The following is a 57,671-nucleotide window of genomic DNA, read 5'->3' on the forward strand; positions in this document are numbered from 1 at the left end:
GGGCGTTAGCTCAGTTGGTAGAGCAGCGGACTCTTAATCCGTAGGTCGAGTGTTCGAGTCACTCACGCCCCACCAAAGTACGACAGCGAAGGCTGCGCCGCGTGCAGCCTTTTTTGTTCCCGGCAGCACCGGGGCGTTAGCTCAGTTGGTAGAGCAGCGGACTCTTAATCCGTAGGTCGAGTGTTCGAGTCACTCACGCCCCACCAGATGCATGACGAAGGCCGCACGCTGTGCGGCCTTCGTCGTTTCTGCCCGCCCATGCTCCGCCTCCGGCCGGTCATCCCCTGTCGTCCGATTCCTACAGTCGATTCAGCCGCGACCGATAGTCCGCGAAACGCGTGCCATCTATGCTGGATTCACGTCGTTGCGGGTCGCACGGCCACCCCTTGCTTCAGGAGACGCATCATGAATACGACGAAGTCGATTCTCGTTGTCATCACGGCACTCGCGATGGGCTCGTCCCTCGTCGGCTGCACGCTGGGCGGCGCCGCCGCGGGTGGGGTCATCGGGCACGAAGCCACCGGCGGCAGCACCGCCGGCACCATCGGCGGCGCGGTCGTCGGCGGGGTCATCGGGCACGAGTTGGGCAAGTAACGTTGCCGCTCGGCCCGGCGCACGCCGTCATCGCCCCACGGCATAGAGTGGGGAGTTGGCGGCGTAGCCGTACATGATCAGCACCGCGCCCACCAAGGCATCTGCCGCCGCCCGGGCCTCCGCCACATTCGCATAGCGCTTGGCCTGCGCCGTGCAGGTCGCGTAATGACGCGCGCCATGCTTTAACGCGCCGTCGTGCCGACCGATAAACGCCGCCTGACGGCCGCTCCATACGAAGTAGCCTTCACACCTCGCCATCTCCGGCGGCCGCCTGACCGTCAAGTCCTCCTTCTGCGATGCCTCGCCCGCCTTGTGCAAGCGCCACTGACGCTTGATCGCCGCATCGGACCAGCGTCCCATGCCAATGTCTTTTCCTCGGTTCTTTGCCATTGCTCCCTCCTGGAGTTTGCCTGCGGCACTGCGCTCGCGGGCACTCCAATAATGGTGAACAATAACGCGGTGAAGTGGGATGGGGAGTGTCCGATATGCGATGCCACACCCTACGACGACGCCCCACAAGACTCGATACTCGCTGCTCGTCATGCAAAGGAAACCAAACCGCGCCCTCTCGCCTCATGATTGGCCGCAAGGGACGATGAGCCCGCTATCTTCCGGCAAACATAGCGCGGCGAACGCACAACAGTGCTGCACTGCACACCATGCAAGCGATCCGCATTGTCTACACTGAAGGTCTCGTTCTCTTCGGAAGATGGATCCGTTGGCCGCAACGGCATCCGCGAAACCAGGACATGGCGACCGTCACCTTCGCACCCGCAATTCAGCGCCACGTCTGCGTTGACGATCAATGCATCGATGGACCGACCGTCCATGCCGTGCTCGCGCAATGCGTGACGCTCACGCCCGAGTTGCGCGGCTACCTGTTCAACGATCAGGGACGATTGCGTGCGCACGTCGCGGTCTTTGTCGATGGCCGGCTGATCCGCGACCGACACACGCTGGGCGACACGCTGAACGACGCCAGCCGCGTGTATGTCGCCCAGGCGCTCTCGGGCGGATAAGGGAGCACGGCGGAAGCGGCGGATGAATGCGCGAGCATCGAACAAGACTCGCGCGAGCCAAGGAGGCAGATCGTGAAACACGTCACCGGAGCCACGTTGCTGGTTGCCACCCGCAAGGGATTGTTCACGTGGCAGCGTGAGGACGCCGTCTGGCGCCTGAAGTCGAGCGCGCCCGACTTTCCGGGCGAGCCCGTGAGCATGGTGCTGCGCGACCCGCGCGACGGCACCGATTACGCCGCGCTCAATCTCGGTCACTTCGGCGTGAAGCTCTGGTGCCGCGAACGCGACGCGAGCGAGTGGACCGAACTCTCACCGCCGGCCTTCACCCCACAAATAGAGCAGTCCGAAGCATCGGCGAACGATGCGCAGGCACCATCGGTCTCCCTGCTCTGGTCGCTTGAAGCCGCGGGGCCCGACGCCCCCGGCGTTCTCTGGGCAGGCACGATCCCCGGTGGCCTCTTCCGCTCCCACGACCGAGGCCGCACCTGGACACTGGTGCAAAGCTTGTGGGATCGCCCCGAGCGCGCCGAATGGATGGGGGGCGGCTACGATCACCCCGGCATTCATTCGATCTGTATCGATCCGCGCGACAGCCGACAGGTGAGCGTCGCCATCTCGACCGGCGGCGTCTGGCGCACACGTGACGACGGACACACCTGGGCTTTGGCGGCCAGCGGCATGGAAGCCGATTACATGCCGCCCGAACGACGCCTCGATCCGAATGCGCAGGACGTCCACCGTCTCGTGCAATGCCGCGACGCCCCCAACGCCCTGTGGGCACAGCATCACAACGGCATCTTCCGCAGCCTCGACTACGGCGCCTCGTGGCGGCGGATTCAAGCGTCACCGTCGAGTTTTGGTTTTGCTGTCGCCGTCGATCCGCACGACCCCGATGTCGCGTGGTTCGTACCCGCCCAGCGCGATGCCTGTCGCATGCCGGTCGACGCCCGTCTCGTCGTCATTCGCACGCGCGATGGCGGCGAGTCGTTTACGTCGCTCTCGCACGGACTGCCGGAGGTGCCGTCCTACGATCTGATCTATCGCCACGGCCTGGATATCGACGCCACCGGCCACTCGCTCGCCATGGGCTCGACCACCGGCGCGCTGTGGGTCAGCGACAACGCAGGCGAGCAGTGGCAATGCCTGTCCACGCACTTGCCCCCTATCTACGCCGTGCGCTTCGTGTAGCGGGCGTCTTGTCGTTCGACATGCCGAGCGTCTCGTCGCCGCGCCCTCGCCCGTTTTGCTGAAGGAAACCTTCAGTTGGCGCGTTTCGCGTCGTAGATAGAGATAGGCGAACTGGCTTCATTGATCCCCCCGTCACGCGTTGCTTGGCGTGTCGCACGCGCCGATGTCGGTGCGTGCGACAAGGTCGCGTCGTGCTTCCTGCTGAGCGTCGTCGTGCACCGCGCGGCGATCGACACCCCGGCCTCGCAACGCAAGTGGGCCACAACGTCACCCTTGTCGTCCAGGCATCCCATCCCTAAACGGAGTCACCCGAATGCGAATCGCCGACCTGAAAATCCGAACCCGACTGGCCATCGGTTTCGGCACGTTGCTAGCCCTGTTGTTGACCATGCTTGTCATCACCCTGATGCGCTTCGTCGCCATCGAGCGCGATAACGAAGAACTGCTCACCAGCGCGTGGGCCAAGGCCGATGCGGCACACAGCATCGATGCCATGGTGCGTGGCAACGGCCGCCGCATGCTGGAGATCTTCACGATCACCGACGCCGCGCAACGCGACACCATCAACCAGCGTATCGACGCTAATCTCAGCCGGATCGCCGAGGCGCAGGCCGTGCTCGACAAATACGTGGTGTCGGCGCAAGGCAAACAATTGATGACCTCGATCCGGCAACACAACGACGCGTTTGTGACGGCACGTCGTGCGACGCTCGCCGCATTGACCTCGGGCGAGCGAGACTTGGCGCTGGACCTCACCCATCGCGACGCCCTCCCCGCGCTCGACGCCATGCAGGCCGAAGCCGCCGAACTGGTCACGCTCCAGAAAAAGATCGTCGACGACACCGGCGCCACAACGCGCGCCGGCATCGTCTTCGCCAAATGGCTGCTCATCGCCATCGGCGCAGCGGCAACCCTCCTGGGCATCGGCGCCGCCTGGTCGGTCACGCGCAGCATCACGCGTCCGCTCGCGCGCGCCGTGGCCGTGGCCGAGCGCGTGGCACAGGGCGATCTCACGAGCCGCATCGATGTGACCAGCCGCGACGAGACGGGCCAATTGATGGGCGCGCTCAAACACATGAATGAAAGTCTGGAACACATTGTGCGACGCGTACGACACGGCACAGCCGCCATCGCCTCGGCATCGGGGCAATTGCTTGCCGGCAACACCGATCTGTCGTCCCGCACCGAAGAGCAGGCCGCATCCCTGGAAGAGACCGCCTCGTCGATGGAAGAGTTGACGGCCACCGTGCGCCAGAACGCCGATAACGCGCGGCAAGCCAGCCAATTGGCCGCGAACGCGTCGGAAATCGCCGGTGAAGGCGGCCGGGTGGTCGAACGTGCGGTCGCCTCGATGCAGGGGATTGCGGCCAGCTCGACGAAGATCAACGACATCATTGGCGTGATCGACGGCATTGCCTTCCAGACCAATATCCTCGCCCTGAACGCCGCCGTCGAAGCGGCGCGTGCCGGCGAGCAGGGTCGCGGTTTCGCCGTCGTGGCGGGCGAAGTGCGCACGCTAGCCCAACGCAGCGCCGCCGCGGCCAAGGAGATCAAGACGCTCATCGAGACGTCCGTCGACAAGGTCGAAGACGGCTCGGCACAAGTGCGCGACGCCGGTCGAACGATGGCGGAAATCGTGCAGGCCGTGCAGCGCGTGACCGACATCATGGGCGAGATCTCGGCGGCATCGAGCGAGCAATCGGGCGGCATCGAGCAGGTCAACACCGCTGTCATGCAGATGGACCAGGTCACGCAGCAAAATGCCGCGCTCGTCGAGCAGGCCACAGCGGCCGCCGGGTCGTTGGAAGATCAGGCGCGCCATCTGCGTGAAGCCGTTGCCGTGTTCCGGCTGACCGATGGCGACGTCGTCACGTCCATGCTCGACGCCCCCGCCCAGACGGCCGCCAACGGCCCGCGGGGCGACGTGCTGGCGTTCGCCCGGGCGCGCCATACCGCGTAATCGGCATCATCGGCATCATCGGCGCCCTCGCCGTTCCGGCCGTGCCGCTGGGGCGCGCCGGCGAGGCGCCGCGTCCGCCGGCAGGCGGTGCCGCCGGCCGGCGCAAACCCCCATGCCTGCTGGGCTTCCAGCCGATGTCACGCTCAGCGCGGCATGGAGACATTGGAGTATGATGGCTGCTGCTATGCTTTTTCCCACCGTCTGGAAAAGAGGTGTACCGTGGCCCGAAAGACCCCCATCGAGCGCTACCGAAACATCGGCATCAGTGCTCACATCGACGCTGGCAAGACAACGACGACCGAGCGCATCCTGTTCTACACAGGCGTCAACCACAAGCTGGGCGAAGTCCACGAAGGCGCTGCCACGATGGACTGGATGGAGCAGGAACAAGAGCGCGGCATCACGATCACGTCTGCCGCGACGACCTGCTTCTGGCGCGGCATGGCCGGCAACTATCCCGAACACCGCATCAACATCATCGACACGCCGGGCCACGTCGACTTCACGATTGAAGTCGAGCGCTCGATGCGCGTGCTCGACGGCGCCTGCATGGTCTACGATTCGGTCGGCGGTGTGCAACCGCAGTCCGAGACCGTCTGGCGGCAAGCCAACAAGTACAAGGTGCCGCGCATCGCGTTCGTCAACAAGATGGACCGCGTGGGTGCCGACTTCTTCCGCGTGCACAAGCAGATTCACGAGCGTCTGCGCGGCAATGCCGTGCCCATCCAGATTCCGATCGGCGCCGAGGACAATTTCCAGGGCGTGGTCGATCTCGTGAAGATGAAGGGCATCGTCTGGGATGAGGAATCGAAGGGCGTGAAGTTCGAGTACGTCGACATTCCCGCCAATCTCAAGGACACGGCGCAGGAATGGCACGACAAGATGATCGAAGCCGCCGCCGAGGCCGATGAGGCGCTGCTCGAAAAGTATCTCGGTGGCGATACGCTGACCGAGGCCGAGATCCGGCAGGGGCTGCGCAAGCGTACCGTCGCGGGCGAAATCGTGCCGATGTTGTGCGGCACCGCGTTCAAGAACAAGGGCGTGCAGGCCATGCTCGACGCTGTGATCGATTACCTGCCGTCGCCCGTCGACGTGCCCGCCATCGCCGGTCACGACGAAGACGACAAGGAGATCGAACGCCACCCATCGGACGACGAGCCCTTCTCCGCCCTCGCCTTCAAGATCATGACGGACCCGTTTGTCGGCCAGTTGATCTTCTTCCGCGTGTACTCGGGCGTGATCGACTCGGGCGCCACCGTCTTCAATCCGACCAAGGACAAGAAGGAACGCCTGGGGCGTATCTTGCAGATGCACGCCAATCAACGCATCGAGATCAAGGAAGTGCGGGCGGGAGATATCGCCGCGGCGGTCGGTCTGAAGGAAGCGACGACCGGCGACACGCTGTGCGATCCGAACGCCGTGATCATTCTGGAGAAGATGGAATTCCCCGAGCCGGTGATTTCGCAGGCGGTCGAGCCCAAGACCAAGGCAGACCAGGAGAAGATGGGCCTAGCCCTGAATCGGCTGGCGCAGGAAGACCCCTCGTTCCGCGTGAAGACCGACGAAGAATCGGGTCAGACGATCATCTCGGGCATGGGCGAGCTGCACCTCGAAATTCTGGTCGATCGCATGCGCCGCGAGTTCGGCGTGGAGGCGACCGTCGGCAAGCCGCAGGTTGCCTATCGCGAAACGGTGCGCAAGAAAATCGAAGACGTGCAGGGCAAGTTCGTCAAGCAGTCGGGCGGACGCGGCCAGTATGGCGACGTGGTCATCACGCTGGAGCCGGACAAGGAAAAGCCGTATGAATTCGTCGATGCGATCAAGGGCGGCGTGGTGCCACGCGAGTTTATCCCGGCCGTGGACAAGGGCATTCGCGAGACGCTGAACAACGGCGTGGTGGCCGGCTATCCGGTCGTCAACGTGAAGGTTACGCTCACGTTCGGGTCATACCATGACGTGGACTCGAACGAAAACGCGTTCCGCATGGCGGGCTCGATGGCGTTCAAGGAGGCGATGCGCCGCGCCGACCCGGTGCTGCTCGAGCCGATGATGGCGGTCGAAGTCGAGACGCCCGAAGAGTTCATGGGCAACGTGATGGGCGACCTGTCCGGTCGTCGCGGCATGTTGCAGGGTATGGATGACATCGTGGGCGGCGGCAAGATCGTACGCGCCGAGGTGCCGCTGTCAGAAATGTTCGGTTACTCGACCTCGTTGCGCTCGCTCACGCAAGGGCGCGCCACGTACACAATGGAATTCAAACACTACGCCGAAGCGCCGAGGAACGTGGCCGACGCGATTATTTCGACCAAGAAGTAACGCGTCATCGGATGTCGAGCGCGGTGTCGGGCGCGGCGGGTCAGGATTGAGCGTCGCGCCCGATGTCGTTATCCGGCTGTCGCGCTCGCTAACGCGCTGACTGTCGCTCCGTCATAAGGCGTGACCGGTCTGAGGGAATCGGGCGTCGCGGGCACGGGCGCGGTCAGTAAGTGCGCAGATGCTCGGCGTGATGCGACAGATGATCCGCCATGAAAGTCTGAATGAAGTAGTAGCCGTGGTCGTAGCCGGGGTGGCGCCGCAGGTTCAGCGGCTGACCGGCATCCTGGCAGGCGCGCTCGAAGAGGTGCGGATGCAGTTGTGATTCGAGGAACTGATCGTTCAAGCCCTGATCGATCAGGATGCCGCCGGGAAACACCACCTGCCCCGCCTTCGCCATCAGTTCGCTGGCGTCATACTGACGCCATGTCTCGCGATCCGCGCCCAGATATCCCGCGAATGCCTTCTCGCCCCATGGGCAACGCGTTGGCGCCGCGATCGGCGCGAATGCCGACACCGAGCGGAATTTGTCAGGGTTGCGCAGTGCGAGCGTCAGGGCACCATGCCCGCCCATGGAGTGGCCGAAGATGCCGATACGTCCCGCGTCGATCGGCAGCGATTGCGTCACCACGCCGTAGAGTTCGTCGACGATATAGCTGTACATGCGATAGTGCGCCGACCAAGGTGCCTGTGTCGCATCGAGATAGAAGCCGGCGCCGACGCCGAAATCCCAGGCATCGGTCTCGCCCGGCACGCCCGCACCACGCGGGCTGGTGTCGGGCGCAATCAGCGCCACGCCGTGTTCTGCGGCGAGCCATTGCGCGCCGCCCTTGATCATGAACGTTTCTTCCGTGCAGGTAAGCCCCGCGAGATAGAACAGCGCCGGCACCGCGCGGCCGTCACGCGCCTGAGGCGGGATGAACACCGAGAAACGCATCGGCAGGCCGATGACAGTCGACGTGTGGCGATAGAAGCGTTGCGCACCACCGAAACAACGGTGTTCGGAAATGAGTTCGAGCATGACGAAATCCGGGAGGGTTCGGGAAGTCGGCCATGGCGCCGCGCCGCCGGGAGCGTGGCAACCATTGCGATGATGGCCGCTATCTTACCTCGCGAGGCGACAGGTGACATCGGCGAGGTGTGTGGGGTGCGCGACGGTCATTCACCGGGTCGACGATCTAACGCGGCGGCTGGCTCGACGACGTGACGTGCGCCCGGAAGACTCGTCACGCTTGCCCAGCCGGATGGCGCGCCCGGATGAACGATTGCGGCGCAGTGCAACGTTCTGCGGCTATCTGCGCCAAAGGCTCGCGATTGGAAATTTCGCGCTTCCTGGCTTCGTCCGGAATTGATCCAAGTCATCACGCCTGACTTTGCTTTTTATATCCTATTAAGATACATATAGAGCGCGCATGGGATGTCGCGTCGCGATGCGCGCATGCCGCTGCCAGGCCATCGTGCGCAGCAGTGCCTATGCATCAGCGATGCTGACGCTGGGAACGACGGGAACCCTATATGACCGAGTTCAGAACATTCGACATCTTCCGCTACGATCCGGACGGCGACACTGCGCCACGCATGCAGACGTTCACGATCGACATCGCGCCAACCGACCGGATGCTGCTCGATGTGTTGATGCGACTGAAGGCACTCGATGAAACGTTGAGTTTCAGGCGCTCGTGCCGAGAGGGCGTATGCGGGTCGGACGCGATGAACATCAACGGCAAGAACGGTCTTGCCTGTACGACGAATCTTCACGATTTGCCACGTCATACGGTGTTGCGCCCGCTCCCCGGCTTGCCGGTCGTGCGCGACCTGATCGTGGACATGACGGCATTCTTCGAGCAATACCATTCGATCATGCCGTACCTGATCAACGATACGCCGCCCCCCGAACGCGAGCGCCTCCAGTCACCGGACGAACGCGATGCGCTCGACGGACTCTACGAATGCATCCTGTGCGCCTGTTGCTCGAGCGCCTGTCCGTCGTTCTGGTGGAATCCCGACAAATATGTTGGCCCCGCGGGGCTGCTGCAGGCCTACCGGTTCCTCGTTGATTCACGCGATGAAGGCGCGAACGCAAGGCTCGACAATCTCGAAGATCCGTACCGGCTGTTTCGCTGCCGATCGATATTGAACTGCACCGACGTTTGCCCCAAGGGATTGAACCCAGCGAAGGCCATCGGCGAGATCAAATCCATGCTGGTGCGCCGGACCCTTTAAACCGAGCGCCACGCGAGCCCTCGGAAAACTGATCCACGCGCGACCGGCCGGCCGGCCCAAGCGTGAACGGTGCCAAGTCGGTGACGCTCATGCGACCCGACCCGCTTGAGGTCGTACAGCCTTCGACTAGAAACACCCCCCGTCTCAAAAAATTTGTCACGATTTCTAAACTTTTCGCCGCACACGTCGCTATACGGTAAAGGACGTGGGAGACGTGCGGTGATCTGTTGCACCGCGCTCGACGCGAGATGTTCCCCGCCGGGAGATTTGTCACATTTGCCGGTTATGATGCGTCCCGCCATGTGAGACGCGAATGGCGATCAGGCCGCGTCAGGCACACCGAGCCCCGTCCCGCCAGGCAGTCGCAGCAACGTAGTCCATTAGCAGTGCACAACGAAGCATCGCGCCACCACTGCCGGCACGGTCCCCCTTCAAGGATCGGTCAGGACAAGGACGACGATGCATGACACCGACCAGATCATCAGAGATTTACCGGGGCCCCTATGAAGCTGATCCTGCTGGCGCTTGCCGCCTCGCTGTTTACGCTCGTCATGATGGTACAGGCGCGCAGCGAAGCCGACGACGTAGGTATCTCCGCTGCCCGCGCGCAACCGCCGGGCGTCATCGTCAGTGACCGCGTACGTACGCGCAAGGACATGGCGATGTGGAATGCTCGCCGCAAGATGCACGCGGTGCGTCAGGAAGACTGACGCGGCCAGGGCATCGGTTCCCTTGCAGCAACATGCTGCAACGCACCAAACTTGGGCATCCTCCGCAACCGTCCTATAGTGGAAGGGAAATTCAGGCGAGGAGACAAGAACGATGCCCGCACTTCACTTCAACCTTTACGACCTGACCCTGTTCCTGCCGATGGCCGTGGCCGGTGCATTGCTCGTTGGCGGCATTCCCGTCACCACACGGGCCACGCGCTACAGTCTGCGCGCGGTCGGTGCCGTGGTCGGCGCCCTCGTCGCGTTGCTGGTCATGGAGGCGTTGCCCGTATTGGTGTAGCCACCGGGCGCCCCGAGCAGGCAAGTCGCGATCCGGCTTCGGATAGCGACTTGCGGAGCTATCGCTGTCTGCCCCGCCGCCCGTAGCCCGTAGCCCGTAGCCCGTAGCCCGTAGCCCGTAGCCCGTAGCCCGTTGGCAGGTTGGCCCTGCCGTGCTAGTCGCGACGTCGGTCACGTCGCTGTCATCACGGCCACCTATTCTCGTTTCCGGCAACTTCGGTTGCGCTGTCACCCTCTCTGTTGCGCCGCCGACCCGCTCGGCGGCTTTTTTTATGTCGAGGCCGATGCCCGCATCCCCGCGTTTGCACCGGCATCGTTTTCTCCCGACACGCACACCGCCATGGCCTACAATCTCCGGAAGTGCAACGCTTCGCGCCAAGTCTCAAGCGCTCGACATCCGGGACACCGCGCTACGCCGACAGAGGAGGTTTCCGTATGTCCGACGCGTTCTCCCGCGCCTTCGCCGTGGTCATCAATCAGTACCGCTCGCCCCGTCAGTACACCGTTTCGGTCGAACGCACGAGTGAGATGATCGCCAAAAATATCGGCCTGTTCTCCGACGGCTTCGCCGCGGAACCGCATCTGATCGTCGGCTTGTTTGAACGCGAAGCCGACGCCTGGGCCCTCGCCCGACGTCTGCAGCGCACCCGCATCACCATGCAAGCCCTGCTCCAGACGCCCGCCCGCGCCACCTCCGTCTCGCCCCCCGAACTCGATCCGAGCGACTGACACCCATCACGTCTTTCGCCGCCCCCCTCGGCGCCGCCGCTTGACTGTTTCACCGGACCCTCGCTCGCCCCTTCCCGTCCCGCGTCCGCCGCATGCCACGTCCTCTTCCTCTTATTCCTCGCGCCAGCACACGTTAACCGGTGATCGAAAAAACGTCCCCGAGCATTCGCTCGCAAGCGTAGAATTCGGAATTCCATATATTACCGATACCGGCAAGCACCGGAATCCCATGTCGAACCCCGCTGCCAGCGCCGACTTTCCGGCGTCCTACCCAGCTTCCGCGCCCCAAGCGGCGCTTGCGCCGCTTGGCCCACTGACCAGCACGCCGGTGCTGATCGACCTGGTGTATTCGCGTCTGCGCGACGCCATCGCCGATCTCACATTGCCGCCGGGCGAGCGCATCCGCCAGGCCGAGTTGGCCGACGCCTTGGGCGTGTCGCGTCAGCCTGTCAGCCATGCTTTGCAGTTGCTCAAGCGCGACGGTCTGGTCTGCGACAGCGGGCGCCAAGGGCTCGAGGTCGCGCCGATCGACGCCGACCATCTTCGCCAGCTCTATCAGGTGCGCACCGCGCTGGATGGGCTCGCCGCCCGGTTGGCGGCCACGCGCATGGCACAGGGCACGCTGACCGACGTCGAATTGCGCCGCCTGCAGGACGCCGTCGCCGCCGGCATGGCGATGACACGAGGCACGCCGGTGGCGCGTCAAGTCCGCGTGGAGGTTGCCTTCCACACGGCGCTGCACGACGCGTCGGGCAACCCATTGATCGCGCAAACGGTGGCGCCGCAATGGCCGCACATCATGCGGGCGATGGCGGCAACGCTCGGCGCGATGCCGATGCAGGAAGTCGTCTGGCATGAGCACGGGGAGATCGCCGCGCGCATCACTGCGGGCGACGCCATCGGCGCCGAAGCCGCCGCCCGCGAACACACCGAAGCCGACGGCGGCCCGTCGCGACGCGAGTGGCTTGCCCGACTGGCGGGGACCCACTGACGATGCAAGCCGTTATCTCTGCTGCCCTGCCCGTCTTCGGGCTGATCTTCGTGGGCTATCTCTGCGCCCGCCGGGCCTGGCTCGGCGAGGGCGCCCTCGACGCCCTCAACCGTTTCGTCGTCTATCTCGCCCTGCCCGCCGTGCTGTTCCAGTCGATGGCGCAGATTACGTGGGCGGAGCTGGTCAATCCGGGGTTTCTGGGGGCGTTCGGCGGCGGCATGGCGGCGACCTTCGCGCTGTCGTTCCTGCTCGATCGCACGGTACGAGGACGGCTGACCGACGCGAGCATCGAAGGCATGGGCGCCGCCTATCCGAACGCCGGCTTCATGGGACTGCCGCTGTGCCTCGTGGTCTTCGGTCCGGCCAGCGTGCCGGCGGTCGTCGTCGCGATGCTGCTCACCGCCACCGTGCTCTTCGCAATCTCCATCGCGATCATCGAGACGGATTTGCAAGCCACGCCGAACTGGCGTCGCACGGCAGGCTTCGTAGTCCGCGCGCTGGTGCGCAATCCGCTTGTCGTCTCACCGTTCGCCGGCATGGCATTTGCGGGCGCCGGTATCGCGTTGCCCGCCCCCGTGCTGCACCTCACGACACTGCTCGGCGGTGCCGCGAGTCCCTGCGCATTGGTCGCGATCGGCCTGTTTCTCGCGCATCGATCGGGCGCGGCGCGAGCGCCGCGCATGGCGCGGGCGGTCGGGCGTCTCGTCGGACTCAAGCTGGTGTTTCAACCGGCCGTCACGGCGTTCCTGGCGTTCCGCGTCTTCGATCTTCCGGCGATCTGGGCACACAGTGCTCTGCTGCTCTCGGCGCTGCCCATCGGCACCGGTCCGTTCATGCTCGCGCAATTGTACGGACGCGAAGCCACCGTCGCGTCGCGCGCGATTCTGATGTCGACGGTGCTCTCCGTGGTAACGGTGTCGCTGCTGATTGGGTGGTTCAGCGTGCGTTAAGCGCGCGGAAAGCAACGCCCCGAGACGGCAGGCGCGAACGGTCGATCCCTTCAGCCCAGGCTCGCCGCAGGTGCCACGACCACGCGGTCGCGCCCCGCGCGCTTGGCGGCGTAGAGCGCCGCATCGGCAGCGCCAAGCAGGCGCATCGGCAGCGTGTCCCGGTCGGAGACATCGCGCGGATCCACGCTGGCAAGCCCGATCGAAATCGTGAGCGGCACGCGCGCGCCATCGTCGTCGGGCACGTCCAGCCCTGCCACGGCCCGACGCACTCGCTCGGCGACCGTGCCCGCCCAGTTCTGCTCGGTCTGCACGAGCAACGCGGCAAACTCTTCCCCGCCATAACGCGCGAGCGTGTCCGTCACCCGAAGTTGCGCACGCATGCATGCGCTGGCCGCCCGCAAGGCCCGGTCGCCCGTGGCATGACCATGACTGTCGTTGACGCGCTTGAAATGGTCAATGTCGATGAGCAGGCACGCGAGCGGCGCGCCATAACGCGCCCCCCGGATCACTTCTTCCCGCAAGCGCTGATCGAAGTAGCGTCGGTTCGACAAGCCCGTGAGCGGATCGGTCAGGCCGATACGCTTCAGACGCTCACGATTCCACATGTTCTCGAGACACACCGCGACGACCGCGCCGAAGCGTTCGATGAAATCGGTGGCCATCTCCGGCGCGAAGCGGCGCGCGTCGCGGCTACCCAGCGCGATCACGCCGAAATACCGGCCGTTGCGCGCCAGGGGCATCACCACGGCGCTGGCCGGCGGACGTGCCCCGAAGAGCGGCGCGTGGCGCTCGCGCGGCGCACCGATCCAAAGCTGGCCGTCGCCGCAGACGGCCGCGAACGTGCCGGCATCCTGCGCAATGCACAGACCGGCGTCGAGTGCGCGAATGCCCTCGGCCGTATCGACGAGATCGCGCAGGGTGTCGTCGACCTCGGCAAGCATCAGCCGTACGCCCGACAGGTCGAAATCGTGACGCAGGCGATTGAGCACCACTTCCAGGAACTCGCCGAAGTCCGGGGCGCCCATGAGCGCCAACTCGATATCCTGGAATCGCTTTAGCGAACGCTCATTGCGCTGGACCGTCGCCAGCAGCGATTGCAAGGAGTCGAGCGTCGGTGCCTGGTTGGTTGCCACGTAAGGTCTCGAAAGACACGCGGCACTTCGCGGCCGCCTAGCGTGATCGCTCGGCATCGTGCCGTAGCGCCCCGGTATCGCGCTCGCACTGCGCGCCGAGAAACAAGTTCCGGGCAGAGACGCACACGTTGAACGCATTCGCCGAACCCAATGGTGAGGCCATGACGACGCCGGTTATCCGACTGTCATTAGCCGTTAACGGCACGCTCCCCACCGGAGTGAAGGGTAGCAGAATCGAATCTTGCCAGACGTGAAATCGAGCCGTCACGCGGCCCTCCGGCACCCTAGGGAAAATACTTAGTTCACCCCAACGTCATGCGGCAGCGCATCAAAACGCTCGCTGCGGCTCAGAACGTCTTCCGGGCGATCGGCCGGCCATCGCGCCAAGCCGCAGCCGATGGCAAACCATCGCCTTCATGGTGCATCAGCAAAATCGTTGACAGTCGGTGTCGCGAGCCCACATCGCGCCCGCCACCGCTCGCGTTGCGCCCGCGCCACATGACATTCGCCCGCACTCGGCTTGTGCGCGTGTCTTTGCGTCGTCCACGGGTGGCTGCCGACGGGGCCGATACGCCGGACACACTGTCCGGATATGACATTCCGATATTGGGAAACCGGTCGTCCGGAACGCATGCATACCTATCGCAACGCAGCGAAAAATCTTCGAAAACTGGCGTAGATCAACAATCCCAATGTTTCCCTGCTTGACACCTTCCCACCTTTCCCGTAAAAAAACGAATGCATGAACGTTGTATGGCGAGTCTTGTGTTCATCTAATGTCGCCCTAGCGTCGCCTCGGTTGTACCTGATCAGCTTTAATGTCATGCGCTCACTGAGCTTCTGGCTCGCTCATTTGAAAACTTTAAGGATTTAAGAAATGGCAACTGGTACCGTCAAGTGGTTCAACGACGCCAAGGGTTTTGGTTTTATTACGCCGGACGAAGGTGGTGAAGATCTCTTCGCTCACTTCTCGGAAATCCAGTCGAAGGGCTTCAAGTCGTTGCAAGAAAACCAGAAGGTCACCTTCGAAGTGAAGATGGGACCGAAGGGCCGTCAAGCCAGCAACATCCAGCCGGTCTAAGCGACGGATGTTTCGCTGCTGATCGCTTAACGCGATCGACGCGTCTCGGGCAGGGCTAAAATCGCCCGCCCGAACTGAAAACCCCGCTCTCGCGGGGTTTTTTCGTTTCGCTCGACCGGCGCGTCAGCGCCGCGTAATCACACCGCGCGTGGCTTCACCCGACTCGCGGCTTCGAGCGCGTGACGACGGGCCACCTCCAGATCGTTGTCGTACGCCAGCGCCACCCCCATACGACGCTTCACGAAGCTCTCCGGCTTGCCGAACAGACGAATATCGGTGTGCGGCACCTGGAGCGCCTGATCGACGCCGTCGAACACAATGCCCGCCGCATCCACGCCACCATAGATGACCGCGCTCGCCCCTGGCGTCTTCAGCGTGGTGTCGACCGGCAAGCCGAGAATCGCCCGCGCATGCAGTTCGAACTCGTTCTGCCATTGGGTAATCATCGTGACCATGCCCGTATCGTGCGGACGCGGACTGACTTCGCTGAACCACACCTCATCCCCTTTGACGAACAGTTCGACACCGAAGATGCCCTGCCCCCCAAGGTTGTTCGTCACCTCGCGCGCCACCACGCGCGCACGCTCGAGCGCCACCGACGACATCGGATGCGGCTGCCAGCTCTCGACATAATCGCCGCTCACCTGCTTGTGGCCGATCGGCGCGCAGAAGTGCGTTTCGACCTGGCCGTCGGCGCCACGTGCGCGCACGGTCAACAGCGTTATTTCGTAGTCGAAATCGATGAAGCCTTCGACGATGATGCGGCCGTGACTCACGCGGCCACCGGCCATGGCGTAGTCCCACGCCGCCTTCACGTCGTCGGGGCCGTCGATCTTGCTCTGTCCCTTGCCCGAACTGCTCATCACCGGCTTGACAATGCAGGGGTAGCCGATCCCGCTGTCGATGGCCGCCTGCAGTTGTGCCAGCGAATCACAGAATTGATACGGGCTCGTCGGCAAACCAAGCGTCTCGGCCGCCAGACGGCGAATGCCTTCGCGATCCATCGTCAGACGCGCGGCACGGGCCGTGGGAATGACGCGAACGACACCGTCGGCCTCCAGCGCTTCGAGCATCGGCGTGGCGATGGCTTCGATTTCGGGCACGACGAGATCCGGCTTCTCGGCTTCGATCAGCGCCTTGAGCTGCTCGGGATCGGTCATCGCAATGGTGCGCGCGTGATGCGCCACCTGCTGCCCCGGCGCATTTTCATAACGATCGACGGCAATCGTCTCGACGCCAAGACGCTGCAGTGCGATCAGCACTTCACGGCCGAGTTCGCCGGCGCCCAACAGCATGACCTTCGTCGCGCTCGGCGACAGCGGTGTTCCGATAGTGGTCATGGGTGACCTTTGGAGAGTGAGAAATCTGGCGCGTCGACGCCCTTTGGCGTCATACGCGAAAGTCGTATTGTAGCGAGCATGAACGGCAACGCGGCATCAAACCAGCGCGCCACGCAGCACGCGACGGCAGCTTGCGACCATGCACGCCTCGGTCTCCTGGTAGCCCATGAGCACCCAGGCGGTGCCGGCGTGGGTCATGGCGCCCACCAGTGCCAGGCCCACGATTCTCGCTTGCGCTTGCGCGTCCTCACCGAGGGGCGGCGGCGCGTCGGCCATTCCCAGGATCAGCCTCGCGAATTCGAAGATGTAACGCTGATAGATCTGGTCCGTCTCCGGACTCACGCCCATCACTTCGAGCAGCAAGACGCGCGCCGCTGGCGGATGGCGCAAGAACGCGAAAAAGGTATGCAGGCCTGCATCGAGCCGGGCATCGAGGGTCGGTGCGCTCGCGGCAATGGCGGCCTGCAACCGGTCGACCAGGGTTTGCGCGTGATGGGCATACGTCGCGCGCAACAATTGCTCCAGGTTCTCGAACGCCGCGTAAAAGTACCGGTCGTTGAGCTTGGCCAGACGGCAGACCGAGCGCACCGTGGCGCGGCGAAAACCCACCGTGCCGAAGACTTCCGTGGCAGCGTCGAGCAGCGCCGCACGGCGCGCCTGCTCTCGCTGCGCCTGCCCCACGCCACCGTAGCGCCGTCCGGGCGTCGCCCCGGGCGGTGTCGCGTCCGTGCCGACCGGTGCCGATGCCGGTGCCGATGCCGATGCTGTCGACGCGGTATCCCTCGATTCGAGTCCTTGTTCCATTTCGCTATTTGACATCACTCGGACGCAAAACTAAAGTGGTGACACGTATCACCACATTATAGGCAGCGCGATGCCCGTAGCCAAACGGCCTATCGACGCGGCGCCGATGGGAGACAGCACCATGAAGACATTCACGGACAAGGTGGCGGCCATCACCGGCGCAGGCTCCGGCATGGGCCGTTCGTTGGCGCTTGAGTTGGCGCGGCGAGGGGCGCATCTCGCGTTGTCCGATATCGACGAAGCGGGCGTGACGGACACGGCCATCGCCTGCCGCGCCTTCGGCGTGCGCGTCACATCGCAACGGCTCGATGTGGCCGACCGAGAGGCCGTCTTCGACTGGGCCCGCGAGACCGCCGCCGCGCACGGCAAGGTCAATCTCATCTTCAACAATGCCGGTGTCTCTCTATCGGTGCCGGTCGCGACCGCACGCCACGAAGATTTCACATGGCTGATGGACATCAACTTCTGGGGCGTCGTGCACGGCACGCAGGCATTCCTGCCCTACCTGAGCGCGTCCGGCGACGGCCACGTCGTCAATACGTCCAGCCTGTTCGGCCTCATTGCGATGCCAACGCAATCCGCCTATAACGCGAGCAAGTTCGCGGTACGCGGGTTCACCGAAGCGCTGCGCATGGAGCTCGATCTGGCGAATGCCCCAGTGTCCTGTACCTGCGTGCATCCGGGCGGCGTGGCGACGAAAATCGTGCAGGCCTCGCGCATCGATGACAGCATTGCCGCGCTCACCGGCGTGGATGCACTCACACACCGGCAACGTGCGAACCAACTCATCGACGTGACGAGTGCCGACGACGCCGCGCGGCAAATGCTCGCAGGCGTCGAGCGCAATGCGCGGCGCGTGCTCGTGGGCCCCGATGCGCGCCGCGTCGACAAGCTGGCCCGCCTGCTGGGTGCGCGCTATCAAGGCATGGTCGTGTGGTTCTACCGGCGCACGGCCATGTCGCGCAAACCTTCGTCGAACAAAGGCCGGGCGACAACGCGCCCCACCACGCCCCAATAACGGACGACGGCCGAAGGACATCGCGATGAACACCCACACCACAGCCACCGATATCGCCAGCGCCGCCACGGATCTCGACGTCATCGTGGTTGGCGCCGGGCTCTCCGGCATTGCCGCCGCGCATTACCTGCGCGAGCGCTGCCCGGGCACGCACTTTGCCATGCTCGAAGCGCGCCAGTCGATGGGCGGCACATGGGACCTCTTCCGTTACCCTGGCGTACGCTCGGACTCCGACATGTTCACGCTGGGCTTCAGCTTTCGCCCCTGGCCAAGCGACCAGGCGATTGCCGAGGGCGGCAAGATCCTCGACTACCTCAACGACACCGCCCGCGCAGAGGGCCTGGACGCTCGGATCCGCTACGGCCACAAGGTGCTTGAAGCCCGCTGGGATTCGAGCATCGCCCGCTGGACGCTGGACATCGAACGCACGCACGCCGACGGCGCTCAGGATACGCAATCGCTCACGTGTCGCTTTCTCTTCATGTGCAGCGGGTACTACGCCTACGACGCCGGACACACGCCGACGTGGCCGGGCACGGACACCTTCACCGGCACCGTCGTCCATCCGCAGCATTGGCCGGCCGATCTCGACTATCGCGACAAGCGCATCGTCGTCGTCGGCAGCGGCGCCACCGCCGTGACACTGCTGCCGAGCCTGGCGGCAACGGCGGCACACGTCACGATGCTGCAACGCTCGCCAAGCTATATCCTGTCGATGCCGCAGCGCGACGGCGTTGCCGAACGGCTGCGCACGTGGCTGCCGGCGCGCGTTGCACATCGCATCGTCCGCATGAAGAACGTGCTCATTGCGCTCGGCTTCTATCAGGCGGCGCGACGCTGGCCGCATGCCATACGCCGCGTGCTGATCCGGCGCGCGGCGCAACAGGTGCAGGGTCATGCCGACGTCGCACGCGATCTCACGCCGCGCTATCAGCCTTGGGATCAACGGCTTTGTCTCGCGCCGGGCGGCGATATCTTCAAAGCACTGCGCGGTGGACGAGCAGCCATCGTCACCGACGAGATCGCCTCGTTCACGCCACGCGGGCTGGCACTCAAGAGCGGCAAGACGCTCGACGCCGACATCGTCGTGACGGCCACCGGCCTGCGCGTGCAACTGATGGGGGGCGCGCGCCTGCGGGTCGACGGCAAACCGGTGGATCTCTGCGACGCGGTCGCCTACAAGGGCATGATGTACAGCGACGTGCCCAATCTCGCGTCGATCTTCGGTTACACCAACGCATCGTGGACGCTCAAGGCCGAGCTGATTGCGCAATACGTCTGCCGCCTCATCAATCATATGAACGCACACGATGTCGACACCTGTGTGCCGCGCCTGCGCGAAGGCGAGCATGGCGAGTTGCCGGCCATTGGCCTGACGTCGGGCTATATTCAGCGCGCCGCGGGCGTGCTACCGAAGCAAGGGCGGCGCAAGCCGTGGGTGTTCTATCAGAGCTACCTGCGCGATCTGCGACTGATGCGCTGGGGCAGCGTCGAGGACGGCGCCATGCGCTTCGAGCGTCGCGCCACCCGCTCGGTCACCCAGGCCACAACGACGCGCGCTTCCGATACGTCGAGTGGAGTGGCCACTGCAGCGCGTTAGTGCGCGTCCTTCGACGACGTCTCGCAAGACATGCGGCGCCCGATAGCCAACCCATGCCGCGCGTTGCTACGATGCGGCCTAACCTAACTTGCCTGCGGATCCATTCGACACCATGCTCATCGTCTACTTGCTGGGTTACCTGGCCATTGCGATTGCCGCCGTGGTGTTCGTGCTGAGACGCTTCACACGCCGCGTCGAGCGTCGCGCCGAGGCGGCCGTGCCACCGGACGGCCAATATCTCGACATCGATGGCGACCGCCTGCATTACGTCGACATCGGGCGTGGACCGGCCATCGTGTTCATCCACGGCCTTTGCGGCCAGTTGCGCAACTTTGCCTATCTGCCGCTGGAGACGCTGGCCCGAACACATCGCATCGTACTGATCGACCGTCCAGGGTCTGGCTACTCGACGCGCAACGCGCTGCGCGACGGCGGCCTCACGTCACAGGCGAACGCGGTCGTGCGCTTGATCGACGCGCTCGCGCTCGACCGGCCGCTGGTCGTGGGGCACTCACTGGGCGGCGCAATAGCGCTCACGCTGGCGCTCGACCATCCGCAGCGAGTGGGGGCGCTCGCGTTGATCGCCCCGCTGACGCAACCGGTGTCCGACGTGCCGGCACCGTTTCGGTCGCTTGCGATTCGCAGTGCCGGGTGGCGTCGCTGGATCGCGCGCACGCTCGCCGTGCCTATTGGCATGATGACGGGCCGCACGACGCTCGCCTATGTCTTCGGCCCGGAAGACGCGCCAAAGGACTTCCTCATTCGCGGTGGTGGCGTGCTCGGCTTTCGTCCCGGCAACTTCGAGGCCGGCTGCGCCGACGTGCTCGCCGCCGAACGCGACATGCCGGGCCTCGCCGCACGTTACGCCGCGTTGACCGTGCCCGTCGACATTCTCTACGGGCGCCGCGACCGCATCCTCGACGTCCGCGTGCATGGCGAAGCGATGCCGCCGCTCAGCGAACGCGTTCGCCTGACGCTCGTCGATGGCGGGCACATGTTGCCCGTGACACAACCGGAAGCGACTCTGCAATGGTTACACGACGTCGTTGCACGAATGCCCGCGCAGCAAGCACCGCAATACGGCGTCGCCCAACCGATGGCACACTAGGGACTTTCCGATTTCGCGCGGCGGGTGCGCGCACGTCTCATGTCCGATCGTCCTGAAGTCCCCCGCGGGCCGTCCAGCTTGCGCATGGCCGCCAGTCTCGTCACGCTGCGCGAGCGCGCAAGCGGCATGGAAGTCTTGTTGCTCCGACGTGCCGTTCGGGCGAACGACCATAGCTCCGATGCGTACGTCTTCCCGGGCGGCGTTGTCGATGCGGCCGATGCTGCCGACGCATTCGGCCACGCCGCCTGCGACGGCCTCGACGACGCCACTGCGAGCCAGCGCCTGTCCCTCGCGCACGGCGGCCTCGATTACTACGTGGCCGCCATACGTGAATGCTTCGAGGAAACCGGCGTGTTGTTTGCCGACGATGTCTCGGGCATGCCGGTCGACGCAGCTCGCCTCGTCGCCATGCGCACGCAACGCGATGCGCTACATGAGGGACGGATCGATCTCGTCTCGCTGTGCCGATCGTTCGGCGTCAGGCTCACACCGGAACGTCTGCACTATCTGAGCCACTGGGTCACGCCTTTGGGTCTGCCGAAGCGCTTCGATACGCGGTTCTTTCTGACGATGCTGCCCGCGGGTCAACAGGTGGAAGTCGATCAGGTCGAGACGGCGGCGCACCGCTGGATGCGCCCCCAATATGCGCTCAAGCATGCCGATCAACTTCGGCTGTTGCCTCCCACACGCAAGCTGCTGCAATGGCTGGACGGTCACGGCACGGCGGATGCCGCCCTGGCCGCCGCCAGGGCGCTGGCGGCGGTGCCACGCATTCAGCCGCGACTGGCCACCGGCAAACGCGGCCGCTGGCCGGTCACGCCCGACGAGCCCGCGTGGGCCGAACTGACACTGACCGATCCCCATGAACTTGGCACCGGCAGCTACGACATCGTGCCTGGGCGTAGCGTGACGCTGATGCCGGGCGTGCTGCGTCTCACCGCCCCGAATCCCGGCATGATGACTGGCCCCGGCACGAACACGTACCTCCTGGGCGGTGGGCCCGACAATGCGTGGGCCGTCATCGATCCGGGCCCGGATGATCCGGCGCACGTCGACGCGATTCTGGCCGCGGCGCCCGGCACCATCCGGCAGATCTTCGTGACGCACACCCACCGCGATCATTCGCCGGGGGCGCGCCGACTAAAGGCGACGACGGGCGCAACGACCTACGGCATGCGCGCGCGTCACGACGAGGGGCAGGACGCGGCGTTCATCCCTGACGTGGCGCTCGCCGATGGCGATGGGGTGCCCTTGCCGGATGGCCGAATCTTGCGGGTCATTCATACGCCGGGGCATGCGGCCAATCATCTGTGCTTCGGACTGGACGACGCGTCGCTTGTCTTCACTGGCGATCACGTCATGCAGGGTTCGACGGTCGTCATCAACCCGCCTGACGGGCATATGGCGACCTATCTGGCGTCGCTCGAGAAGCTTGCGGCACTTGCGCCTGCGTGGCTCGCGCCGGGACACGGCTTCGTGATGGATCGGCCGGCGCAGCGGATTGCGCGGCTCATGGCGCATCGACTCGCGCGCGAATCGCGCACGCTCGAGGCGCTTGCGCAAATCGGCCCGGCCACGCTCGACATGCTCATTCCGGTGGTCTACGCCGACGTGCCCCTGGCACGTCACGCAGTGGCGCGACGCTCGCTGCAGGCGCATCTGGAGAAGCTGGCGGAGGATGGCCTCGCGGCGGTGTCGCCAGACGCGCGGTGGCGGCGTGTCGGAACGATGGCGGCAGGGTGACGCCTACTGGCGTGGGTCGACGTCAGTCGTAGGCGTCGCCGAGCAACTCGTCTACGATGCGTTCCCCCGCCTTGCGCCCGGCCATTTCGGCGTCGAGGCGATTGTCGCGATGCCCGTCGGGGGATCGCACTTCCGGCCCCTCCGGCTTGCCGTGCCGGATGACCTGGACCAGGGAGTCCCACGGTCCCGCGTACTCATTCTGAAAGGCCCGCACGCGAATCTGATAACCCGCGCGATAGTCGTAGACCTGCTCGTGCGATGCATAGCTCATGACGGACTCCGCTTGTCTTGAAAACGCCCTGCTCTGCTAAAAAGCGTAGCATCTTCGTCGTTCATCGGCCACACAAAGGCTTGGCTCCAAACGAGAGAACAATGCCGTGAGCCGGCGAAAAAAAACCCACCTGAGCGAGGTGGGTTTCAAAGCCGGGACGCATGGGGCACCATGACACGCCCGGGAAGACAGGGTCATGCGAACATGACGAGCCCATTATGGACGGACGTGCTCCCTCAGGGCGCGTGTGCCATGCTTGGAATTAGACATAGATCAAATGTTGCGATGTTGAGAGCGTCGTGTGGGGCGCGTCGGCGGATTGCGCAGGCAAAATGCGGGCTGCGCTGACGGCAGACATCGTCGATCGACCGGCGCCCGCTGTGCGCGACATTCGCCCAGGGGACGCAACTTCCGCCGGGCGGCGCATCGGCCACGGATCAACGAGATCATGGCGCGTTCATCGAATTCGGCTATGCTGACGACAAAACAAGCCGAGACGCTGGCATAACGACACGACATGGGGATGTCGCCCGAGGGAACGGGGTCGTATTGTCAAGCAACTGCGTCAGTAGGCGAAACATCATAATCAGTCACACGGCCATGCCCATTTCGGCAGTTTTTATCAGCATTGCGGTTCTGTCTTGCGTCATGAGCGTAGCCGTTCTGGGTTCGTTGTTCGGAACGAAAGTCCCGGGGGTACGCCTGTGGTGCTTGGCGAGCGCACTTCTGGCGATCGTGGCGGCGCTGCTCCTGACGGGAACCTCGGACATTGTCGTCGCGGTATCGAGCAGCGGGCTGCTCATCGCCTCGCTTATCGGCTTGCGCGGCTTCCGGCAATTCCTCAACGCCCGAGCCTCGTACGCCTGGGAGTATGTCGCGCTTGGCGTCATCCTCGTCATGCTGATCTATTGGACCTATATTTCGCCCCACGTCGACGCTCGCAGCACCATGATCTCGGGGTGTATTGCGTACGTCCGCTTCAGTATCGGCGGGGCGGTGCTGAAATACCGACCACGGGAACGCCCTAAATACGCGTATTACTTTGTGGCCATTGCGGCGATTCTCGGTGCCGTTGTGCATGCCGTTCGTGCCATTGCGTATGGATTGGGTCTGGCGCATGAATCCACGTTCCTGCAACCGACGCCGTTGAACGTCATGTTCCTGGGCATGGCGACGCTGACGTTGCCGTGTCTGTCGGTCGGCATGGTGCTGTTGGCGCACGACCGGCTGGCCGACCGCATGGAACGCCTGGCGACGTTCGACGACCTGACCGGCCTGCTCGCACGGCGAGCGTTCATCTCGCGTGCGGAGGCCATCGCCAGGGAGTGCGCCCACAAGCAGTCGACCTTTTCGATCGCGATTCTGGACATCGATAACTTCAAGAGCATCAATGACCGTTATGGGCACGCCGCGGGAGACCTTGCGCTTGCGCATGTGGCGTCGTTGATCGCCGGGGCGGTGCGCGCCACCGACATCGTCGGGCGCATTGGCGGCGAAGAGTTTGCGTTGTTGCTGCCGGGCGAAACCCGGGAGCATGCGGGACATCTCATCAATCGGTTGCGCGACATCGTGGCCTCCTCCGGCTCCTGTGTGCCCGGCAGGGAGGTGATGTCGACGCTTAGCGCGGGCGTCGATGCGTTTCGCGAGGGCGACACGTTGGCCTCCGTGATGGCGAGAGCCGACGCGGCGCTTTATGCCGCAAAGGCCAAGGGCAGGAATTGTGTCGTGGTCGCGCCCGCGATGGAGCCGCTGCCTATCGTTGTCGAGCACGGGAATGGCGCCGGCTTCGGCGGCAAGACCGCGAATGGCTGATGCTGGAGTAAAACTTTTGGAGAATTCCCGAATCGGGAGAGAAATGACGCGCGAAACGCTTTGAACTACAAGGGAATTTTGGGGTGACCGATGGGACTCGAACCCACGACGACTGGAATCACAATCCAGGACTCTACCAACTGAGCTACGGCCACCGCCGTGATCAGCAACATCACTTGCTTGCTGAACAGAAGCAAGATTATAGCGACGTTTTTATCGCGCTGCCAAGCACTATTTTCACTCAATCGAAATATTACTTCGCTGGCATGCACGATCGATGCGCGAGATCGTCATCTCACGCGGCGAGCGCTCTCAACGCAACGCCGCGCTTCGATGCCGGACGTCACGCCGTCGCGAGAGCCGCTACGCCATCGCGCTCCGAAAACGCCCCCGCACGCAACTGAGCACGCGCCTCTTCGAACGCGCCAATCCCCGCTTTGAGACGCTTCGGATCCGACAACACCCGGCGCCATCCCCGCGCGCCCGGTACACCGCGATACAGACCCAGCGCATGACGCGTGATCGCGCCGAGGTATTGGCCCTTCTCCACCTGCGCCGCCGCGTATTCGATCAATGCGTCTTCCACCGCCTCGCGCGATTTCACCGCAGATGTGTCGCCGTAGAACCGCGCATCCACTTCCGCAAGCACATAAGGATTGTGATACGCCTCGCGACCCAGCATCACGCCATCGACGTGCCGCAAATGCAGCTCGACTTCATCGAGCGTCTTCACGCCGCCGTTAATCAGAATCTCGAGATGCGGAAAGCTTTGCTTCAGACGATACGCATAGTCGTACTTGAGCGGCGGAATCTCGCGATTCTCTTTCGGGCTCAGCCCCTTGAGGATGGCATTACGCGCATGCACGATGAAGGTCGAGCAACCGGCTTGCGCAATGCTGCCAACGAAGTCCTCGACGAAGGAGAACGATTCGACGTCGTCGATCCCAATGCGATGCTTGACCGTCACCGGCACCTGCACCACATCGCGCATCGCCTTGACGCAATCGGCCACCAGCGCCGGCTCCGCCATCAGACATGCACCGAACGCGCCACGCTGTACACGCTCCGACGGGCAACCGCAGTTCAGGTTGATCTCGTCATACCCCCATTGCTCGCCGAGCTTCGCGGCCCGCGCAAGGTCCTGCGGCTCGCTTCCGCCCAATTGCAGCGCAACGGGATGCTCGACGGCATCGAAATCGAGATGGCGCGCAACGTCGCCATGCAACAGCGCACCGGTCGTGACCATCTCGGTATAGAGCCACGTGTGACGCGACAACTGACGATGAAAAACCCGGCAGTTCGAATCCGTCCAATCCATCATCGGCGCCACGCTGACGCGGCGGGCAGGCAAGTTCATGCAAATTCCTCGGCTACGGCAAACGTCGTCTCACTCCAGCAAGACGACGTCTCTTGATACGCAAAACATGAAGTATACGTCATGCCCCCATCGAGCGCCGGCGCGAGCGCGCCCCCTCGGCCCCGCGCCACATCAGTCCACGAGGGCATTCGCGCGAGGACTTCCCCACCACACGTCGACGCCCCAGGAGTACACTTTCGCCTTCCCGAACGTCACACCAATGCCGCACAAGGAGACGCCAGCATGGCACCGAAGGACTTGTTACGGGCACTCATCGTCGTACTCGCCTGGGGCGTGAACTTCGTCGTCATCAAGGTCGGGTTGCACGGCGTGCCGCCCATGCTGTTGGGTGCGCTGCGATTCCTGCTCGCGGCCTTCCCCGCGATCTTCTTTGTCAAACGTCCGCAAGTGCCATTGCGCTGGCTAATCGCCTACGGTGCGACGATCTCGTTCGGGCAATTCGCGCTCTTGTTCACTGCGATGTACGTTGGCATGCCCGCCGGCCTTGCCTCGCTCGTCCTTCAGGCACAGGCGTTCTTCACCTTGGGGCTCGCCGTGGCGTGTCTGGGCGAACGCTTCCGCGCGCAGAACGTGGCCGGCCTGCTGATCGCGGCGGCAGGCCTCGCCGTCATCGGCATGCAAGGCGGCGGCGCCATGACGCTGCTCGGCTTCGCGCTCACCCTCTGTGCCTCGCTTGCCTGGGCAACGGGCAACATCGTCACCAAAAAGATCGGCAATGTCGATCTCGTCGGCCTTGTGGTCTGGGCAAGCCTGATCCCGCCGATTCCGTTCGCGCTGCTGTCGTATTGGTTCGAAGGCCCGCAGCAAATCGCGAACTCACTCGCACATCTCTCGGCGGCGTCGATCTTCGCGGTCGCCTACCTGTCTTTCGTCGCGACGCTCGTCGGCTATTCGCTGTGGGGTCGTTTGATGACACGCTATCCGGCCAGTCAGGTCGCGCCGTTCTCGCTGCTTGTGCCGATCATCGGGCTCGCATCGGCGGCACTGCTGCTCGACGAGCAACTCACGGCGCCGCAAATTGCGGGCGCGGCGCTGGTCATGGCGGGCCTCGTGGTGAATGTATTCGGCGCAAAGCTCAAGCAACGCCTGCTGCCGACGTCGCAATAGCGCTCAATAGCGCGCTTCGGCGTGGAAGCGGGCGCGCCCGCTTCCGACCGGGACACGACGCGCGCACGACACCGGCGTGATGCCGCCGACACCCGCCGAGCCGAAACGCAAAAAGCCTGATTTCGTGAAGAAATCAGGCTTTCGAATTTGGTTGCGGGGACAGGATTTGAACCTGTGACCTTCGGGTTATGAGCCCGACGAGCTGCCAGACTGCTCCACCCCGCGTCTGAAGAATTGAAGTATATGACAATTGCCACCGCAGTGCAACATAACTCGTCGATTATTTTCCTCGTGACCACGCGGCCGCTAACGCCGGTTCGCCGCACGCGGCGGCAACCCGGGATATCCCGGCCCACCACGTGCGCCACCGCACAGCGTGCGTTGCCGATGATACACTCGCAGCAACCATGAACCGACGCCCTCCCATCCAATTCTGTTCCGCCTGCGGCCACTCGGTCGAGTCGCGCATTCCGCCCGGTGATAACCGCGAGCGACACGTGTGCACCCATTGCGGCACCATTCACTACGAGAACCCGCGCAACGTGCTTGGCACGGTGCCCGTGTGGGGCGATCAGGTGCTGCTGTGCAAGCGCGCAATCGAGCCGCGCCTGGGCTACTGGACACTGCCCGCCGGCTTCATGGAAATCGGAGAGACAACGGCACAGGCCGCCGCACGCGAAACGCTGGAAGAAGCCGGCGCAAATGTCGAGGTCGGCGCCCTGTTCTCGCTGCTCAACGTGCCGCATGTGAATCAGGTCCATATTTTCTATCTGGCGCAGATGCGCGAGCCGCAGTTCGCCGCCGGAGAAGAGAGCCTCGAAGTCGCCTTGTTCTCGGAGCACGAAATTCCCTGGGATGACATCGCCTTCCCGACGGTGGCGAAGACGCTGCGCTTCTTCTTCGAAGACCGTCGCGCAGGGGCCTTCGGCGTGCACCTCGAGGCCTCCCGCAACGGCGCTGCGGCGCCCGGCGTGCCGGTGCCGTCGCTGCCCGTCAATACGGCGCACACCGAGGATATCCTCACGCCGATGCTGCGTGTCTGAGCCGGCCTGCGCGGCCCATCGCACCACGTCACCCGACACGCCGGAACGCTGACATCGACATGGTCGTCTGGCTCGAAGCAAACGATTCCTTTCCCCCGGTGGACGAAGCGCTCGACGCATCGAGCGAGGCGCCGGGTTTGCTGGCGGCCGGCCTCGACCTCTCGCCGCAACGTCTGCTCGCCGCCTACCGGCAAGGCATCTTCCCGTGGTACTCGCAGGGTCAACCCGTGCTCTGGTGGAGCCCGGACCCGCGCATGGTGCTGCGTCCCGAGAATTTCGTCGTCAGCCACAACTTCCGCAAACTGTTGCGTCGCGTGCTGCGCGACGACGCCTGGGAAATCCGTCTCGACGCCGACTTTGCCACCGTCATGCAAGCCTGCGCACAAGCCCCCCGGCGCGCGCAGGACGGCACATGGATCACGCCTGCGATCATTGCCGCCTATCGCGCACTGCACGACGCCGGGCTCGCCCACAGCGTGGAAACCTTCTACGAGGGTGAGCGCGTCGGCGGTCTTTACGGCGTGGCGCTCGGACGCATGTTCTATGGCGAATCGATGTTCGCCCGCCGCACTGATGCGTCGAAAATCGCCCTCGCCGCGCTCGTCGCGTTTGCACGCGCACACGCAATAGAGGTGATAGACTGCCAGCAAAGTACCGCTCATCTGGCGTCGCTCGGTGGCAGCGAAATTCCCCGTCAGGCATTTCTGACGCATGTGCAGAAGGCGGTCGTGGCGCCCGCCCCGGTCTGGCGTCTGGATAAGCAAGTGCTCAGCACGCTGGCCTACGGTAACGCAGCAGACAAGGCTCACGAGGTTTCCCAGTGACCCATCCGAACGAACTGCCGCTCTCCCCGCTGTCTGCCCTTCAGTTCTACGCAACGGCGCCCTACCCCTGCAGCTACCTCGACAATCACACGGCACGCTCGCAGGTCGCCACGCCCAGCCATCTGATCAACTCGGACGTCTACAGCGAACTCGTTCGCGCCGGGTTTCGCCGCAGCGGCGTGTTCACGTACCGCCCGTATTGCGACGGCTGCCGCGCGTGTGTGCCCGTGCGCGTACCGATCGCGCGCTTCGCGCCGAACCGCACACAACGTCGCATCTGGCGCCGCCACGCCGGCCTCGCGGTCAACGTCTCCGGGTTGCATTACACGGAAGAGCATTACCAGCTCTACATGCGCTACCAGTCGCAACGTCATGCAGGCGGCGGCATGGACCACGACAGCCGCGAGCAGTATGAGCAGTTTCTGCTGCAAAGCCGCGTGAACTCCCGACTGGTGGAATTTCGCGAGCCGCCCGGCCATCAGGGTGCAGGCACGTTGCGCATGATCAGCATGGTCGACATCCTGAGCGACGGCCTGTCGTCGGTCTACACGTTCTTCGATCCCGACATCGAAGGCGCGTCGTACGGCACGTACAACATTCTTTGGCAGATCGAGCAGGCGCGCGCGCTCGGACTGCCGCACGTCTATCTCGGCTACTGGATTCAGGCAAGCCGCAAGATGGTCTACAAGGCGAACTTCCGCCCCCTGCAAGGCCTGCTCGACGGCCAATGGCAAGACATGCCGGAAGCCATGCTCGACGCCGCCGGCGAGTAACGTCGACACTGTGCTCCGTGGTGCTGTCAGGCGTGCGATTCGCGGGGCGGCCACCCGTGCGCACCGCGCTCATTCCCTTGCCACCGCGCCGCCATTCAGGAGTACGCAGAGCGTAGAAAATTGACGCGCTCGGCGACCGGGATACCGGTAAAATGGCGACTTTCCGATTCTGCCGAACCCGACATCGTGCTTGCGCCCCTCTATCCTCTGGCCCGTCGCGCCCTGTTCTGTCTTGATGCCGAACAAGCCCACCATTTGACGCTGGCCACGCTGCGCAGTGCTGCCTCGCTCGGCCTGGCCGGTCTCATCGGTCAGACGCTGCCCGAAGATCCACGCACGGTCATGGGCATCCGCTTCCCGAATCCCGTGGGCCTCGCCGCAGGCCTCGACAAGGACGGGAGCTGCATCGACGGCCTCGCCGCACTAGGCTTCGGCTTCGTGGAAGTCGGCACGGTCACGCCGCGTCCGCAGCCGGGTAATCCGAAGCCGCGCATCTTCCGCCTGCCGCAAGCCGAAGCGATCATCAACCGCATGGGCTTCAACAACGGCGGTGTCGAGCAGTTTCTTCAGAACGTGCAGTCGGCGCACTACAAGGGGCCGCTGGGCCTGAACATCGGCAAGAACGCCGACACGCCGATCGAGCGCGCGGTCGACGACTACCTCATCTGCCTCGAGAAGGTGTACCCGTACGCCACCTATGTGACGGTCAACATCTCGTCGCCCAATACGAAAAACCTGCGCCAGTTGCAAGGCGGCGACGAACTCGACGCCCTGCTCGGCAAGCTCAAGGACAAGCAACGCGCGCTGTCCGACCGCCACGGCAAATACGTGCCCATCGCCCTCAAGATAGCGCCGGATCTCGACGACGAGCAGATCAAGGTCATCGCGGGCACACTCACGCGCCATGGTTTCGACGGCGTGATCGCCACCAATACAACGCTCTCGCGCGAGGCGGTAGCGGGCCTGCCCTACGCCAACGAAACCGGCGGCCTGTCGGGGCGGCCCGTGTTCGAAGCCTCGAATCGCGTGATCCGCGCACTGGCCGCCGAGCTGGGCGGCGCCCTGCCGATCATCGGCGTGGGCGGCATCCTGTCAGGCGCCGACGCGCAGGCCAAGCTCGATGCCGGGGCCAGTTTGGTACAAATCTACAGCGGGCTGATTTACCGCGGCCCCGAGCTGGTGCGAGAATGCGTGCAAGCGCTGCGTACGGCCTGATCGGCCGCGCGTCGCGCCCCCTTTATTTGACACAGGGAGACCTCAATATCATGAAAAACTGGCTCAAGTCGCTGTGCCTCGTACCGCTGACCGCCGTTGCGCTGCTGGGCGCCGCGCCCGCGCGCGCCGCCGATCTGCTCGACACGGTGAAATCGGCGGGCGTACTGAAAATCGGGATCGAAGGGACTTATCCGCCGTTCAACTATCGCGCGGCCGATGGCCAGCTCGAAGGCTTCGATGTCGACGTCGCCAAGGCCGTTGCCGAACGTCTCGGCGTAAAGCCGGTGTTCGTGACGACGGAATGGAGCGGCATCATCGGCGGTCTCGTGGCCGGTAAATTCGACGTCATCGTCAATCAGGTGGCCATCACCGACGAACGCAAGCGCTCGCTCGACTTCAGCCAGCCGTACACCTTCTCGGCCGCGCAGCTCATTCAGCGCAAGGACGACAAACGCGAGTTCAATTCGCTCGACGCCCTCAAGGGCCACAAGCTCGGCGTGAGTCTCGGCAGCAACTACGACAAGCTCGCGAAGGCGGTGCCGGGCATCGACGTGCGCACCTATCCGGGCGCGCCGGAGTACTTGCGCGATCTCGCCGCCGGGCGCATCGACGCGGCGCTCAACGATCGCCTGATGCTCGCCTATCTGATCAAGACGTCGAACCTGCCGCTGCGTGCGGGTGCCGTGTTGCAAGGCGCCAGCGAGTCGGTGGGCATTCCGTTCCGCAAGGGCAACCCCAAGTTCGCGAAGGCCATCGACGATGCCCTCACGGGCATGAAGCAGGACGGCTCGCTCGGCAAGCTCGCGCTGAAGTGGTTCGGCGAGGACACCTCCAAGCCGGCGAAGTAACCCGCAAGCCGCGCGCGACACACTTCGGTCGCATCACGGCCGGCACCACGCAAACCACGCGGGTGCCGGCCGTCGTCGTTCCGGCCCACGTTCCCCCCAGACACCCCCCTCATGAATCCATTCGAACTCGCCGCCCAATCCATGCCAGTGCTGCTGCAAGGCACCGTGCTCACGATCAAGTTCGCCTTGATGTCGATGGTGTTCGGCCTGGCGATCGGCGTGATCGTGGCGATCATGGGTATCGGCAACGTCCGCGTGCTGCGCGGCATCGCCCGCACCTATGTCAGCATCATGCGCGGCACCCCGCTGCTGGTGCAGATCTTCGTGATCTACTACGGCCTGCCGGGCGTAGGCATCGCGCTCGATCCGACACCCGCCGGTGTGCTCACGCTCAGCCTGAACGTCGGCGCCTATCTGTCGGAGAGCATGCGTGGCGCCCTCGAAGGCATGCCGCGCGGACAATGGCTCGCGGCCTACAGCCTCGGCCTGTCCTATTGGCAGACGCTGCGTTACGTCATCGCCCCGCAAGCCCTGCGCATCGCTGTGCCGAGTCTCGGCAACAGCCTCATCAGCCTGATCAAGGACACATCGCTGGTCTCGGTCATCACCGTGACCGAGTTGCTGCGCTCCGCGCAGGAGGTCATTGCAACGACCTACCAGCCGCTGCCGCTCTATCTCGCCTGCGCCGCCATCTACTGGGTGCTGTCGACCGGGTTGTCGGCACTGCAGCGACGCATCGAGAAACGCCTGGCGTTGCCCGCCAGAACCTGACGAGCGCGCCAACAAAAAAGCCGGGCCCCGGATGCCAACGGCAGACATTCGGGGCCCGGCTCTTGCTTTGAACGCCGGTACGTCAAGGCCACCGGTCGTTCCACATCGCTGAACGCTTAACCGCTTACCGCGGCGCGCGACGCTCGCGATACATCGTGCGGAACGTCTTGCCATTCGGGGCAGGCATTTCCCGCGTGTCGCTCCATCCTGCGGCGAGCGGCAGCTTCGAGAGGCTGCCACGCTCGCGCCCCATCCAATGGAGCACACGCGCACCCAGGCCGGCAAGCGCGGCATACAGACGAGGGCGACGCGCCGCAAACGCCCACGCGGCGAGCGCCGTGCGCTCCTGCCACGGCCGCAGGCCGCGATCGACCTGGCGCTCGCGCAGCTTGCGAAGCAGATCGGAAATCGGAATGCCCACGGGGCAGACGCGATTGCACTCCCCGCACAACGTGGCGGCCTGCGGCAGATCGAGGGTCTTCTCCAGGCCGACATAGCTCGGCGTGAGCACCGACCCCATCGGCCCCGGATACACCCAACCGTAGGCGTGCCCGCCGATCTTCTGATAGACGGGACAATGATTCATGCAAGCGCCGCAACGGATACAACGCAGCATGTCCTGAAACGCGCCGCCGATCAGTCCCGAGCGGCCACCGTCGACCAGCACGAAGTACATATGGTCAGGGCCATCGAGTTCACCCTCGACGCGCGTACCGGTCAGCAGCGAGAAGTAGTTCGACGTGCCCTGCCCGGTCGCGGAGCGCGGCAACAGACGCATGGCCGTCGCCAGATCCTCGAGCGTGGGCAACACCTTCTCGATACCGGTCACGGCCACATGCACGCGCGGCATGATCGTGCACATGCCCTCGTTGCCTTCGTTCGTCACCACGGCCACGGAGCCGGTTTCGGCGACGAGAAAATTGCCGCCGGTCACGCCCATGTCCGCCGAGAGAAACTGCGGACGCAGCATCTCGCGCGCTTCGCGTGTCATCGCCGGAATGTCGGTCAGACGCGGCTTATGGTGAACGCGAGCGAACAGGTCGGCAACCTCGTCCTTGTCCTTGTGCACGACCGGCGCAATGATGTGCGACGGCGGTTCGTTGTCGTTGATCTGCAGGATGTATTCGCCCAGATCGGTCTCGACCGATTGCACACCCATGTCGGCGAGCACCTTGTTGAGCTGCAATTCCTCCGTGACCATCGATTTCGACTTGATCACCTTCTTGACGTCGTGCTTGCGGGCGATTTCGGCAATCAGGCGGGCAGCGTCCTGCGTCGATTCGGCGAACAACACCGTGGCGCCACGTCGCGTGGCCTCGCGCTCGAAAATCTCCAGCCAGACATCGAGCGTCTCGAGCCCGCGATTACGACGTGCCTTGAGCGCCTCGCGCGTGGCCTCGAAGTCGATTTCCTCGATGGCCGTGGCGCGCGCCGTCACGAACTTGGTCGAGAGTTTCCGGAGGTTGGCCTGCAGACGCTGGTCCGCGAGCTTTTGCCCGGCGCGCGCCTTGAATTGCATCGATTGAACTTGCATCGCGACTCACTGGAGGTGATGGCCGCCGGTGTGCGTCATCGCACACACGGGCGTGAAGGTCGGGAGGACAGCGGCGAGCTCACACATCGCCCGCGAGCACCTGGGCAATGTGAAGCACGCGCGTCTTCGTGTCGCCGGTGCGGCGCAGACGTCCTTCGATGTTGAGCATGCATCCGAGGTCGCCCAGCACGACCGCTGGCGCCCCGCTCGCGGCGATGTTCGCGCACTTCTCGTCGACGATGGCCGTCGAGATGTTGCCGTACTTGAGCGCGAAGGTGCCTCCAAAACCGCAACAAGCCTGGCAGTCCTTCATTTCCGTCATCTTGACGCCCGGCATTTTCGCGAGCAATGCGCGCGGCTGCGTCTTGACGCCCAGCTCACGCAACCCCGAGCATGAATCGTGATAGGTCACTTCGCCGTTGTAATCGCCGGGCACGGTATCGATGTGCAGCACATTGACGAGAAAATCGGTCAGCTCGAACACGCGCGGGCGCAGTCGCTCGTAGCGGCCCATGAGTTCGGGGTCGTCGGCGAAGAGGTCGCCGTAGTGCGCCTTGACCATGCCACCGCACGATCCCGACGGCACGACGACGTAGTCGAACGATTCGAACTCCTCGAGGAACTTCTGAGCGAGATCGCGGGCGATGGCCCGTTCGCCCGAGTTATAGCCAGGCTGACCACAGCAGGTCTGGGAATCGGGAATCACGACCTCGCAGCCCGCCGTCTCCAGCAGCTTGAGCGTCGAGAAGCCGATCTCCGGACGCATCAGGTCGATCAGACACGTGACAAAGAGTCCGACGCGCATTGGGGGAATCCTCTTTCCGGGAATAATGCGCCATTATAAGTCGCTGGGCCGGTCTGGCCCAGCGTGGATTCCCGCATATCGCGCCGTCGCTTACGCCATCCGGGGGGCGGCGTCGCTCAACGCGCTCAACGAGTTTGTCCGCGTCAGCCCGCGTCGCTCGGCGCGGGGCGCCGCTGGAGGATAGGGCATGAGTGCCAGGCGCGCCGCCATCATCTCCTGCACCCGCGTCAACCGCTGCAAGTCTTTTCTGAAGCTTTCAAATTTCGCGTCAGTGTTCGCGAACCCTGCGGCGACTTCCGACGACAGGGTGTCCAATCGATTCGTGAGGGTATCGACTTGACCGGTGACGCCATCGAGCCGAGTGCTGAGGCCGCCGACTTGATCGGTGAGCTTTCCGAATCGATCGGTCAGGCTGCCGACTTGACCGGCGAGGTTATCGACTTGATCGGTGAGCTTTCCGAATCGATCGGTGAGGTTATCGACTTGACCGGTGAGCTTACCGGCTTGATCGGTGAAGCGGGACGCTTGCGTGGTGAAACCGTCGAACCGATGGGTGAGGGTGTCCACTTGACAGGTGATCCCATCCAATCGACCATCCATTCGATTCGCCACGGTTGCCATTTGTTTCGAAAGGCTCCCTGCCCGGCTGTCCAGCGAGTCCACGTGATCGTTTACCTGGCCCAGGCCACTCTTGATGCCCGTCAACAGATTCCACACCATATCTTCACGCTCGAGCGCGGCACGCCGATCGGCCACGTCCAAATACGTTCTCATCATAGTCCCCTCCGTTTCAATAAATTGCTTGGTGCTTGCCAACAGACTTTCTACCGACTTCCATCCTCGCTCACGATCGAACCCACGAATACTTCCCAGGCTGACCCCGCGGATCACCAGCGTCATCGCCGTCGCCACGACGCCGAGAAGACCGCCCGACAAAAACAATCCCGCCACCGCCACGGCGGCCGCCGCGGAGTATAGGGAAGACGTAATGACAACGCGCTTGCCGAAGTGCTTCCGTTCCGGCCACACCTCCTTGGTGGCCAGTGCGATCGACTCACGCACGCCAGCCAGACATCGCTCGATCTCGGCGACGCCATCGGCGCGCTCGGTCGACTGGCTCTGGCTCGCCGTCCTCTGGATAGCGCGGTCGTCAAAGGTTGCCCCGCTGGACGCCACCGAGCGCTGCGCCGTGGCGAGACATTTCGCCAGGATTTCCTGCTCCTTGCCCAGCGCCTCCGTCAAATGTCCCAGAATCGCCGAGAACCGCCTCGCCGACGGGGTAAGACTGTCGACATCGTGATCATTCAACTGCTCGCCGACCTGGCAGTACGGCCCCGATCGGCTCGCGTTGCCGACATATCGATAGACCCCGTCCCACAGCCCTCCGCCCCAGTACCCCGACGTCGCCTTCTTGTAAGTCGAGTAGAACGTGTTTTCCAATCGGGAAAGCGCGCCGCAGTCCAATCCCAGTTGCGCCTTCGCGTTGGCGATCTGCCGAAACTGACCGACGATGTCCGCATGCTTGTCGGCAATCGACTTTCCGTAAGTGACGGCCTCCCGGCGATGCGCGCCCTTTGGCTGCGGCCAACTCCCTGCCCCCGGCGCAAATCCGTACCTGTACATTCCCCGAACCTCCTTGAGCGTGTCGATCTCGTCTTTCAACCCAGCCGGACACTGAATGAAATGACAAGGCCATGCTAGTCGTCTGGACGAGAGACCACTTTCGGTTTCAGTCAGCCGAGACTGCGGCAACGACGCTCTCCTGTGGCACGCCCACTTTTCGCAGAAGTCCTCTACAGTAAGGGTGCGAATTTTTCACAATATGATATAGAATCACCCCTATACGAAACTCGGCCCTCCCCCATGAAAGACGAAGGTAGTCAAAGTACGGAGTCGCGCACGTCCATCCAGGTCATCGAGCGCATGATGCGTCTGCTCGATGCCCTTGCCGCCCATGCCGACCCCGTCAGCCTCAAGGAATTGGCGCAGTCCACGGAACTGCATCCGTCCACGGCGCACCGCATCCTGAACGACATGGTCGCCTGCCGCTTTGTCGACCGCTGTGATCCAGGCACCTATCGTCTGGGCATGCGCCTGCTCGAACTCGGCAACCTGGTCAAGGCACGGTTGTCGGTGCGCGATGCCGCCCTCGCGCCCATGCGCGGCCTGCACCGGATGACCGGCCAGACTGTCAACCTGTCGGTGCGCCAGGGCGATGAAATCGTCTATATCGAGCGGGCCTACAGCGAGCGTTCGGGGATGCAGGTGGTACGCGCCATCGGTGGCCATGCGCCCTTGCACCTGACATCGGTCGGCAAGCTCTTCCTCGCGGCGGACGAAGCTGCGCGCGTGCGCGCGTATGCCACGCGCACCGGCCTGTCGGGGCACACCCGCAACAGCATCACCGATCTGCAAAAACTCGAGCGCGAGCTGAGCCACGTGCGCAAGTCCGGCTATGCCCGCGACAACGAGGAACTCGAACTGGGGGTTCGCTGCATTGCGGCGGGCATCTACGACGACAGCGGCAAGCTCGTGGCCGGACTCTCGCTGTCGGCACCCGCCGACCGTTTGCAGGACGCGTGGCTCGCAAATCTGAACGAGACGGCGCTGCAGATTTCCGCGTCACTCGGCTTTCACGCGCCTAACCCCGCTGTCGGCAGCAACGTGTCGCATGTGGCGACAGCCGAATAGCCCAAGCCGACATCGCGCTTCGCGAATCCGGTTGCGGAATACAAAAGGCGCTCCCGAGGGAGCGCCTTTTGTTTGGCAACGGTTGGGGCGATTTACAGCGCGTGTTCGCTGTTGGTCGCGACTTGTGCCGTCGGCGCCGTACCCGCCGTGCGTTGCGGCGTAGCGCCGCCCCCTTCGAGCAGCCACTTGCGAACGCGCGTGGCGTCGGCGAAGCGCGAGTACTTGCCGGTTGAATCGAGCAGAATCATGATCACCGGACGGCCATCGACGTTGGCTTGCATCACGAGGCATTGCCCCGCTTCGTTGATGTAGCCCGTCTTCTGCAGACCGATTTCCCAGCCCGGGTGTCCGATCAGGTGATTCGTGCTGACATAGTGCAACTCGCGACGGCCGGTATTGACGTCGTAATTGCTGTCCGTCGAGAAACGGCGAATCATCGGATACTGATAAGCGGCCTTGACCATCTTCACCAGATCACGTGCGCTCGACACATTCTGGCTCGACAGGCCCGTTGGATCGTTGAAGTGCGTGTCGTTCATACCGAGCTGCTTCGCCTTGCGGTTCATCGCCGCGAGGAACGCCGGACGACCGCCCGGGAAGTAACGCGACAGCGCAGCGGCCGCGCGATTCTCCGACGACATCAGCGCAATATGCAGCATGTCTTCACGCGACAGACGCGACCCCACCGACAGACGCGAGCCCGTACCCTTCTCGTAATCGCGATCTTCGTCCGTCACTTCCATCATGTCCGTCATCGGCACGCCCGCGTCGAGCGACACCATCGCGGTCATCAGCTTCGAGATCGACGCGATCGGCAACACGGCTTGCGAGTTCTTGTCGAACAGCGATTCGCCGGTGCGCTCATCGACGACATAGGCCACCGAGGAACGCAGCGCCAGCGCGTCAGGGGATTCATGCAGGCCGAATGCGCGCCCGGCGGACAGCCGATCCTGCGCCTGCGGCGTGAAGTTGACGGTGCGATACGACGTCACGACACGACGTTTGCCGTGTTGGTAGACGACGTGTTTGATGGCAACACGCTTGGTCGCCGAGTCTACTTCGACGGCAGCCAGTTTGCGCGCCTTGGCGCCGGCCTTCTCGCGCGAGGCGGTATTGGCAACGGCACGTTTGGCACCGGAATGGGACGCAGCGACGGATTTCGTCGCCTTGGAGTTGGCACACGCACGCTTCTGGGCGGCCGTCTTGGCTGCCTTGGACGAGCATACGCTCGTCTTACCGGCAGCTTGAACGACGGCTGGGGCACCGGCGGCGAGCGAGATCGCCACGACGGCAGCACCCCAGAGGCGGGAGCGGCACAGACGCGCAAGGGTGGTGATCGCGAACATAGATTGGGGGTAGCGTAAGGTTGACAGGCAACGAGTTTGGAAGAAGTTTAGTAACTTCCCAAAAAATAAGCAATATGAACGACTTAGCTGAAATACTTAAACCGGCATCTGGCAGTTTTGTGCGGCGCAATCCGCCAAACTGCACATTCGCAACAAATTGCCAAATAACGCCAACATTCAGAGACGATTCAGCTTAGGAAATGCGCCCACTCAGCCAGCGGCGCACGGTCGGTGACAAGCTGGTTTTCGATGGCCTCCGGATCCGCATACCCCAATGCCATGCCGCACACCACCATTCGGGTCTCGGGCAGGCGCAGTTCCGCCGCAATTACCTGGTGAAACGTGGCGAACGCGGCCTGCGGGCAAGTGTCGAGGCCTCGCGCCCGCGCCGCGACCATCACGCTCTGCAGGAACATGCCGTAGTCCAACCAACTCCCCTGCTCCAGGTGTCGATCGATCGTGAAGATCAGTCCGACCGGCGCATCGAAGAAACAGAAGTTGCGCGCGTGCTGCCCCTGCATGCGGTCTTTGTCGGCGCGGCCAATACCCAGCAGTCCATACAAATCCCAACCGACCTTGCGCCGCCGCGCCTGGTAAGGTTCCGTCCACTCGCGCGGGTAGTAGGCGTACTCCTCCTGATGCATCAGGCGCTGCGCCGGGTCGTTGAACGCCTCCAGCAGGCGCGACGTCAACGACGTCAGCGCCTGGCCGGTCAATACATACGTTTGCCAAGGCTGAATGTTGCTGCCCGACGGCGCACGCGAGGCCACGCCAAGAATGTCCGCCACCGTTGCCTGCGGCACCGGCGTGGGCAAGTACGCCCGAATCGATCGCCGGCTGCGGATGGCCTCGTCGACATAGGCCACACGCTGCTCGGCGTCATTGCCGATCGTCGGGCGACGCGCCCCCTCCCCCGTGCCCGGCTGCGCATGCAAGTCGGCTGCCTCGGCGGCGTTCTGCTCCACGGGCTGTGCGGCGTCCTGGTGCGGGTGTTGCTGTAGGTGTTTCATAAGTCAGGCTCACGGCAAACGAAGGGAGAAATGCGTCGCCCGGCTCATGGCGACGACGCGGCCGGCACCGCCCGCCGCTCGATGACAAGCGCAACGCCAAGCGCCGCGACGACCATCCCGGCGGCACTCAGCGGGGACAACGTCTCGCCGAACAGCAACCAGGCCATGACCGCCGTCGTCGGTGGCGTCAGATACATCAGGCTGGATACCTTGGTCGCGGCACCCTGTCGAATCAGCAGAAACAGCAAGGAGATGGCACCGATCGACAACGCCAGCACCGACCATACCAGCGCACCGATCATTGGCGCGTTCCAGCGCACTTGCATCGTCTCGAGCATCCACGCGGCGGGCAGCGTTACCGCAAACGCCGCACCGAACTGCACGAGCGTGCCGACACGCAAATCGAAATGGGCGCAAAACCGTTTTTGATAGAGCGTGCCCGCCGTGATCGCGAGCAGGCTCAACACGCACAATGCCACCGGACCCGCACCGATGCCGCGAACGCCAACCTTGTTGGCCACCACCAGCCCGACGCCGGCGAATCCGCACAGCAGCCCCAACCATTGCCGGCGCGAGACCGGCTCACCGACCACACGTGCGAAGAGCGCCGTCAACAACGGCTGGATGCCGACGACCAGCGCGGCCAGCCCGGCGGGCGCGCCGTGCTTGATCGCTGCCCAGACGCCGCCGAGGTACACCGCCTGGATCAGCGTGCCGGACACGGCAAGATGCGCAATGAGCGGCCAGTCGATGCGCCCGATCGCGCCGGCCGGTACCGTCCGGCCCTCCACCGCGCGCCGCCTCGGCCATGACATGCCCGTCAACCAGGCGATGGGAAGCATGACCAGCAGCGTGCCGCCGAAGCGCAGCGCTAGAAAGGTGAGCGGCTCGGCATTCGGCATGCCGTATTTGGCGACAATAAAACCGGTGCTCCAGATCAACACGAACCACCACGGCATGGCCGCGCGCCAGATCGCCGCACGTTCGGTGCCGGCCATCTCGCGACCATGCGGCGCATTCGCGGGCGAAGGTGACACGGTGCGATGCTCGCTCATACGAGAGCACCTTCTGCCGGCGCAGGGTGCCGACGGCGGACCGCCTGCTGGAACTGATCGGCGAGGCGGATCGTCGCAAAATGCGCGGCGACCGTCTGTTCGATGTCGCGGCCGTAGCCGCCTGCCATTGCGATAGCCACCGGCAGCCCGCGCTCTGCGCAGGCCGTCAGCACCCGACGGTCGCGCGCGAGCAAGCCGTCATGCGTCAATGCCAGCCGGCCAAGCCGGTCATTCGCCAGCGGATCGGCGCCCGCGAGATAAATCGCAAGGGTCGGGGTGAATTGCGCGAAGAGATCGGTCAGTGCGTGGCCGAGCGCGACCAGGTAATCGTCGTCGCCGCAGCCGTCGGGCAATGCCACGTCGAGGTCACCGCGCGCCTTGTGAAACGGGTAGTTGTGCTCGCCGTGCAGCGACAGCGTGAACACGCTCGGGTCGTGCTCGAAAATGGCCGCCGTGCCGTTGCCCTGATGCACGTCGAGATCGATGATCGCCACACGCGTGCCCGGGCCGAGTTCGGCCTGCATCGTGCGCGCCGCGACCGCCGCGTCGTTGAACACGCAGAAGCCTTCGCCGCGGTCGGCATACGCGTGATGTGTCCCCCCAGCGAGATTCGCAGCCACGCCATCGGTCAGCGCGGCCCGACAGGCGGCCACCGTCGCCCCCGCCGACCGGCGCGAGCGCTCGACCATTTGCGGTGACCATGGGAATCCGATCGTACGCTGCTCTTTGGGATCCAACTGACCGGCGCTCACTCGCGCCACGTACGCCGGCGAGTGGACGCGACCGAGCATCACGTCGTCCGCGGACAATGCCTCGGCAAGCGCAACGTGCGGCAACTCCCCCGCCACACGCTCGCGCAGACGGGCATACTTTTCCATCGGAAACCGATGCCCGGGTGGCAACGGCAGCACGAAATGATCGCTGTAGAACGCTTGCATCGACACGAATGGCCGGCAGTGGCGGCACGCAAAAGGGCGTTGAACGACATCGGCACAGGCGCATGGACCACGCGAGCCACGCTCGGTAAGGCAGCGAGCCGTTGACCGCGAAGATGTCTCGCCAGTGCCGGAACTCGACGATAGTAACATCGGCGCACGGGGTGCGCCGGGTGCCAAAACGGTGCGGAGCCGCACCAATGAAGCGTTTCCGGACGGTGCCCACCATTCGCCGCAACGCGGTGTCACATGTTAGTCATGGGATCCCAACCGGTTGATTTTGTAAGCTTTTATTGAATTGTTGCAGCGCACAAAAAAGACTTGACAGCGACAAAAATATCTCTACACTTGCAATTGTGCGATGCACAAAAGAAATCGCACCCCCATTTAGAGGCCCCAACCGTGTTTTCACCAGGATAAGGTGAGAACTCATTAGCGAACACGGAGTGGGTCGATACGTTGTGTATGACACCATCATAGGAGAACGCCATGTCGTTTCTGACCCCCGAGCAATTCGCCGCCGCCCACAAAGCCAATCTCGAAACCCTTTTTGGCCTGACCAACAAGGCGTTCGAAGGCATGGAAAAGCTCGTTGAGCTGAACCTGCAAGCCGTCAAGGCATCGCTGGCCGAGTCCGCCTCGACCGCGCAGAAGGCCTTCGCAGTGAAAGACGCGCAAGAGTTGCTCGCCCTGCAAGCCAACCTCGTCCAGCCCGCCGCCGAAAAGGCGATCGCGTATGGCCGCCACCTGTACGAAATCGCTTCGTCGACGCAAGCCGAAGTGACGAAGGTGGCCGAAGCCCAACTGGCGGAAAGCTCGCAGAACGTGCAAGCCCTGTTCGACAATCTGGCCAAGAACGCCCCGGCCGGTTCGGAGTCTGCCGTTGCACTGGCCAAGTCGGCCATGTCGGCAGCCAACAGCGCGTTCGACAGCGTGCAGAAGGCCACCAAGCAAGCCGTTGAAATCGCCGAGACGAACTTCGCTGCCGCGACCAGCGTCGCGACGAAGGCTGCTGCTCAGGCTTCGCGTGCTGCCTCCAGCGCCAAGAAGTAATCGATAGCGTCTCGCGACGCTAGCGTTCGAACCCGGCCTCGTGCCGGGTTTTTCGTTTTTGGGGCGAACGGCGACGTCGACGCCATAGAAAAAACCGCCATCTCGGAGCGAAATGGCGGTTTTTTTGGCACCCGACCTCGCCCCGAATGCGGCGCGTCGGACATCGGTCACGTCATGCATGTCCGGCGCGCGCCCCCCAGAATCATCCGAGGCGCACACCAGACACCGACGCGCTTTACTTCTTGCGGGCCGGCGGAACGTCGGTGCAAACGCCTTCGTAAATCTCCGCCGCCATACCGACCGATTCGGCCAGCGTCGGGTGCGGGTGAATCGTCTTCCCGATATCGACGGCATCCGCGCCCATCTCGACGGCCAGGCAAAGTTCGCCGATCAGATCGCCGGCGTGCGTGCCGACGATGGCACCGCCAACGATGCGATGCGTTTCTTCATCGAACAGCACCTTGGTGAAGCCTTCGTCACGGCCGTTCGCGATCGCGCGACCCGATGCCGCCCACGGGAACACGGCCTTGCCGTACTTCACCCCTTCGGCCTTCAACTGGTCTTCCGTCTTGCCGGCCCAAGCCACTTCCGGATCGGTGTAGGCGACCGACGGAATCTGGATGGCGTCGAAATAAGCTTTCTCGCCTGCCGCCGCTTCCGCCGCGACGTGGGCTTCATGCACGGCCTTGTGGGCCAGCATCGGCTGACCGACGATATCGCCGATCGCGAAGATGTGCGGCACGTTGGTCCGCATCTGCCTGTCGACATCGATGAACCCGCGATCGCCCACGGCGACGCCCGCGTTCTCGGCGCCGATCTTCTTGCCGTTCGGGCTGCGGCCCACGGCGACCAGCACGAGGTCGTAACGCTGGGGCTCCGCCGGTGCCGCCTCGCCCTCGAACTTCACGTAGATGCCATCGGCCTTGGCCTCGGCACCCACGGTCTTGGTCTTGAGCATGACGCGGCCGAAGCGCTTCGTGTTCATCTTCTCCCAGACCTTGACCAGATCGCGGTCGGCGCCTTGCATCAGGCCGTCGAGCATTTCCACGACATCGATCTCGGTGCCCAGGGCGCTATACACCGTCGCCATTTCCAGACCGATGATGCCGCCACCGATCACGAGCATCTTCTTCGGCAGTTGACGCAACTCGAGGGCGCCGGTCGAATCGACGATGCGCGGGTCCTCCGGCAGGAACGGCAACTTCACCGCCTGCGAACCCGCGGCGATGATGGCCTGCGCGAACTTCACGGTGCGCTTGCTGCCGTCTTGCGCGACGACTTCGATGTGATTCGGGTCGAGGAACGTGCCGACGCCGCGCACGACTTCCACCTTGCGCATCTTGGCCATGCCGGCCAGACCGCCCGTGAGCTTGCCGACCACGCTTTCCTTGTAGGCGCGCAGCTTGTCGAGATCGATCTCGGGTTTCGCGAACGAAATGCCGTGATGACCGAGCGTCTGGGCCTCTTCGAGAACGGCCGCCGTATGGAGCAGCGCCTTCGACGGGATGCAACCGACGTTCAGGCACACGCCGCCGAGGGTCGCATAGCGCTCGACGAGCACGGTCTTGCGGCCCAGGTCGGCACTGCGGAACGCCGCCGAGTATCCGCCCGGACCGGCGCCCAACACGAGCACGTCGCACTCGGTGTCGGCACCGCCGCTGTGCTTGGCCGCAGCCGGGGCCGGGGCGCTCGGCTTTGCCGCAGGCGCGGCGGCGGCAGGCGCTGCCGGCGCGGAGGCGGCCACCGGCGCTTCGGCCTTGGCGGCACCGGCGCCGTCCACTTCGACAAGCGCGATCAGCGTGCCTTGACTGGCCTTGTCGCCCACCTTGATCTTCACTTCCTTGACCGTGCCCGACACTTCCGACGGCACTTCCATGGACGCCTTGTCAGACTCAAGCGTAATGAGCGATGCATCCTTGGCGATCTTGTCGCCCGGCTTGATCATCACTTCGATGACATCCACGCCCTCTGCGCCGATGTCCGGTACTTTGACTTCGATGAGACTCATGCGGGGTCTCCCTGTCGCATTTATGACTTGATGGTGGTATCGATCGGAAACGTGTGCACCTGAAATGGGGCGGCGGAACTCTTGTCGAACTCCGCCCCCGCCTTCACGCCCGCTTCGGCGATGGCGCTGGCACTCAGATCCTGATCATAGAGGGCGTACATGGCGCCGAGCGCGAAATTGCGCCCTGAGCCAATCCCCCAGAACCGATCGAAAACAAACACTTCCCGGTAGGAATAAATCCCGTAGATGCCGGTCGGATTCGCGATCACGCAGGTGATCTGCGACGACTCGTACGGATCGTCTTCCTCTTCCTTGGTGTTGAGGAAATACTCTTCCTTGAGCTTCTGGTGGACGCGGCAGAACGTGCGGAACACCTCGTCACGCGAGTGCAGACGGCATTCGTCCGCCATGCCGGAGAGAATGGCGCGCATGACCGGAAAGTGTGCGGTCGTGCCCGCCAGGCCAACATAGGAATCGCCTACGAGAAAAACCTTGCGATTTTCCTCGTACGATTGCGAGAGCCGCGTATCGCCGAACGTCACAAGCGAATCGGCGGCAATCGCGATCTCACCGGCCTTCTTGACGACTACCACGGTGGTCATGATGCCCTCCCCGTCCAGATCCTGAAGCGTTCGCGCGAGCGCCGCCGGACTTGCGCTTGCGCGCAACCGGCGGCGCCTGCCATTACAGCATCGCGCGACGGAAATCCTGCAACAGTTGCCCCAGGTAGGCGTTGAAGCGTGCCGCCTCGGCGCCGTCGATCACACGGTGATCGTAAGACAGCGACAGCGGCAGCGTCAGTTGCGGCAGGAATTGCTGCTTGCGCTCATCCCACACCGGCTTCTGATACGAACGCGACAGGCCCAGAATGGCCACTTCCGGTGCGTTGATGATCGGCGTGAAGGTTGTGCCGCCGATACCGCCGAGCGACGAGATCGAGAAACACCCGCCTTGCATCTGGTCAGGCTTGAGCTTGCCTTCGCGGGCGAGCTTCGCCAGTTCCGAGGTCTCGCGAGCGATTTCGAACACGCCCTTCTTGTCGGCGTCGCGAACAACTGGCACCACCAGACCGTTCGGCGTGTCGGCGGCGAAACCGATGTGGAAGTACTGCTTGAAGACGAGGTTGTCGCCGTCCAGACTTGCGTTGAACGTGGGGAACTTCTTCAGGGCCATCACACAGGCCTTGACGACGAAGGCGAGCATCGTGACCTTGACGCCAGCCTTCTCGTTTTCCTTGTTCAACTGCACGCGGAACGCTTCGAGTTCGCCGATATCCGCTTCGTCGTTGTTCGTGACGTGCGGAATCATGACCCAGTTGCGGTGCAGGTTTGCACCCGAAATCTTTTTGATGCGCGACAGCGCCTTGGGCTCGATCGGACCGAACTTCGAGAAGTCGATCTTCGGCCACGGCAACAGGTTCAGCTCGCCACCACCGGCAGGCGCGGCACCCGACACAGCAGGGCGATTGCCCGCAAGCGCGCTCTTGATGAAGTTACGCACATCGTCAACGACCACGCGGCCCTTCGGACCGGTCCCCTTCACTTGCGTCACATCCACCCCCAGTTCGCGGGCGAACTTGCGCACCGACGGACTGGCGTGGCTGATCGGCGGATGGTCCGACGCGGCAGCGGGGGTCGCTGGCGCGGCGGTCGGGGCCGGCGCCGGAGCCGGGGCTGCGGGGGCAGCGCTCGGTGCCGCCGGGGCCGGCGCGCTCGCTGCGGCAGCGGCAGCGGCCTTCGCCGGTGCGGCGGCAACAGCGCCTTCGAGCACAACGATCAACGTGCCTTCCGACACCTTGTCGCCCACTTTGATCTTCAATTCCTTGACCACACCCGCAGCCGGGCTCGGCACATCCATCGACGCCTTGTCGGACTCCAGCGTGACGAGCGATTGCTCGGCCGTCACGGTATCGCCCACCTTGACCAGCACATCGATCACGGGCACGTCGTCATACCCACCAATGTCCGGCACCTTGACGTCGATCTTGCTCGTACCGCCGCTGGCGGCCGGGGTTGCCGTTGCCGATGCGGCCGGTGCAGCGGGTGCCGCGGCTGGCGCGGCCGCTTGCGGCGCAGCCGCAGGCGTCGGCGCGGGGGCTGCCGCCGCACTGGCTTGCGCGCCCGAACCGTTGGCGGTCTCGAGCGTCAGAATAAGAGAACCCTCAGATACTTCATCGCCGACTTTCAGGCTCAGCGCCTTGATGATGCCAGCGGCCGGGCTCGGCACATCCATCGTCGCCTTGTCCGATTCCAGCGTGATCAGGGCCTGCTCGGCATCGATCTTGTCGCCCGCCTTGACCAGCACGTCGATGACGGGCAAGTCCTTGAAGTCACCGATATCGGGGACTTTCACTTCGATCACTTGACTCATTTTCCACAGTCTCCTCGAGGCTGCGCTTGACGCGCGGCGCGCCCCGCCTGCCGCTTGAGGCGGCTGACGGTCGCACGCGCCGCGCGAAGCGGCCTTTAGACGGTCATCGGGTTGGGTTTGTTCGGATCCAGGTTGTACTTGGCAATCGCTTCGGCAACCTTGGTCGCCGGCAGCGTGCCTTCGTCGGCCAATGCCTTGAGGGCAGCGACCGTGACCCAGTTACGATCCACCTCGAAGAAGTGACGCAGCTTCTCGCGCGTATCCGAACGGCCGTAGCCGTCGGTGCCGAGCGCCACATAACGACCCCGCACGAAGGGGCGAATCTGATCGGCGTACGTGCGGATGTAGTCGGTCGATGCGATGACCGGACCACGGGTGTCGTTCAGGCACGACTCGACATGCGACAAACGCGCCGGCTCGGTCGGGTGCAGCAGATTGTGGCGCGCCGCGTCGTTACCTTCGCGGGCCAGCTCCGTGAAGCTCGGGCAGCTCCACAGATCCGATTCGACGCCCCAATCGTTCTTGAGCATTTCGGCGGCGGCGATCACTTCGTTGAAGATCGTACCCGAACCCAGCAGTTGCACGCGCGGTGCCTTGCTGTCGTCCGCCCCGCGACGGAACGCGTACATCCCCTTCAGGATGTCCTGCTCAACGCCTTCCGGCATGGCCGGATGCGGGTAGTTCTCGTTCATCACGGTCAGGTAGTAATAGACATCTTCCTGATCCTGCACCATGCGACGCAGGCCGTCCTGAACGATCACGGCGAGTTCGTAAGCGAACGTCGGATCGTACGGCAAACAGTTCGGAATCGACGACGCCCACAGCAGCGAGTGACCGTCTTCGTGCTGGAGACCTTCGCCGTTCAGGGTCGTACGACCGGCCGTGCCGCCCACGAGGAAACCGCGAGCGCGCATGTCGCCGGCCGCCCAGGCCAGGTCGCCCACGCGCTGGAAGCCGAACATCGAGTAGAAGATGTAGAAGGGGATCATCGTCTCGCCGTGCGTCGAGTACGACGTTGCGGCCGCGATCCAGTCGCACATGCCACCGGCTTCATTGATGCCTTCCTGCAGAATCTGACCGCTCTCCGATTCCTTGTAGAACATCAATTGATCCTGATCCTGCGGGATGTAGCGCTGGCCGACCTGGCTCCAGATACCAATCTGGCGGAACAGACCTTCCATACCGAAGGTGCGGGATTCGTCCGGCACGATCGGCACGATACGCTGGCCCAGCGCCTTGTCCTTGAGCAGCACGTTGAGAATCCGCACGAACGCCATCGTCGTCGAGATCTCGCGGCCTTCGGCGGTCGCCTTGAGCAGGGCATCGAATGCGGACAGCGCAGGCACCGGCAACGATGCGGCCTTGGTGCGACGCTGCGGCAGATAGCCGCCCAGCTCCATGCGGCGCGCGCGCATGTATTCGAGTTCCTTCGAGCCTTCCTCGAACTTCAGGTACGGCACGTCGGCGATCTGGTCATCCGCGATCGGCAGCTTGAACTGGTCGCGGAATTTCTTGAGCGACTCCACCGGCATCTTCTTCTGCTGGTGGGTGATGTTCATGGCCTGACCGGCCTCACCCATGCCGTAGCCCTTGATGGTCTTGGCCAGAATGACCGTCGGCTGCCCCTTGTGCTGGGTGGCCGCCTGGTATGCGGCGAAAATCTTGTGCGGATCGTGGCCGCCGCGGTTCAGCGCCCAAATGTCTTCGTCTGACCAGTCGGCGACCATCGCCTTGAGTTCCGGCGTATTGAAGAAGTTCTCGCGCACGTACGCGCCGTCCTTCGACTTGTAGGTCTGATACTCGCCGTCAACACACTCCATCATGCGCGTCATCAGCAGACCCTTCTTGTCGCGGGCGAGCAAGGTGTCCCAGCGGCTGCCCCAGATCACCTTGATGACGTTCCAGCCGGCGCCGCGGAACTCCGATTCGAGTTCCTGGATGATCTTGCCGTTACCGCGCACCGGGCCGTCCAGGCGCTGCAGGTTGCAGTTGATCACGAACACGAGGTTGTCGAGATGCTCGCGACCGGCCATGCCGATGGCGCCGAGCGATTCCGGCTCGTCCGTCTCGCCATCGCCGAGGAAGGCCCAGACCTTGCGGCCCTCGGTCTTCACGATGTTGCGCGACTCGATGTACTTCATGAAGCGCGCCTGGTAGATCGCCATGATCGGGCCCAGGCCCATCGACACCGTCGGGAACTGCCAGAAGTCAGGCATCAGCCACGGGTGCGGATACGACGACAGACCGCCGCCGTCCACTTCCTGGCGGAAGTTCTCGAGCTGGGGCATTTCCAGACGGCCCAACAGGAAGGCGCGGCTGTACACACCCGGCGACGAGTGGCCCTGCACAAAGACCAGGTCGCCACCGTGCTTGTCGGACGGCGCATGCCAGAAATGGTTGAAACCAACGTCATAGAGCGTTGCGGCCGAGGCGAACGACGCGATGTGACCGCCGACGTTCGTGTCCTTGCCGGCGCGCAGCACCATCGCGATCGCATTCCAGCGCGTGTACGAGCGAATCTTGTGCTCGACATCCTGATCGCCGGGGATACGAGCCTGCTGGTCGAGCGGGATGGTGTTGATGTACGGGGTATTCGCCGAGAACGGGTGATGTTCGCCGTTGATGCGGGCGAACTCGATCAGCTTCTCGAGCAGGTAGTGGGCACGCTCTGGGCCCTCGGCCGCCAGCACGCCTTCGAGCGAGGCCAGCCATTCTTGCGTTTCTTGGGGATCGGCGTCCGCGGGGGACACGATCTTGAGGGCTTCTTCAGGTACGGCGGACATGGTGTCTCCTTGTCTGTCGTTAGCGGGTTGGCGTGACGGTCGAATCCCGCTTTATGGACGGGCCCACCGGCTTTTTTACCGGGGCATTGTACGAAGGTTACTCCCGCCTTCGCAAGCGAAATTTCAGATTACGATAGTAAATTTTATAATGCGGAATTCTGCTGCAGTGCACATAAAATCAATAGGTTGCTGGTGCCATCACACCACGATTTTCCAGCGTACCGATCGGTCTCAAGAGCAAATTGCGCGGCCGTCTTACGCAAAAGCTCGGAGGCTTCCGAAAAGCAAGCGCTCGCCGTCGATGGCAGCGGGAAACCGCCCGGCCTGCGCTACAATCTCGCCATGCTTTCGCCCCGCCTTGCCAATTCCGCTCCGCCGTCCCGGTCCGCCGCTACGTCTGCCCGCTCCAACCGCTGGTTGCAGGGGTTCGCGGAGTCGCATTACTACTTGCTGGTCCCGCTCGTCTCCATTGTGATCTTTCTCGTGGTGATGAGTCTGATCCTGTGGAGCCTGAACCGCCGGGAGACGGAGCAACAGCAGGACACGCTGTATCGGAATGTGGCATGGGCGCAGCAACAGATTCGCCTCAACATGCTGGCCATTCAAGATCAGATCAGCTCGCTTGCGCGCGACACGGCAGCCAAGCCGCAGGACGTTGCGCACTTCCAGAATACGGCGAACGAAGTGATGCAAAATCATGCGGACATCGTCTTCATGAATTGGCTGGACGCGTCGCAGCGTCCCAAGTGGGCGGCGCCGGCGGATTCCCCGTTCGCGTCGCGGTTGCAGGGCTCGGCGCAGCATCCAATGGAAGACGAATTATTGGTCGCGTTCCGCGCCGCCCGCGATTCGCGCCGCTCGGCCTATTCCACCCTGATTTATGACGCCTCGGGCGCAAGCTACATCGTTGTACAGGTGCCCGTGCTGCGCGAGCGCGAGTTCCTCGGCACGATCAGTGCGGTGTATTCGGTGGAAGGCTTGCTGATCCACGAGTTGCCGCAGGAGCTTGGCGACAAGTTCAAGGTGTCGTTCATCGACACTCACAACAACGAGCTGGCAACAACATCGACACGCCCGCCGTTACCGCGCGATGTCTCCTACGAGCTGCTCCTCGATCCCCCTGGGCACAGTCTCGCGGTGCGCATCTACTCGTATCCTGCCGTCGGCAATTTCGTCAACAACACGCTGGTGTGGCTGATCGCCGGCTTGTCGTGCTTCGTGCTCTGGAGCCTCTGGAGCCTCTGGCGGCATACGCGCCAGCGCTTCGAGGCACAGCAGGCGCTGTTCAACGAGACGTCGTTCCGGCGGGCCATGGAGAACTCCATCGTCATCGGCATGCGTGTGCTCGACCTGCAGGGCCACATTACTTACGTGAACCCCGCGTTCTGCCGGATGACAGGCTGGGACGAGCAGGACCTCATGTACCGGGCGCCGCCCTACCCTTACTGGCCCAAAGACGACATCCACGAAATGCAGCGTCGCATCGACATGACGCTGCGCGGCAAGGCGCCCTCGCACGGCTTCGAAATTCGCGTGCAGCGCAAAGACGGCACGATTTTCTACGCGCGCATGTTCGTCTCGCCGCTCGTGGACGCGCATGGCCGTCAGACCGGCTGGATGTCGTCGCTGACCGATATCAGCGAACCCAAGCGGGCGCGCGAAGAACTCGCCGCCGCCCATGAGCGGTTCACGACCGTGCTGGAGAGCCTCGACGCGTCGGTATCGGTACTCGCCGTCGACAAGGCGGAATTGTTGTTCGCGAATCGCTATTACCGTCAGTTGTTCGGTACGCGCCCGGAAGGCCACCTGGAGTTGTCCGGTGGCGGCGAACTCTCCCCTACGTCGCTCGATCACATCGATCTGGTCGATGCCTTTGCCGGACTGCCTGCCGCGTCGCTCACCGACACGGCTGCGCAGACACAGGAAATTTATCTGCCGGCGCACCAGAAATGGTTCGAAGTCCGGCGGCAATATATTCAGTGGGTGGACGGCCACCTGGCACAGTTGCAGGTGGCAACGGACATTACGGCCCGCCGTCATGCGGAGGAGCTGGCCCGTCAGGAAGAAGAACGCCTGCAGTTCACGGGGCGTCTGACGACCATGGGCGAGATGGCTTCGTCGCTGGCCCACGAACTGAACCAGCCGCTCGCGGCCATCAACAACTACTGCATGGGCACGGCGGCCCTGGTGCGCGCCGGGCGCACCTCGCCGGAAACGTTGCTGCCCGCGCTGGAAAAAACGTCACAGCAGGCGGTGCGTGCGGGCATGATCATCAAGCGGATTCGCGCGTTCGTGAAACGTAGCGAACCGAAGCGTCAACCCTCGTCGATCTATGAGATCGTCGCGGATGCCGTGGGCCTCGCCGAGATTGAAGCGCGCAAGCGCCGCATTCGCATTGTGACCGAGCTGCCGGCAGGACTGCCACAGATCAACGTCGACCCGGTGCTGATCGAACAGGTGCTCGTGAATCTGCTCAAGAACGCCGCCGAGGCCATGCACGGCTATACGCCGCCGCCCGGCCAGCGTCGCGACCTGAGCGTGCGTCTGCACGTGGAACGGCGAGATAAATCGGTCGAATTCCAAGTCTCGGATCATGGACCTGGGGTGGACGAGGCCACCATCGAACGGTTGTTTGAACCTTTCTTTAGCACTAAATCGGACGGCATGGGCATGGGCCTGAATATCTGCCGTTCGATCATCGAATCGCACCACGGCCGTCTGTGGGTAGAAAACAATGACGTCGACGGCGTGCGGAATGGTTGTACTTTTTGTATTCTGTTACCGTTAGAAGGCGATACGACATCCGGATCCGGGGGAGGACTATGACGACACCCAACACCACTATCGAACAAGAAACCGTCTTCGTCGTTGATGACGACGAGGCGGTCCGCGACTCGCTTCGCTGGCTACTCGAGGCCAATGGCTACCACGTACGAGGCTTTGCCAGTGCCGAAGAATTCCTTTCGCACTACAACGGGCATCAGCTTGGCTGCCTGATTCTGGATGTCCGCATGCCGGGCATGAGCGGCCTGGAACTTCAGGAAAAGCTGGTCGAGAACCGGTTCAACATTCCCATCATCTTCGTGACGGGCCATGGCGACGTGCCGATGGCCGTCGACACGATGAAGAAGGGCGCGATGGACTTCATCGAAAAGCCATTCGACGAAGCGGAATTGCGTGCTCAAGTCGAGCGGATGCTCGCAAAAGCACGGCAAGACGCCAGCAGCCAACGCGAGTTGCAAGCCGCCGAGGATCTGCTGTCCAAGCTTACAAGTCGTGAACATCAGGTGCTCGAGCGCATCATTGCCGGCCGTCTGAACAAGCAGATCGCAGACGATCTTGGCATCAGCATCAAGACGGTCGAGGCGCACCGTGCCAACATCATGGAGAAGCTCAACGTCAACACCGTTGCCGACCTGCTCCGCCTGGCACTCTCGAAACGTTCCGGCGGATCGCCTCGCCCCTGAACCCGGTCGCCGCCCGCCGTCCGCTCGCCATCGCGCCAGCTGACTGGCGGGAGGGGCCGGAGCGCCGGACCCATGACCGGTAGCATCTCGACCGGTTGCGTCGGCATGATGTTGCTCGCCAAGGAGACGCGGCGAGCAGCGTCAGCCGTGCAGCGCCGTAGCTCGCTCGAAGCCGCCGCCTCCCCCGCCGCGCCCCCTCCCGCGCGCTGCGGCGCGCCGCTATAATACGGTCTTTGCGCCTGTCACCTGCCTGACCGGCGCGGCCGTATCCGGCCCCTCGGGCCAGCCCCCATCCTTCCTACGATATCCACGCATCATGACCGCCACCCTCATCGACGGCAACGCCCTCGCCAAACGTATTCGCGCCGAAGTTGCCACCCGTGCCGCCGTTCTGACCGCCCGCGGCCACCAACCCGGGCTTGCCGTGGTGCTGGTCGGCGAGGATTCGGCCAGTCAGGTCTACGTGCGCAACAAGGTCAAGGCCTGCGAAGACAACGGCCTGTATTCCTCGCTCGACCGCTATCCGGCCGATCTGACGGAAAGCGCCCTGCTTGCCCGCATCGATGAACTCAACCGTGATCCAAAGATCAACGGCATCCTCGTTCAACTGCCCCTGCCTAAGCACATCGACAGCCACAAGGTGCTCGAAGCCATTGCGCCGGAAAAGGACGTCGACGGTTTTCACGTGTCGAATGCGGGCGCCCTGATGACGGGGGCACCGCTGTTCCGCCCGTGCACGCCCTATGGCTGCATGAAGATGCTCGAGTCCGTCGATTTCCCGCTGCGCGGGGCGGTGGCCGTGGTAATCGGCGCGTCGAACATCGTTGGCAAGCCGATGGCGATGATGCTGCTCCAGGCAGGCGCCACCGTCACGATCTGCAACAGCAAGACGCGAGATCTGGCCGCGCACACCCGCAACGCTGACGTCATTGTCGCGGCCGTGGGCAAGCGCAATATCGTCACGGCCGATATGGTCAAACCGGGTGCGGCAGTCATCGACGTCGGCATGAACCGTGACGACGCGGGCAAGTTGTGCGGCGACGTCGATTTCAACGGCGTCAAGGATGTGGCCGGCTATATCACGCCGGTACCGGGCGGCGTGGGACCGATGACGATCACCATGCTCCTCGTCAACACGCTTGAGGCCGCCGAGCGCGCCCTCGACGCCTGATCGTCAGCACCGCGCGTCACGCCGGGCGTGCTCGACCTCTCGGTCGCGCGCGCCCTTGTTGCTTTTGGGCCCGTGGTCGAATCGCCGGCGTAAGCCGTTGAATGCCGGCCGGGCGTCGCACTCCAGGGATTCCGCCGCCAACACGCCCAATCGGACCGGTTGAAAAAAACGACTGGAAAATTGCCCGGGATGCCCCCACACTCTTCATAAGCCCCTCCCCGTGGACAACGAACGCATGAATACGCCACAAACCAACCCTCTGCTCGATATCCAGGGACTTCCCCGTTTTGCCGAGATCCGCCCCGAACACGTAACGCCCGCCGTCGACGTGCTCCTGGCACAAGCGCGTGCGGCTGTGGACAAGGCTGCAGATCCCTCCACGCCGCCGACGTGGGCCAACATTCTCGACGCCGTAGAAGACGGCACCGAAGGTTTGGGCCGGGCCTGGGAAATCGTTGGACACCTGAACGCCGTCGCCGACACCCCTGCGCTTCGCGCGGCATACGGCGATAACCTGCCGCGCGTCACCGAATTCTCCGCCAGCGTCGGCCAGAATCTGGCGCTGTTCGAAAAGTACAAGGCCATTGCAGCCGGCCAGGAATTCGCGGACCTCTCTCCGGCTCGCAAGAAAATTCTCGACAACGAGATGCGCGGCTTCCGATTGGGCGGCGCCGAACTTCCTGAAGACCAGAAACCGCGATTCGCCGACATTCAGGAAGCACAGGCGGACCTCGCCAAGCGCTTCTCGGATCACGTGCTCGACGCGACCAACAAATTCTCGCTTGTCGTGACCGACGAGCAGGACCTCGCCGGCCTGCCCGACGACGACAAGGCCGCGGCACGTGCCGCCGCACAGCGAGACGGCCTGGACGGCTGGAAATTCACGCTACATTTCCCCTCGTACTTCCCGGTGCTGCAATACGCCGACAATCGCGCGCTTCGCGAAACGCTGTACCGGGCCAATGTGACCCGGGCTTCCGAACTCGGCCCGCAATTCGGCAACGGCGAGGCGGACTGGGACAACACCGAGATCGTTGTCGAGCAACTCGCGCTGCGCCGCGAGGAAGCACACATGCTCGGCTTCAAGAATTACGCCGAAGTATCGCTCGAGCCCAAAATGGCGGAATCGCCCGCGCAAGTCCTCGAGTTCCTCGAAGACCTCGCCCGCCGCGCGCGTCCGTACGCCGAGCAAGACTGGGCCGAACTGCAAGCGTTTGCCGCCGAGTCGCTGGGCATCGAGAAGCTGCAACCCTGGGACACGACCTACGCATCGGAGAAGCTGCGCCAGCAACGCTACGATTTCTCGGAGTCGGAAGTCCGTCAGTATTTTCCGTTGCCCAAGGTGCTCGACGGTCTGTTTCGCGTGGCCGGCACGTTGTTCGGCGTGACGATTCGCCCGCAGGATGCCGAAACGTGGCATCCGGACGTTCGCTTCTTCCGCATCGAGCGCGATGGCGAACTCGTGGCGCAGTTCTACATGGATCTGTTCGCCCGCGAAGGCAAGCGCGGCGGTGCCTGGATGGACAGTGCCCGCACACGCAAGCGCCTGCGCAACGGCACGCTGCAAACGCCGGTGGCGTACCTCGTGTGCAACTTCCCTGCCCCCGTCGGCGACAAGCCGGCGTTGCTGCCGCATGACGACGTCATCACGCTGTTCCACGAGTTCGGGCACGGCCTGCATCACATGCTCACGCAAGTGGAAGATGCCGGCGTGGCGGGCATCAATGGCGTCGAGTGGGATGCTGTCGAGTTGCCGTCCCAGTTCATGGAGAACTTCTGTTGGGAGTGGGATGTGCTTGAGCACATGACCGCTCATGTGGAGACGGGTGCCCCGCTGCCGCGAGCCCTGTTCGACAAGATGGTGGCCGCCCGCAACTTCCAGAGCGGTTTGATGATGCTGCGTCAGTTGGTCTTCTCCGACTTCGACATGCACCTGCATTACGATTTCGATCCGCACGGCAACGAGTCGGTGCTGGCGCTTTCGCAACGCATCAACGATCGATTGCACGTTACGCCTCAGGCGGATTTTTCGCGTTGGCCGAATACGTTCAGCCACATCTTTGCGGGCGGGTACGCGGCGGGATATTACAGCTACAAGTGGGCCGAGGTGCTGTCGGCGGATGTGTATGCGGCGTTTGAAGAGGCGGCGAAGGTCAGCGGCTCGGTCCTCGATACCGCCACCGGCGCCCGCTACCGCGATGAAATTCTCGCGGTGGGCGGCAGTCGCGAAGCAATGGCGTCGTTCATTGCGTTCCGGGGTCGCGCACCGGAAGTCGATGCCTTGCTGCGCCACAGTGGCATGTCGGCAAGCTGACGCACCGCATCAAGTCAGCGAGGAATGAACAACGGGCGCCTCTGTGCGCCCGTTGTTTATCGTGATACAGGATGCACACCATCATTCATCTTCGTCACAGCCGTTCGGTCGCCAAACATATTGGCTCGTTCCCTTATCGAGACAGTGAGCCGCCTGGAAGCGAATGGTGCATCCGTTTTCATACGTTCGCACGCATGCACCTTCGACGCATCGTGTCTGCATGCGAACCACCTGCCCGGTGGGAATCCGGCAGGGTGCGGGCGACACTGACGCCGCCTGTGGT

At 63.7% G+C, this 57,671-nt stretch carries 50 protein-coding genes and 3 tRNA genes (1 of these 53 running past the window's edge); 32 read left to right on the forward strand and 21 right to left on the reverse strand.

Annotated elements, in window-relative coordinates; all coding sequences use genetic code 11:
• Positions 1 to 130: 130 nt before the first annotated feature.
• Both PCE31106_RS20055 and PCE31106_RS20060 read left to right on the forward strand, forming a co-directional pair.
• A tRNA-Lys gene (locus PCE31106_RS20055) sits at positions 131 to 206 on the forward strand.
• Positions 207 to 405: 199 nt separating this feature from the next.
• Positions 406 to 594, forward strand: coding sequence for a glycine zipper 2TM domain-containing protein (locus PCE31106_RS20060; RefSeq protein WP_150564494.1), 189 nt, complete (start codon positions 406 to 408; stop codon positions 592 to 594).
• A 27-nt stretch (positions 595 to 621) separates the two neighbouring features.
• Here PCE31106_RS20060 and PCE31106_RS20065 read toward each other — a convergent pair whose 3' ends face one another.
• Positions 622 to 984 (reverse strand): hypothetical protein, encoded by a 363-nt coding sequence (locus tag PCE31106_RS20065; RefSeq protein WP_150564495.1) that lies wholly within the window; start codon positions 982 to 984, stop codon positions 622 to 624.
• 359 nt (positions 985 to 1,343) lie between these two features.
• Here PCE31106_RS20065 and PCE31106_RS20070 point away from each other — a divergent pair, with 359 nt between their 5' ends.
• The 4 genes from PCE31106_RS20070 (at position 1,344) to fusA (ending at position 7,077) form a co-directional block, all read left to right on the forward strand.
• Positions 1,344 to 1,613, forward strand: a complete 270-nt coding sequence (locus tag PCE31106_RS20070) for a MoaD/ThiS family protein (protein WP_026131863.1) — start codon at positions 1,344 to 1,346, stop codon at positions 1,611 to 1,613.
• Between the two features lie 72 nt (positions 1,614 to 1,685).
• Positions 1,686 to 2,801, forward strand: a complete 1,116-nt coding sequence (locus PCE31106_RS20075; RefSeq protein WP_017233507.1) for a beta propeller repeat protein — start codon at positions 1,686 to 1,688, stop codon at positions 2,799 to 2,801.
• Between the two features lie 313 nt (positions 2,802 to 3,114).
• Positions 3,115 to 4,761 carry a methyl-accepting chemotaxis protein gene (locus PCE31106_RS20080; RefSeq protein WP_150564496.1) on the forward strand — a complete coding sequence of 549 codons (1,647 nt, stop codon included), beginning with the start codon at positions 3,115 to 3,117 and terminating at the stop codon, positions 4,759 to 4,761.
• Between the two features lie 219 nt (positions 4,762 to 4,980).
• Complete coding sequence (gene fusA, locus PCE31106_RS20085; protein WP_017232355.1) at positions 4,981 to 7,077, forward strand: elongation factor G; 2,097 nt, start codon at positions 4,981 to 4,983, stop codon at positions 7,075 to 7,077.
• Positions 7,078 to 7,240: 163 nt separating this feature from the next.
• Here fusA and fghA read toward each other — a convergent pair whose 3' ends face one another.
• Positions 7,241 to 8,095, reverse strand: coding sequence for an S-formylglutathione hydrolase (fghA, locus tag PCE31106_RS20090; RefSeq protein WP_017232354.1), 855 nt, complete (start codon positions 8,093 to 8,095; stop codon positions 7,241 to 7,243).
• A 494-nt stretch (positions 8,096 to 8,589) separates the two neighbouring features.
• On the opposite strand from fghA, the gene PCE31106_RS20095 reads away from it, so the two are divergent.
• From PCE31106_RS20095 to PCE31106_RS20120, 6 genes are all read left to right on the forward strand, one after another.
• Positions 8,590 to 9,297 (forward strand): succinate dehydrogenase iron-sulfur subunit, encoded by a 708-nt coding sequence (locus tag PCE31106_RS20095; protein WP_150564497.1) that lies wholly within the window; start codon positions 8,590 to 8,592, stop codon positions 9,295 to 9,297.
• Between the two features lie 503 nt (positions 9,298 to 9,800).
• Positions 9,801 to 10,007: a hypothetical protein gene (locus tag PCE31106_RS20100; protein ID WP_017232346.1), complete on the forward strand. Its 207-nt coding sequence runs from the start codon at positions 9,801 to 9,803 to the stop codon at positions 10,005 to 10,007.
• Positions 10,008 to 10,119: 112 nt separating this feature from the next.
• A complete protein-coding gene (locus PCE31106_RS20105) occupies positions 10,120 to 10,308 on the forward strand; it encodes a hypothetical protein (RefSeq protein ID WP_017232345.1) in 189 nt (62 codons plus the stop codon).
• Between the two features lie 434 nt (positions 10,309 to 10,742).
• Positions 10,743 to 11,036, forward strand: coding sequence for a hypothetical protein (locus tag PCE31106_RS20110; protein WP_150564498.1), 294 nt, complete (start codon positions 10,743 to 10,745; stop codon positions 11,034 to 11,036).
• 229 nt (positions 11,037 to 11,265) lie between these two features.
• On the forward strand, positions 11,266 to 12,027 hold the full coding sequence (locus tag PCE31106_RS20115; RefSeq protein ID WP_150564499.1) for a GntR family transcriptional regulator: 762 nt from the start codon (positions 11,266 to 11,268) through the stop codon (positions 12,025 to 12,027).
• A gap of 2 nt (positions 12,028 to 12,029) precedes the next feature.
• Positions 12,030 to 12,977: an AEC family transporter gene (locus PCE31106_RS20120; protein ID WP_150564500.1), complete on the forward strand. Its 948-nt coding sequence runs from the start codon at positions 12,030 to 12,032 to the stop codon at positions 12,975 to 12,977.
• Positions 12,978 to 13,027: 50 nt separating this feature from the next.
• Here the strand turns inward: PCE31106_RS20120 and PCE31106_RS20125 are convergent, their stop codons facing one another.
• Positions 13,028 to 14,110: a DUF484 family protein gene (locus PCE31106_RS20125; protein WP_254441218.1), complete on the reverse strand. Its 1,083-nt coding sequence runs from the start codon at positions 14,108 to 14,110 to the stop codon at positions 13,028 to 13,030.
• 877 nt (positions 14,111 to 14,987) lie between these two features.
• Between PCE31106_RS20125 and PCE31106_RS20130 the strand changes: the two genes are divergently transcribed.
• Entirely contained in the window at positions 14,988 to 15,191 is a 204-nt protein-coding gene (locus PCE31106_RS20130; protein ID WP_017232339.1) for a cold-shock protein, read from the forward strand.
• A 137-nt stretch (positions 15,192 to 15,328) separates the two neighbouring features.
• On the opposite strand, the gene purT is transcribed toward PCE31106_RS20130, so the two are convergent.
• The gene (gene purT / locus PCE31106_RS20135) at positions 15,329 to 16,531 is read right to left on the reverse strand and encodes a formate-dependent phosphoribosylglycinamide formyltransferase (RefSeq protein ID WP_150564502.1); all 1,203 of its coding nucleotides are present in this window, start codon (positions 16,529 to 16,531) and stop codon (positions 15,329 to 15,331) included.
• A 96-nt stretch (positions 16,532 to 16,627) separates the two neighbouring features.
• Positions 16,628 to 17,350 (reverse strand): TetR/AcrR family transcriptional regulator, encoded by a 723-nt coding sequence (locus tag PCE31106_RS20140; protein WP_437343837.1) that lies wholly within the window; start codon positions 17,348 to 17,350, stop codon positions 16,628 to 16,630.
• Between the two features lie 106 nt (positions 17,351 to 17,456).
• On the opposite strand from PCE31106_RS20140, the gene PCE31106_RS20145 reads away from it, so the two are divergent.
• The 4 genes from PCE31106_RS20145 to PCE31106_RS20160 all read left to right on the forward strand — a co-directional run bounded on the left by PCE31106_RS20145 (position 17,457) and on the right by PCE31106_RS20160 (position 22,804).
• Positions 17,457 to 18,353 (forward strand): SDR family NAD(P)-dependent oxidoreductase, encoded by an 897-nt coding sequence (locus PCE31106_RS20145; protein ID WP_150564504.1) that lies wholly within the window; start codon positions 17,457 to 17,459, stop codon positions 18,351 to 18,353.
• A 25-nt stretch (positions 18,354 to 18,378) separates the two neighbouring features.
• A complete protein-coding gene (locus PCE31106_RS20150) occupies positions 18,379 to 19,953 on the forward strand; it encodes a flavin-containing monooxygenase (RefSeq protein WP_150564505.1) in 1,575 nt (524 codons plus the stop codon).
• Positions 19,954 to 20,065: 112 nt separating this feature from the next.
• The gene (locus PCE31106_RS20155) at positions 20,066 to 21,061 is read left to right on the forward strand and encodes an alpha/beta fold hydrolase (protein ID WP_150564506.1); all 996 of its coding nucleotides are present in this window, start codon (positions 20,066 to 20,068) and stop codon (positions 21,059 to 21,061) included.
• Between the two features lie 39 nt (positions 21,062 to 21,100).
• A complete protein-coding gene (locus PCE31106_RS20160) occupies positions 21,101 to 22,804 on the forward strand; it encodes an MBL fold metallo-hydrolase (protein ID WP_150564507.1) in 1,704 nt (567 codons plus the stop codon).
• A 22-nt stretch (positions 22,805 to 22,826) separates the two neighbouring features.
• Here PCE31106_RS20160 and PCE31106_RS20165 read toward each other — a convergent pair whose 3' ends face one another.
• On the reverse strand, positions 22,827 to 23,075 hold the full coding sequence (locus PCE31106_RS20165) for a hypothetical protein (RefSeq protein WP_130025680.1): 249 nt from the start codon (positions 23,073 to 23,075) through the stop codon (positions 22,827 to 22,829).
• A 648-nt stretch (positions 23,076 to 23,723) separates the two neighbouring features.
• On the opposite strand from PCE31106_RS20165, the gene PCE31106_RS20170 reads away from it, so the two are divergent.
• On the forward strand, positions 23,724 to 24,887 hold the full coding sequence (locus PCE31106_RS20170; RefSeq protein WP_254441219.1) for a GGDEF domain-containing protein: 1,164 nt from the start codon (positions 23,724 to 23,726) through the stop codon (positions 24,885 to 24,887).
• Positions 24,888 to 24,966: 79 nt separating this feature from the next.
• Here the strand turns inward: PCE31106_RS20170 and PCE31106_RS20175 are convergent.
• Both PCE31106_RS20175 and dusA read right to left on the reverse strand, forming a co-directional pair.
• A tRNA-His gene (locus PCE31106_RS20175) sits at positions 24,967 to 25,042 on the reverse strand.
• Between the two features lie 188 nt (positions 25,043 to 25,230).
• Positions 25,231 to 26,244 carry a tRNA dihydrouridine(20/20a) synthase DusA gene (gene dusA, locus PCE31106_RS20180; RefSeq protein WP_150564509.1) on the reverse strand — a complete coding sequence of 338 codons (1,014 nt, stop codon included), beginning with the start codon at positions 26,242 to 26,244 and terminating at the stop codon, positions 25,231 to 25,233.
• Between the two features lie 243 nt (positions 26,245 to 26,487).
• Between dusA and PCE31106_RS20185 the strand changes: the two genes are divergently transcribed.
• Positions 26,488 to 27,372: an O-acetylserine/cysteine exporter gene (locus PCE31106_RS20185; RefSeq protein ID WP_017232329.1), complete on the forward strand. Its 885-nt coding sequence runs from the start codon at positions 26,488 to 26,490 to the stop codon at positions 27,370 to 27,372.
• Between the two features lie 148 nt (positions 27,373 to 27,520).
• On the opposite strand, the gene PCE31106_RS20190 is transcribed toward PCE31106_RS20185, so the two are convergent.
• Positions 27,521 to 27,597 (reverse strand) — tRNA-Met (locus tag PCE31106_RS20190).
• A 200-nt stretch (positions 27,598 to 27,797) separates the two neighbouring features.
• On the opposite strand from PCE31106_RS20190, the gene PCE31106_RS20195 reads away from it, so the two are divergent.
• The 6 genes from PCE31106_RS20195 (at position 27,798) to PCE31106_RS20220 (ending at position 32,846) form a co-directional block, all read left to right on the forward strand.
• Positions 27,798 to 28,415: an NUDIX hydrolase gene (locus PCE31106_RS20195; protein WP_083902200.1), complete on the forward strand. Its 618-nt coding sequence runs from the start codon at positions 27,798 to 27,800 to the stop codon at positions 28,413 to 28,415.
• Between the two features lie 59 nt (positions 28,416 to 28,474).
• A complete protein-coding gene (gene aat, locus PCE31106_RS20200) occupies positions 28,475 to 29,239 on the forward strand; it encodes a leucyl/phenylalanyl-tRNA--protein transferase (RefSeq protein ID WP_150564510.1) in 765 nt (254 codons plus the stop codon).
• Positions 29,236 to 30,012, forward strand: a complete 777-nt coding sequence (locus PCE31106_RS20205) for an arginyltransferase (RefSeq protein WP_017232326.1) — start codon at positions 29,236 to 29,238, stop codon at positions 30,010 to 30,012. Before aat ends, PCE31106_RS20205 begins: the two co-directional genes overlap by 4 nt.
• Positions 30,013 to 30,198: 186 nt before the next feature.
• Complete coding sequence (locus PCE31106_RS20210; RefSeq protein WP_130025676.1) at positions 30,199 to 31,227, forward strand: quinone-dependent dihydroorotate dehydrogenase; 1,029 nt, start codon at positions 30,199 to 30,201, stop codon at positions 31,225 to 31,227.
• A 50-nt stretch (positions 31,228 to 31,277) separates the two neighbouring features.
• Complete coding sequence (locus PCE31106_RS20215) at positions 31,278 to 32,075, forward strand: transporter substrate-binding domain-containing protein (RefSeq protein ID WP_150564511.1); 798 nt, start codon at positions 31,278 to 31,280, stop codon at positions 32,073 to 32,075.
• 111 nt (positions 32,076 to 32,186) lie between these two features.
• Complete coding sequence (locus tag PCE31106_RS20220; protein ID WP_017232323.1) at positions 32,187 to 32,846, forward strand: amino acid ABC transporter permease; 660 nt, start codon at positions 32,187 to 32,189, stop codon at positions 32,844 to 32,846.
• 124 nt (positions 32,847 to 32,970) lie between these two features.
• On the opposite strand, the gene PCE31106_RS20225 is transcribed toward PCE31106_RS20220, so the two are convergent.
• The 3 genes from PCE31106_RS20225 to PCE31106_RS20235 all read right to left on the reverse strand — a co-directional run bounded on the left by PCE31106_RS20225 (position 32,971) and on the right by PCE31106_RS20235 (position 36,847).
• Positions 32,971 to 34,380 (reverse strand): lactate utilization protein B, encoded by a 1,410-nt coding sequence (locus PCE31106_RS20225; protein WP_150564512.1) that lies wholly within the window; start codon positions 34,378 to 34,380, stop codon positions 32,971 to 32,973.
• A 79-nt stretch (positions 34,381 to 34,459) separates the two neighbouring features.
• Complete coding sequence (locus PCE31106_RS20230) at positions 34,460 to 35,185, reverse strand: (Fe-S)-binding protein (protein ID WP_017232321.1); 726 nt, start codon at positions 35,183 to 35,185, stop codon at positions 34,460 to 34,462.
• A gap of 90 nt (positions 35,186 to 35,275) precedes the next feature.
• On the reverse strand, positions 35,276 to 36,847 hold the full coding sequence (locus PCE31106_RS20235; RefSeq protein WP_150564513.1) for an MlaD family protein: 1,572 nt from the start codon (positions 36,845 to 36,847) through the stop codon (positions 35,276 to 35,278).
• Positions 36,848 to 37,048: 201 nt separating this feature from the next.
• Between PCE31106_RS20235 and PCE31106_RS20240 the strand changes: the two genes are divergently transcribed.
• On the forward strand, positions 37,049 to 37,876 hold the full coding sequence (locus tag PCE31106_RS20240) for an IclR family transcriptional regulator (protein ID WP_130025671.1): 828 nt from the start codon (positions 37,049 to 37,051) through the stop codon (positions 37,874 to 37,876).
• A 92-nt stretch (positions 37,877 to 37,968) separates the two neighbouring features.
• Here the strand turns inward: PCE31106_RS20240 and pbpG are convergent, their stop codons facing one another.
• From pbpG to PCE31106_RS20260, 4 genes are all read right to left on the reverse strand, one after another.
• Entirely contained in the window at positions 37,969 to 39,222 is a 1,254-nt protein-coding gene (gene pbpG, locus PCE31106_RS20245) for a D-alanyl-D-alanine endopeptidase (RefSeq protein ID WP_150564514.1), read from the reverse strand.
• A 188-nt stretch (positions 39,223 to 39,410) separates the two neighbouring features.
• Positions 39,411 to 40,232 (reverse strand): nitroreductase, encoded by an 822-nt coding sequence (locus PCE31106_RS20250; protein ID WP_254441221.1) that lies wholly within the window; start codon positions 40,230 to 40,232, stop codon positions 39,411 to 39,413.
• Between the two features lie 44 nt (positions 40,233 to 40,276).
• Positions 40,277 to 41,230, reverse strand: a complete 954-nt coding sequence (locus PCE31106_RS20255) for a DMT family transporter (protein WP_150564534.1) — start codon at positions 41,228 to 41,230, stop codon at positions 40,277 to 40,279.
• A gap of 53 nt (positions 41,231 to 41,283) precedes the next feature.
• Positions 41,284 to 42,225 (reverse strand): histone deacetylase family protein, encoded by a 942-nt coding sequence (locus PCE31106_RS20260; RefSeq protein ID WP_150564515.1) that lies wholly within the window; start codon positions 42,223 to 42,225, stop codon positions 41,284 to 41,286.
• Between the two features lie 486 nt (positions 42,226 to 42,711).
• Between PCE31106_RS20260 and PCE31106_RS20265 the strand changes: the two genes are divergently transcribed.
• Positions 42,712 to 43,275: a phasin family protein gene (locus PCE31106_RS20265; protein ID WP_150564516.1), complete on the forward strand. Its 564-nt coding sequence runs from the start codon at positions 42,712 to 42,714 to the stop codon at positions 43,273 to 43,275.
• 235 nt (positions 43,276 to 43,510) lie between these two features.
• On the opposite strand, the gene lpdA is transcribed toward PCE31106_RS20265, so the two are convergent.
• The 4 genes from lpdA to aceE all read right to left on the reverse strand — a co-directional run bounded on the left by lpdA (position 43,511) and on the right by aceE (position 50,436).
• Complete coding sequence (gene lpdA / locus PCE31106_RS20270) at positions 43,511 to 45,283, reverse strand: dihydrolipoyl dehydrogenase (RefSeq protein ID WP_150564517.1); 1,773 nt, start codon at positions 45,281 to 45,283, stop codon at positions 43,511 to 43,513.
• Positions 45,284 to 45,303: 20 nt separating this feature from the next.
• Positions 45,304 to 45,885, reverse strand: a complete 582-nt coding sequence (locus PCE31106_RS20275; protein WP_026131554.1) for an Ntn hydrolase family protein — start codon at positions 45,883 to 45,885, stop codon at positions 45,304 to 45,306.
• An 82-nt stretch (positions 45,886 to 45,967) separates the two neighbouring features.
• Positions 45,968 to 47,653: a dihydrolipoyllysine-residue acetyltransferase gene (aceF, locus tag PCE31106_RS20280; protein ID WP_150564518.1), complete on the reverse strand. Its 1,686-nt coding sequence runs from the start codon at positions 47,651 to 47,653 to the stop codon at positions 45,968 to 45,970.
• 95 nt (positions 47,654 to 47,748) lie between these two features.
• Complete coding sequence (aceE, locus tag PCE31106_RS20285) at positions 47,749 to 50,436, reverse strand: pyruvate dehydrogenase (acetyl-transferring), homodimeric type (RefSeq protein ID WP_017231577.1); 2,688 nt, start codon at positions 50,434 to 50,436, stop codon at positions 47,749 to 47,751.
• A 342-nt stretch (positions 50,437 to 50,778) separates the two neighbouring features.
• Between aceE and PCE31106_RS20290 the strand changes: the two genes are divergently transcribed.
• The 5 genes from PCE31106_RS20290 to PCE31106_RS20305 all read left to right on the forward strand — a co-directional run bounded on the left by PCE31106_RS20290 (position 50,779) and on the right by PCE31106_RS20305 (position 57,388).
• Positions 50,779 to 53,262 (forward strand): PAS domain-containing sensor histidine kinase, encoded by a 2,484-nt coding sequence (locus PCE31106_RS20290; protein ID WP_039829656.1) that lies wholly within the window; start codon positions 50,779 to 50,781, stop codon positions 53,260 to 53,262.
• Positions 53,259 to 53,903: a response regulator transcription factor gene (locus PCE31106_RS20295; RefSeq protein ID WP_017231575.1), complete on the forward strand. Its 645-nt coding sequence runs from the start codon at positions 53,259 to 53,261 to the stop codon at positions 53,901 to 53,903. Before PCE31106_RS20290 ends, PCE31106_RS20295 begins: the two co-directional genes overlap by 4 nt.
• Positions 53,904 to 53,975: 72 nt before the next feature.
• On the forward strand, positions 53,976 to 54,128 hold the full coding sequence (locus tag PCE31106_RS24070; protein WP_174975330.1) for a hypothetical protein: 153 nt from the start codon (positions 53,976 to 53,978) through the stop codon (positions 54,126 to 54,128).
• 91 nt (positions 54,129 to 54,219) lie between these two features.
• The gene (folD, locus tag PCE31106_RS20300; protein WP_017231574.1) at positions 54,220 to 55,074 is read left to right on the forward strand and encodes a bifunctional methylenetetrahydrofolate dehydrogenase/methenyltetrahydrofolate cyclohydrolase FolD; all 855 of its coding nucleotides are present in this window, start codon (positions 54,220 to 54,222) and stop codon (positions 55,072 to 55,074) included.
• Positions 55,075 to 55,309: 235 nt separating this feature from the next.
• Positions 55,310 to 57,388, forward strand: a complete 2,079-nt coding sequence (locus tag PCE31106_RS20305) for a M3 family metallopeptidase (protein ID WP_150564519.1) — start codon at positions 55,310 to 55,312, stop codon at positions 57,386 to 57,388.
• An 81-nt stretch (positions 57,389 to 57,469) separates the two neighbouring features.
• Here PCE31106_RS20305 and PCE31106_RS20310 read toward each other — a convergent pair whose 3' ends face one another.
• Positions 57,470 to 57,671, reverse strand: the end of a protein-coding gene (locus PCE31106_RS20310; RefSeq protein WP_150564520.1) for a DUF4189 domain-containing protein. The gene runs 476 nt beyond the window's last position; 202 of the gene's 678 nt are visible here — the last part of the coding sequence; its start codon lies beyond the right edge, outside the window — the gene reads right to left on this strand; the stop codon is at positions 57,470 to 57,472.

Origin of the sequence: Pandoraea cepalis, from assembly GCF_902459665.1 — a bacterium.
Lineage (GTDB): Bacteria > Pseudomonadota > Gammaproteobacteria > Burkholderiales > Burkholderiaceae > Pandoraea > Pandoraea cepalis.

Coding starts and splice junctions, on each gene's coding strand:
- PCE31106_RS20275 (WP_026131554.1), bottom strand. CDS start 45,885: ATGACCACCGTGGTAGTCGTCAAGAAGGCCGGTGAGATCGCGATTGCC.
- PCE31106_RS20130 (WP_017232339.1), top strand. CDS start 14,988: ATGGCAACTGGTACCGTCAAGTGGTTCAACGACGCCAAGGGTTTTGGT.
- PCE31106_RS20260 (WP_150564515.1), bottom strand. CDS start 42,225: ATGCAAGCGTTCTACAGCGATCATTTCGTGCTGCCGTTGCCACCCGGG.
- PCE31106_RS20240 (WP_130025671.1), top strand. CDS start 37,049: ATGAAAGACGAAGGTAGTCAAAGTACGGAGTCGCGCACGTCCATCCAG.
- PCE31106_RS20100 (WP_017232346.1), top strand. CDS start 9,801: ATGAAGCTGATCCTGCTGGCGCTTGCCGCCTCGCTGTTTACGCTCGTC.
- aat (WP_150564510.1), top strand. CDS start 28,475: ATGGTCGTCTGGCTCGAAGCAAACGATTCCTTTCCCCCGGTGGACGAA.
- PCE31106_RS20105 (WP_017232345.1), top strand. CDS start 10,120: ATGCCCGCACTTCACTTCAACCTTTACGACCTGACCCTGTTCCTGCCG.
- PCE31106_RS20305 (WP_150564519.1), top strand. CDS start 55,310: ATGAATACGCCACAAACCAACCCTCTGCTCGATATCCAGGGACTTCCC.
- PCE31106_RS20255 (WP_150564534.1), bottom strand. CDS start 41,230: ATGGCCGGCACCGAACGTGCGGCGATCTGGCGCGCGGCCATGCCGTGG.
- PCE31106_RS20225 (WP_150564512.1), bottom strand. CDS start 34,380: ATGCAAGTTCAATCGATGCAATTCAAGGCGCGCGCCGGGCAAAAGCTC.
- PCE31106_RS20265 (WP_150564516.1), top strand. CDS start 42,712: ATGTCGTTTCTGACCCCCGAGCAATTCGCCGCCGCCCACAAAGCCAAT.
- PCE31106_RS20170 (WP_254441219.1), top strand. CDS start 23,724: ATGAGCGTAGCCGTTCTGGGTTCGTTGTTCGGAACGAAAGTCCCGGGG.
- PCE31106_RS20230 (WP_017232321.1), bottom strand. CDS start 35,185: ATGCGCGTCGGACTCTTTGTCACGTGTCTGATCGACCTGATGCGTCCG.
- folD (WP_017231574.1), top strand. CDS start 54,220: ATGACCGCCACCCTCATCGACGGCAACGCCCTCGCCAAACGTATTCGC.
- PCE31106_RS20120 (WP_150564500.1), top strand. CDS start 12,030: ATGCAAGCCGTTATCTCTGCTGCCCTGCCCGTCTTCGGGCTGATCTTC.
- aceF (WP_150564518.1), bottom strand. CDS start 47,653: ATGAGTCAAGTGATCGAAGTGAAAGTCCCCGATATCGGTGACTTCAAG.
- aceE (WP_017231577.1), bottom strand. CDS start 50,436: ATGTCCGCCGTACCTGAAGAAGCCCTCAAGATCGTGTCCCCCGCGGAC.
- PCE31106_RS20165 (WP_130025680.1), bottom strand. CDS start 23,075: ATGAGCTATGCATCGCACGAGCAGGTCTACGACTATCGCGCGGGTTAT.
- PCE31106_RS20185 (WP_017232329.1), top strand. CDS start 26,488: ATGGCACCGAAGGACTTGTTACGGGCACTCATCGTCGTACTCGCCTGG.
- PCE31106_RS20250 (WP_254441221.1), bottom strand. CDS start 40,232: ATGAAACACCTACAGCAACACCCGCACCAGGACGCCGCACAGCCCGTG.
- PCE31106_RS20070 (WP_026131863.1), top strand. CDS start 1,344: ATGGCGACCGTCACCTTCGCACCCGCAATTCAGCGCCACGTCTGCGTT.
- PCE31106_RS20095 (WP_150564497.1), top strand. CDS start 8,590: ATGACCGAGTTCAGAACATTCGACATCTTCCGCTACGATCCGGACGGC.
- PCE31106_RS20060 (WP_150564494.1), top strand. CDS start 406: ATGAATACGACGAAGTCGATTCTCGTTGTCATCACGGCACTCGCGATG.
- PCE31106_RS20065 (WP_150564495.1), bottom strand. CDS start 984: ATGGCAAAGAACCGAGGAAAAGACATTGGCATGGGACGCTGGTCCGAT.
- PCE31106_RS20215 (WP_150564511.1), top strand. CDS start 31,278: ATGAAAAACTGGCTCAAGTCGCTGTGCCTCGTACCGCTGACCGCCGTT.
- pbpG (WP_150564514.1), bottom strand. CDS start 39,222: ATGTTCGCGATCACCACCCTTGCGCGTCTGTGCCGCTCCCGCCTCTGG.
- PCE31106_RS20145 (WP_150564504.1), top strand. CDS start 17,457: ATGAAGACATTCACGGACAAGGTGGCGGCCATCACCGGCGCAGGCTCC.
- PCE31106_RS20115 (WP_150564499.1), top strand. CDS start 11,266: ATGTCGAACCCCGCTGCCAGCGCCGACTTTCCGGCGTCCTACCCAGCT.
- PCE31106_RS20110 (WP_150564498.1), top strand. CDS start 10,743: ATGTCCGACGCGTTCTCCCGCGCCTTCGCCGTGGTCATCAATCAGTAC.
- fghA (WP_017232354.1), bottom strand. CDS start 8,095: ATGCTCGAACTCATTTCCGAACACCGTTGTTTCGGTGGTGCGCAACGC.
- PCE31106_RS20290 (WP_039829656.1), top strand. CDS start 50,779: ATGCTTTCGCCCCGCCTTGCCAATTCCGCTCCGCCGTCCCGGTCCGCC.
- lpdA (WP_150564517.1), bottom strand. CDS start 45,283: ATGAGTCTCATCGAAGTCAAAGTACCGGACATCGGCGCAGAGGGCGTG.
- PCE31106_RS20160 (WP_150564507.1), top strand. CDS start 21,101: ATGTCCGATCGTCCTGAAGTCCCCCGCGGGCCGTCCAGCTTGCGCATG.
- PCE31106_RS20155 (WP_150564506.1), top strand. CDS start 20,066: ATGCTCATCGTCTACTTGCTGGGTTACCTGGCCATTGCGATTGCCGCC.
- PCE31106_RS20080 (WP_150564496.1), top strand. CDS start 3,115: ATGCGAATCGCCGACCTGAAAATCCGAACCCGACTGGCCATCGGTTTC.
- PCE31106_RS20295 (WP_017231575.1), top strand. CDS start 53,259: ATGACGACACCCAACACCACTATCGAACAAGAAACCGTCTTCGTCGTT.
- dusA (WP_150564509.1), bottom strand. CDS start 26,244: ATGAACTTGCCTGCCCGCCGCGTCAGCGTGGCGCCGATGATGGATTGG.
- purT (WP_150564502.1), bottom strand. CDS start 16,531: ATGACCACTATCGGAACACCGCTGTCGCCGAGCGCGACGAAGGTCATG.
- PCE31106_RS20140 (WP_437343837.1), bottom strand. CDS start 17,350: ATGTCAAATAGCGAAATGGAACAAGGACTCGAATCGAGGGATACCGCG.
- PCE31106_RS20220 (WP_017232323.1), top strand. CDS start 32,187: ATGAATCCATTCGAACTCGCCGCCCAATCCATGCCAGTGCTGCTGCAA.
- PCE31106_RS24070 (WP_174975330.1), top strand. CDS start 53,976: ATGACCGGTAGCATCTCGACCGGTTGCGTCGGCATGATGTTGCTCGCC.
- PCE31106_RS20150 (WP_150564505.1), top strand. CDS start 18,379: ATGAACACCCACACCACAGCCACCGATATCGCCAGCGCCGCCACGGAT.